This window comes from Bacillus cereus group sp. N8, assembly GCF_016483685.1.
Taxonomy (GTDB): domain Bacteria; phylum Bacillota; class Bacilli; order Bacillales; family Bacillaceae_G; genus Bacillus_A; species Bacillus_A proteolyticus.
Genome location: NZ_JAEHBK010000009.1, coordinates 1 through 57,671, shown reverse-complemented (window position 1 = coordinate 57,671; position 57,671 = coordinate 1). Strand labels below are relative to the sequence as shown.

Genomic DNA, 57,671 nt, shown 5'->3' with positions numbered 1-57,671 from the left:
AAACCAGAACGTTCTACAGAAGATATACAGAAAATGGGGATTAAAGAAGTAATTGCTGAATACTCGACTCCAATGGCTGGCCGTAATGGAAATCAGTCTTATAACGTAAATAAATCAGCTAATACTTTAAGTGGAGTTATTGTAGCACCTGATGAAACGTTTAGTTTTAATGACCGTGTTGGCGTAACTGATGCTGCACATGGTTATAAATCCGCAGCAGTATATTCACAAGGTAAAGTTATACAAAGTGCAGGCGGAGGCGTTTGCCAAGTCAGTAGTACTTTATATAGCGCAGCTTTAAGGGCAGATTTAGGAATTGTTTCTCGAAGTAATCATTCTATGCCCGTAAATTATTTACCACTTGGGCAAGATGCAGCCGTCGCAGATTATGGTCCAGATTTAAAATTTAAAAACAATACAGGTAAGCATATTTACATTCAAGCATTTTCAAATGGAGGTAGTATTACTACACGTATTTTCGGTACAAATACTGGCAAAAATGTTGAAGTTTCTTCTCAAGTAGTTAGTAATACTGGTGATAAAATAACCGCGGTTACATATAAAAAGGTAACACAAAATGGTGAAGTAATATCAAATGGACAAATTTCAAAAAGCGTATATAAAAGTGCCCCAAAACAATAAGATACTATTAAACGGACAAATTTTAAAAAGAAAAAGGCGTGAGTAGATCACGCCTTTTTCTTTTGCAATAATAGTAAAAAATTTTCAAGATGGTCTTTCGTTTCTTCTAAAGACCACATACGATTTCCTTGCTTCGCAGCTAATACGCACGCTTCTTCCCATGCGTTCTTTTTCTTCATATATACTAATTCATCACGTAATTTCAAAACAATTTCTTCTTCTTCTTGCTCTATAAACTCTTTCATCACACTCACTATTTCATCCTCATGAATACTTAACGTACAGTACGATTTAAGAAAGTATTGTAATGTCGTATACATATGTACTCCCCCTTCTTATTTGTCAGATGGATAAGAAGTAATGATCTTATATCCTAATTCTCCTGATTTATCTCTCGCTAAAACAGTAACAGTTTTTACTAACTTGTCTTTTACATTCATATTTTTCTTTATTACCGTTTTTCCAACTGGGAATGAATGAGTTGTATTTAACACAAGACGAGCTTCTTTAGAATTTTTTAACCAATCCTGAATTTCCTTATCATGTTGCTTCAAACTATCTTTTACAGCTTTCGTCGCTGTTTCTTTATCATAGTATGTACTTGCCGCTGATACTTTATCTGTCTTCAAACGATTCTTCAAATCCTCTTCTGATTTACCTACATGCCTTTCAATCGTATGACCATTTTTCGGTGGTCCTTCCATTTCATCTAAAATATTATCACTAATTTTTTCTACTGATGTAGAATGATCCTCTTTTGGTTTTTCTGTTTTTTGTTCTTTTCCTGCACATCCACTTAAAATCAGCATTAGTGCCAATAAACCACTCAAGAAAAGACTACTTAGTCGTTTCATCATATCACCTCTTCCATGATTATTATCGTAACTCCACTAAAAGTCAATTTCACAAAGAAAAAACGTATATAGTTTTAAAGTTTCTCATTCATTTTTCTATATTTCCAACATACTTTCATCAAACCACTGTTTTTTGCCTACCTTAAAATATACCCCCATGATTTTACAATTATTTCCCGAACAAAAATACCAATCATAATACTCCAAAAACCCTTTAAATATAATATTTATGGAGTGTTTTTAAAACAAACTAAATATACCCCTATTTTTATATACCCAATACCCATATATGGTATACAGATCTCTTTTTATTAACTGTTTTCTACATTATGTAAATTTACACTTGCCTACACAATAGAAATATGGTGTAATGCAAAAAAAGATAAAGGATTTTACAAGATGGCTGAAACAATTCAAAACTTCTTAACAGATTATTATTCAATCGCAATTCCACTTAGTATCTTAATCAACATCATCATCAGTCTTTTAGGTTTTATCCCTAGTATTTTTTTGACCGCTATTAACATACAGCTCTTTGGTGTAACAAACGGAACCATTATTTCGATCGCAGGTGAGGCATTAGGGGCTATTATCTCGTTTTATATTTATCGTATAGGCCTTCAAAAGTTCACTCACGATAAAGTAAATAAGTACCCAAAGGTAAAGCGTCTTCTTTATGTAAAAGGCAGAGAAGCCTTTCTACTCGTCCTATCTTTCCGTCTTATCCCTTTCATTCCGTCCAGTATCGTGACTTTATTTGCAGCTCTAGGTAAAATGTCATTACTATCCTTCAGTATTGCCAGTACAATAGGTAAAATACCGGCTTTGTTAATCGAAGTATATTCTGCCTATCATGTCATGAATGGAACGAATGAAGCGAAGTGGATTGTAACAATCGCGGGCGCTATTGGATTGTTTTATTTGTGGAAAAAATGGAGAAAAAAATAAAGAAGGAGCCTATGCTCCTTCTTTATTTTTGAAGTATTTTATTAATAACTATCCTTTAAAGCCTTAGTTTACACCAACAGCACTAAATGATTGCTTCACTGCATTTACTTCTGCAGAGCTAGCACCATATAAATCCGCTGCAGCTTGTACTGCACCAGCACGAGCTTGACTAAATGTAGTAGATTGCGTGAAATACTGTGTGTTTGCACGGTAGTAAATCGCACCTAATTTATCTTTACCGATACCAGTTACAGTTACACCAGAATGCGTACCACCATTTGCTAATAAATAAGCTTGTTTGTTAATAATGCCACTGTTTGTATGAACGCCACCGTTATCACTTGAACCAGTGTAACGTTTAGAATAATGGTCTGGGTCACCATATTTCGCTGGATCACTCATAGAACGAAGTGCATCTCCCGCCTTACCAGGTGTATAAATATCTTCACCGATCTCCCAATCTGGGTTACGGTTATCATAGAACTCTACTAAAGTACCAAAGATATCAGAGATTGCTTCATTTAGCGCTCCTGATTCATTTTGATAAATTAAATCTGAACTGTTCTCCGTAACAGCATGCGTTAATTCGTGACCAATTACATCAATGCCGCCAGATAATGAAGTAAATGTTACACCATCACCGTCTCCGTATACCATTTGAGAGCCATTCCAGAACGCGTTATTATACTTACTTCCGTAATGAACTGTTGATTTTAATGGTGCTCCTGCATCATTAATAGAGTTTCTGTTAAATGTAGCTTTATAATAATCATATGTCTTACCTGCATAGTAATGAGCATCAACTGCCGCTGCATCATATGTTGCATTGAAAACATTATCTGCATCTGTCCATAATGTTCCTGGTAACGTCGAACGATTTTTCGCATCATATGTGAAAATCGTTGCTCCGCGCGTATTATCTTGTAAATAGTAAGAAGATCCAGATAACGTTGTATTGATTGATTTCGTATCTCCTAATACCCCTTTACCTGTCCCTACTTTGTTTGTTCCAGTTACAGGTTTTCCAGCTGCTTTCGCTTCTTGTTTAGGAGCATCTTGTTTAACTGGTGACTTATCATCATTCGTTACATGATCAAGTTTATTATATTTATTTAATACTTTACCACTTTCCGCTTCAATGAAATAGTAATAGTTTCCTGGATTTGGCTCTAAGAAGTTTAAATTCACAACATATGCATATGTTGTTTCTTCACCGTTTTGATATACATATAAGTCCGCTTTTGGATCTACCTCATATTTAGGTGTTACTCCTAAATCTTGTTGTGCGATTTCAATTGCTTTTGCGCCTTCAATCTTATTTTTATTTTTCAACTTTTCCTTCTTGTCTAAATCAGGCGCAACTGTTCCAGACAATACCTTTAAAGAACCATCTTTACTTACGTGAGCTACTTGAGTAGATCCCCATACAGGTACTCCCTCGTAAACTTGTTGCATACGTACTACTGTTGAATCAGTCACAGCGTCTTTTTTCACTTGCTTCACTTTGAAAGAATCTTGCGCACTCTTTTCCCCTAACTTATAATCACCTTTTGCCGCGTTTAAGTAATCAAACACAACAGATTCCGCTTTCTTACCAGTCGCTCCAGTTAGATCACCGGAAATAAACTCAGGTGACTGTACCGTCTCATTGTACTTCTTAGTAGAGAGCACATTTTTAGAATCCGCAAATGCAGAGCCTGTCCCTCCGAACGTAGTAACTGCCATTCCTGCCGCTAACACTAACGCTAAACTCTTCTTTTTCATCTAACATTCCCCCTAATAAATTTTTTTGAAAAAGAGTAATTTCATATTAGCATTATGTTTTCACTATTAATATACTAAAAATTCAAATAACTTTTTTCTCAAGTTTTGTAGAATTTTGAGGAACAAATATTGAAAAACCCCTTTCCGATTGGAAAGGGGTTTTTCAATATTTTCTTAACCATAAATATCGGGATTAGAATAATTTATACCTCTTTTTTCCGAAAAATTAAAACCATAAATATCTGGATTAGAATATTGTATACTTCCTTCTTGTAAAGACTTCAATCCATATATATCCGGATTGGAATAATTCACTGATCCTTCTTTCAGGGATTTTACTCCATATATATCTGGATTAGAATAGTTAACTCCTAAAGACAACATCGCCACTAAACCCATCCCTACCACACCATATATACGTCTTTTCAATTCAATTCCTCCTTTTCTTCCAACACTTTAATCGCTTCTTTATAATATTTATTACTTTCTTCATACTTAAATTCATTCTCAAAATACATTGCTAATTCTAAATAAGCATTTTTCAATTCTTTCATACTACCTACACTTTTAAAGAATGGAATAGCTTCATTCTCTAAAAATCTCTTAAACTCTTGAGATTCTCCAAAATATTTATACTTAAATATACAGAACGAATAAATCATTTTATTATATTTTTCATCACTACGTGAGCAATCAATTCCTTTTTCTATCCATTCCTGCGCTTCTTCATAACGTTTAAGATGAATGCATTGTTTAGCCAGTCCATAAATTGTTTCAATATAATTCATATTGACAGCCTTCTGCAATTCGAAACTTTGAAGAAAATAGTTTTTAGATTTATCATGCTCATTTTTATAATGGTATAATTCCCCCATATTATTTAAGGTCATAGCTTTAATCATATCTTTTTCCGCAAAAGAATCTACTTCTCTTAATATACTCTCATAAATCTTTAAAGCTTCTTCATACTGCGCTTTTTCCACATAACTTAAAGCAATAATTGTTTGACAATTGATCACATAACGAAATTTATATTCGTTACGGAACCCTTCCATAGCAATATGAGCAAAATGCATGGCTAAATGCGGTATATTTAGATGGCTATATGCAAGACTCAAATTATAATATATGCCATTTTCAAAATACCCTTGTTCTCTAGCCATTTCTTCCGTCTCAATTAAATACTCCAAGCTTTCCTTATGCTTATATTGCAAACTAAGTAATATAGCCTTACTATACGTATAAAGCATCTTTTGAAAAGGTGAATATTTCTTATAAACCTTTTTCAGTCTATCTAACTCTTCTTCAAGTACAGAAATATCCCTTTTCATAATTAAATATCGCGTATAAAGTAACTTATAATAGTTTATAATTTCAAAATCCAAAACATGCTTCATTTCACCTTGCAACTCTTCGTATATGCGCTCTACTTGTTGCTTGTCCAAATGAATTAGCGCATTCAACCATTCATCCAACTTCACCTTCACATCTTCTTCTACATCTCTCAAATCCGTCACAGCAATCTCTAATCTTGTGCAGAGCAATTGTAGAATCTCTTCTGATGCTTCTATCTTTCCATTTTCGATCTTACTTAAGTATGAGACAGAACAAATGCCCTGACATAATTCTTCTTGTGTCATTTTTTGCTGTAGCCGTTTATAAAAAACTTGCTTGCCTATTTTTTCTAATGTTTGTTGCATTGTCCTCCTCCATTCTCATTACCCCCATTACTCTAATAATACATAAAATCTAGAGAAATATAAATTGATAAATGTAAATTTTCTAAAAAATATGCATTATTTCATTTTTTTCTCTCTTGACTTCACTCCCTATTACTTCTTTGCTACGCAAGGGGAAAAATTGGTATACTATAACCAAATTACGGAGGTGTTTTCGCAATGAATCATTATAAAGACGATAGTTACGCCTTACATACAGATTTATATCAAATCAACATGGCTTATACATATTGGAAAGATGGTATTCATAATCGCCGTTCTGTTTTTGATTTATACTTTCGAAAGCTTCCATTCGAAAACGGCTATGCTGTTTTTGCTGGTCTTGAGAAAATTGTAGAGTACATAGAAAATTTCAGTTTTACCGAAAGTGACATCGCTTATTTAGCAGAGCTGCAATTTGAAGAAGACTTCCTTCATTATTTACAAAACATGAAATTTACTGGAACGATTCGTAGTATGCAAGAAGGTGAAGTTGTTTTTAATAATGAGCCTTTATTACGGGTTGATGCACCACTCGGTGAGGCACAAATAATTGAAACCGCCCTCTTAAATATTGTAAATTACCAAACATTAATTGCTACAAAAGCTGCACGTATGAAGCACGCTGCAAATAATGATGAGCTTTTAGAGTTCGGTACAAGACGCGCTCATGAGTTTGATGCTGCCCTTTGGGGAACACGAGCTGCCTTTATTGGTGGTTTCTCATCTACAAGCAACGTTCGTGCTGGAAAACGCTTCGGGATACCTGTAGCCGGCACACATGCTCACTCTTTCGTTCAAGCGTATCGCGATGAATATGTCGCGTTTAAAAAATACGCTGAAACTCATAAAAAATGTGTCTTTCTCGTTGATACATATGACACATTAAAATCTGGTGTTCCAAATGCGATTCGTGTCGCACAAGAATTTGGAGATCGCATTGATTTCTATGGCATTCGTCTTGATAGTGGCGATATGGCTTATTTGTCTAAAAAGGCAAGAATATTACTAGATGAGGCTGGATTTACAAATACAAAAATTATTGCTTCTAGCGATTTAGATGAATACACAATTATGCACCTTAAATCTCAAGGAGCAAAAATTGACGTATGGGGTGTTGGAACAAAATTAATTACATCCTTTGAGCAACCAGCATTAGGGGCTGTTTACAAACTAGTTGCGATTGAAGATACTGACGGGAAATTAAATGACACGATTAAAATTTCATCTAACCCTGAAAAGATTACAACTCCAGGGCTTAAACGAATTTATCGTATAGTCAACAGGGTTAATAATCATGCTGAAGGCGATTATATTGCGTTAGATTCTGAAGAGCCCGAAAAAGAAGAACGCTTAAAAATGTTCCACCCCGTTCACACATATATAAGTAAATTCGTGACAAACTTTGAAGCACGTGAACTGCATAAAGACATTTTCGTTAACGGTGAAAGAACATATGAACTACCAAGTATATTAGATATTCAAAAATATAACGAACAGAGTCTCGCTCTATTTTGGGAAGAATACATGCGAACTTTAAACCCCGAAGAGTATCCCGTCGATTTAAGCCAAGAGTGCTGGGATCATAAAATGAATTATATTCAAACTGTTCGCGAACAAGTTGAAAAAAACATACAAAAATAAACAGAGAAGTTTCCTCCTTCTCTGTTTTTTCAATACTATATGGATATTTGTAAAAAATATATTAAAATAACAAGAAGAATATTTTTTATTCGTAAAATTCAATATTGCGTTATTCAAAACTAAAATAATATTTGATATTATTTTATTAAGTCAATTTCGACAAAATAACCGATAAAAAAGAGGACGCGGGTTGCGTCCTCTTTTTTATAAATCTTTCACTCGTAGTACACGCATTGCATTTAAAACTGCAAGTAATGTCACACCAACATCTGAGAAGACCGCTTCCCACATTGTTGCAATACCAAAGGCACCAAGTAATAAAACTAGCCCTTTTACACCTAATGCAAATATAATATTTTGCCATACAATACTACGTGTACGTTTTGCAATTTTAACAGCTGTTGCAATTTTTGAAGGTTCATCAGTCATTATAACGATATCTGCAGCTTCAATCGCTGCATCCGATCCTAAGCCACCCATCGCAATACCAACGTCCGCTCTCGCTAATACTGGCGTATCGTTAATACCATCACCGACGAATGCAATCTTTTCTTTACCGTGTTTTGCTGCATCAATTTTTTCGATTTCTTCTACTTTTTGGTGTGGTAATAATTCGGCATGCACTTCATCTAAACCTAATTCTTTACCAACAGCTTCACCAACTGATTTTGCATCACCAGTTAACATGACTGTCTTCTTAATACCTAGTTCTTTTAACTTTTGAATTGCTTGTTTTGAATCTTCTTTTACCTCATCAGAGATAACAATATAACCTGCATATTTACCATCTACAGCAACATGAACTAGTGTACCTACTGTATTTGGTTGCTTAAATGTAATGTTTTCTTTTCTCATTAATTTAGCATTACCTGCGAAAATTTCTTTTCCTTGTACCTTTACAACCGTACCATGACCAGAAATTTCACTATAGTCTTCAATACTATTTTCATCGATTGATTTTCCATATGCATTTCGAATAGATTGTGCGATTGGATGATTTGAATATACTTCGGCAAACGCTGCATACTCTAACAGTTCTTCACTAGTAGTACCTTCACTTGGCTCCATTTTTGTAACTTTAAAGACACCTTTTGTTAATGTACCCGTTTTATCAAAGACGATATATTTCACATCATTCAATGCCTCTAAATAGTTACTTCCTTTTACTAAAATCCCACTTTTAGATGCACCACCAATACCTCCAAAGAATCCAAGAGGAATGGATACGACTAACGCACATGGACAAGAGATAACTAAGAATACTAAAGCTCTATAAATCCACTCGGAGAATGTAGCACCTTCTAAAATAAGCGGTGGAATAAACGCCATAATCGCTGCTGTAATAACTACAACAGGAGTATAATAGCGAGCAAATTTCGTAATAAAGTTTTCTGTCGGCGCTTTTTTACTACTTGCATTTTGTACTAAATCTAAAATTTTTGATACAGTAGATTCACCAAATTCTTTTGTAACTTCAATTGTTAATACACCATTTTGGTTTACAAAACCACTTAATACGTCATTACCAACTTCTACTTCACGCGGTACAGATTCACCTGTAAGTGCTGAAGTATCCATCATTGATGTTCCCTCAACTACTTTCCCATCTAACGGTACTTTCTCACCTGGTTTCACAATAATATAATCACCAATTTGCACATCCTCTGGTGATACTTGTTTCGTTTCATTTCCAACCTTTACATTCGCATAATCAGGACGAATATCCATTAATGAAGTAATTGATTTTCGCGAGCGATTTACTGCAATACTTTGGAATAGTTCCCCTACTTGATAAAATAGCATTACCGCAACAGCTTCTGAATATTGTTGAATTGCAAAAGCTCCTACAGTTGCAATTGCCATTAAAAAGTTTTCATCGAATACTTGGCCGCGAGTTATGTTTCTTACCGCTCTCCAAACGATATCTCCACCTATTAATAAATACGCAAGGACGAATAACGGAATTGTTATCATTTGTGGTAAATCAGCTAAGGCAGCAATTCCTGTCAAAATTCCACCGACTACTAATCGCCCTATCATCTTTTTCACATTTGCTTCACCATGGTCGTGACTATGTCCGTGGTCATGGCCGCTCTTTTCTTCACGAACAACTTTCACATCTGGTTCTAACTTTTGAACGACATTTTTTATATCTTCTACAGTCGATTCTAACTCTCTTTTATTCGCAACTTCTACTCGTAATTTCTTTGATACGAAATCAACAGTTGCTTCTGAAACTGTCGGCATTTCCTTAACTTTATTTTCAATCTTCATTGCACAGTTCGCGCAATCTAAACCTTCTAATATAAAAACTTCTTTTGCCGATTTTGTTTTTTGCTCTTCTTGCACTTTAATATGTGGTTCTAACTTTGTAACAAGCTGTTTCGCTTCTGTCACAACTTCAGTTTCTTTATTTTGTGCTGTTTCTAAAACCATCGTCTTAGTTGCAAAGTTTACAGAACAAGATGTTACTCCCTCTATATTCCCAACACCCTTTTCAATTTTCATTGCACAATTCGCACAATCTAAGCCTTCTAGCATAAGTTTCTTTTTCACTAATGCTTCTGCCATCGTTCTCCCTCCTCGCGTTTTTATTCTTCCTCGTTTACGTGTTCAAACGCTTGCTCGAAGATATGAATTACGTGTTGATCAGCCAATGAATAATAAACTACCTTTCCTTCTTTACGGTTCTTTACAAGCTTTGCTTGCTTTAATACACGAAGCTGATGTGAGATTGAAGATTGCGTCATTCCTAATAAATAAGCTAAATCACAAACACACATTTCAGCTTCAAATAATGCATGTAATATTCTCGTACGTGTACGGTCACCTAATACTTTAAATAATTCTGCTACTTTACTTAAACTTTCATCCGTCGGAATTGTTTGCTTCACTTGATCCACGACTTCCTCATGAATTACCGTTTGAGAACAAGTTTCCTGCGGTGTTTCTACTTTATTTTCAGCCATTATAGCTCACCTCTTTAATTGAACATATGAACAACTGTTCATATATCTTATACTTTTATTATATGAGCGCCTACTCATATGTGTCAATAAAATCCGAAAGATTTTTTTGACAATTTCGTTCACATTTCAACATGCACATATCAATATTCTCCGCATCCATCATACTCTTCATACAAAAAGGATGCACGAAAACTATCGTGCATCCTTCTCTTATTTACCCGACATTAACTGCCCGTAAAAGCCCGATTGATGAAGGCTAATAATCAGTGGCGATGAAGCCACCCACTGATTAAAGTTTCACTTTATTACCTTTCACTGCATCCACAATTAATGAAGCAAATCCTAATTTACCATCTTGATTTCTATGATCAAAACGTTTCGATCGATAAATGAATCCTTTCTTTTCATCCCAATCATTATAATGAAACTCACCATTCTCATCACAATATTCTAAAACCCTCACTTGAAAACCTGCTGATTCAAACATGGACGTGATCGTTTTATAGTTATGAACGATTTTGTGGCTTGCCGCTGGATGATCTAATAGACCTGGTCCGCCTACTTGTACACCTTCCTGATATTCTTCATCTGGAAAAAATGCATCTGGTACTGCACAACGAATATATCCATCCTCCGTTAAAAACTCATAACAAATTTTTGCCGCTTCGATTCCTTCTTCGTACGATAAATGCTCCCATACATGTTCCGCTAAAATTACTGATAAAGAATTAAGCTGAAATTTATTAAGCCACGTTGCTCTTTTTAATAAATTTAATTCTTCTTCATTCGTATGTAACCAACCAGGGTTATTATTGTATCCCTCTGCTCCAACGACAACTTTTATATCTTCTTTTATTCTCATTCTTACACCCCTTTTGCATATTACGACATACAAAATTCTATAAAACCATATCCATTCCCTTTATATTTACATAATAAAAAGCCTTGCGCGTTCCCTAGACGCACAAGGCTTACTATCTTATATCCCTTTTATTTAGCTTTTTTTAATTAGCTTTTTCTAAACTATCTTGCGAACTTCCATCGTCTTTTAAATGACTATGTTTTTTCGAATAAACAAAGTATACAACCACTCCGATTGCTAACCAAATACCGAAGTAAATCCATGTTGTTAATGGTAAATTTAGCATTAAGAATAGACAGCATGCAACTGAAATAATCGGTAAGATTGGTACAAGTGGTACCATAAATCCACGTTGTAATTTCGGATGCGTTTTACGAAGAATGATGACAGTTACACCAACCATCGCAAATGTTAATAACGCTCCAATATTCGCTAAATTCGACAATTCTTTTAAATCGATAAATCCAGCAATTAAAGCACTACCAATCCCTGTTAACCAAACTGAAAATGTTGGTGCTTCTGTTTTCTTGTTAATTTTCGCAAAAGATTTTGGCAACAAACCGTCACGGCTCATAGCGAAGAATACACGTGTCGTAGCGTAGATGTATGCGAAAATTACAGCCATAATACCAATTACAGCTCCAATAGCAATTACACCAGCCACTTTATCTTGTCCTACAACTTCTAGTACATAAGCCATTGCTTCCGGTACATCTAATTCCTTGTAAGAAACCATACCTGTCATAACAAGACAAACTACAACGTAAATGATTGTACAAATGACTAATGAAGCAATAATACCAATCGGTAGATCACGTTGCGGATTTTTTACTTCTTCAGCAGAAGTTGCTAATGCATCAAATCCTAAGAAAGCGAAGAATACTGCTGCTCCTCCAGCGAAGACTCCACTTATGCCGTACGGTGCAAATGGTATCCAGTTTTCTGGTTTCACGTAGAATACACCAACTGCAATGAATAAAACAACAATACCAATTTTAATTAATACCATTATATTATTCACACGCTTACTTTCTTTTGTACCTCGTGATAATAACCAAGTTATCACCAACGTAACGATAATTGCGGGTAAGTTCACCATACCACCTTGCGATGGAATCGTTAACAATGCTTTTGGAATTTCAAGTCCCAATCCGCTCACTAAATTATTGAAATAACCTGTCCATCCGCCAGCTACTGCGGCAGTTGTTACGACATATACGGATAACAATGTCCATCCCATTAAATGGGCAACAAACTCACCAATTGTTGCATATGAATATGTGTATACACTACCTGAAACTGGAAGTGTAGATGCAACCTCTGCATAACATAAAGCTGCAAATCCACAAACAATTGCTGCAATCATGAATGAAAAAATAACTGCTGGACCAGCATCTCTTGCTGCTACTAATCCCGTTAATACTAGAACTCCTGTACCAATTATCGCACCAATCCCTAGCATTGTTAGGTCGAATGCCCCTAGCGTTTTCGTCAAAGTTTTACTTTTACTTTCCCCTAACAATTGCGTAACGGATTTCTTTTTAAATAGGTTGGCCACGATGAATGCCCCCTTTTACCAAGAAGAGCTAAGAGGTATTATCTCTTAGCTCTTATCATGTTGTTTTATATATTGTTCGATTTTGTTTTGTATAATGCTTCTATTAGCAAGATACTGTTTCTGCTTCTAATAATTCTTTAGCACCTTTGTACTCTACACCGTGAGCTTCTGCAACTGCTTCGAATGTTACATAGCCTTCTAATGTATTAATACCTTTTAATAATGCAGTGTTGCCTAGGCATGCTTCTTTGTAGCCTTTGTTAGCAATTTGTACTGCATATGGTACTGTTACGTTTGTTAATGCAAGAGTTGATGTACGTGGAACCGCACCTGGCATGTTTGCAACTGCATAGTGAACAACACCGTGTTTTTCATAAGTTGGGTTATCATGAGTTGTAATACGGTCAGTTGTTTCGAAAATACCACCTTGATCAATCGCGATATCTACAACAACAGAACCTGGTTCCATTGATTTAATCATTTCTTCTGTTACAAGTTTTGGTGCTTTTGCACCTGGGATTAATACTGCACCGATTACAAGATCAGATTCTTTTACAGCTTCTGCAATATTATAAGGATTAGACATTAAAGTTTTTACTTGGTTTCCGAAAATGTCATCTAATTGACGAAGACGTTCTGCGCTTAAGTCGATGATTGTTACATCCGCACCTAGTCCAACTGCAATTTTAGCAGCATTTGTACCAGCTTGTCCACCACCGATAATTGTTACTTTACCACGTTTAACTCCTGGTACACCTGCAAGTAAGATACCTTTACCGCCTTTGTTTTTCTCAAGGAATTGCGCACCGATTTGTGCAGCCATACGACCAGCTACTTCACTCATAGGTGCAAGTAATGGTAATGAACGGTTTTCTAATTGTACTGTTTCATATGCGATAGCAACAACTTTCTTCTCGATTAACGCTTTTGTTAATTCTGGTTCTGGAGCTAAGTGTAAGTATGTGAATAAGATTAAACCTTCACTGAAGTGCTTGTATTCGCTTTCAACTGGTTCCTTAACTTTCATAACCATTTCCATGTTCCAAGCTTCTTCAGCTGTATCAACAATTTTTGCTCCCGCTTCAACATACTGAGCATCTGTGAAACCAGATCCTAAACCTGCACCCTTTTGAATGAATACTTCGTGATTGTTACGAATTAAATGTACAACACCTGCTGGTGTCATTGCCACACGGTTTTCGTTGTTTTTAATTTCTGCTGGTACCCCAATACGCATAATGAAATGCCCCCTTATAATTAACAGAAAAAAGGAATTCTTTTTTCTTTTTGTAATAATTAATAACTTATGTCCTTATTCTAGCATAACTTAAAAGTTATGAAAACGCTAACATACTTTTTTTTTAAAGTTTATATATTTAGAATAGTGTAAATATACGAAACATTGATTCTATTGGATTATCCGTGCCATTCCATTATCTATCACTCTATTTACATTATATCCATTCAAAACGCATAGTAATTATTTATTATTTGACAATAATGTAACAATGCAAAAAAACTAAGTAGTTACGTATACATATACACTTATTACTTTGTACAATACTTTAGAAATATATTCTTTTCATAAAAAAACAGCTACTAGCATTTAGCCAGCAGCTGGATAACTTATAAATAACTTTGAAAATAAATCTTCTGTCGTTTCAGTAATTTTATCAAACATATCACTTTCACGATCTTCTTGCTCTTTTAACATCTTAATTGTTTCGCGTGCGTCTTCAGGGTAATCGGTAATGATACCATCCACGTTTAACTTATAATATGCCTTTAAACTTTCCATATCATTTACTGTCCATACGTAAAGTGGTTTATTTAGCTTTCTCGCTTCTTTCACTAGGCGTTTATTTAACATATATTCTTCTGCTACATAGAAATCCGCCTGTACATTCTTTAAATTAGCCCTGCTTGCAAACAATACATACCCTACTTTTATATCCGGATTTGCACGCTTAAACTCTTTAATAAGCGGGTAATGTAACGTTTGAATTACACATTGTTTCTCAAAATCGTTCTCTTTAATTGTTTTTAGTACTTTCTTTACGAAATCCTTCTCATTACCGTGAAGTTTCACTTCTATATTAAGTTTTATTTTGCCCTTTGCAAGCTTAATGATCTCATCAAGTGTACTTATTTGTCCCGAGAATCCATCTTGACTAAGAGTAAGCTTTCTTAGCTCATCCATCGTCAAATCCGATACATGCACATTCGCATTCGCAAGACGTTTCAACTTCAAATCATGTATGACCGCTAGTTCGCCATCTTTCGTTTGCAAAACATCTATTTCTGCATAGTCTGCTTTTGCATCAATGGCACCTTGTACTGCTTCTTTCGTATTCTCTACACCTTTTGATATATATCCACGGTGCGCCATAATAATTGGTTCTTTATATGTGTTTGAAATAAAGGTCACAATGAAGGCAACGACCATTCCAGCAGTAATAATCCCCACGATATATACACCAATAAATTTCCAACGGTGTTTTTTAAAGAAACATTTATCTGCTTTTGTTTTTGAATAATCTAATCCTTCTTCTAATAAAACATCTTCAACCGAAACTTTCTGTAAGTATAATCTTGTTAACGCCATAATATAAAACGGCGTCATAATGAAGCTAAATAAATACAATGTACTCGTTAAGAAGACTGAAATCGTTGACTCCGCTAATAGCGCAAATGTCCCTTCTGGGTTCGTAAATTCGTATACGCCCCATAAACAGAGTAAATACACTCCTATAAATAAAAGAAAGACCATTCCTACAGAGATGAAAACTCCTACTAAAAAGAACAACACTTTAAAAAAGCTTTCTTTTACTAAGTTCGCACTTTTACGTGCTGCCGTGCGAAATGGTTTTTCTTCTAATACAATAATAGGTAACACAAAAATCCAACGAAGATTTAAATAAGCAACTACAGCAAAGAAAGCATAATAACCAACCTGACCCATTGTCGTCTTAAATAGTTCACCTGTAATAAAATTAGGAATTTGAATTTCAGGAATCAATGCAGATTTATATCCCATACTTAATAGCGGTAATAGTACAACTGCATACAACACAAATCCTGGTAAGCAATATGTAAAAAGAGAAGGTAAATACGTTACTGTTTTATACAAAATCGGACGTAATCTTACCTTTTGCCTTTTATGAGCGAAATACGAAATGATAATAAGCACTGCAAATTCCGTAAAAATGAGAAACAATGCTAGTATCGATAAAATTACAATCGCCAAAATCCCATATGGTGTTTTCAAAAATGCTACTAATTCATCATTTGTCGCATTTGCATAACCACCAAAGTACAATAACTTATTGAAAATAATACCTAAGAGGGGGATAAATACGATTGCAGCTAACAATTTATAGAAGAGCTGAAATGTTAGCACATTCCAAAAAGCAAATTGTACAGTTTGAAAGGAATGTCTCATTACTCCTGGTATAGATAGTCTTTTACGGTGTTGCATATATTCCTCCACATTCTAAAACTATATTTGAGATGGATTCCACATTTCCAATTTCAATCCATCTTTTTAATAATAATATATTCCGCTTAACATGAACACTCTTATACATATAATGAAAAAAGTGATGGCTACTTCCATCACTTTTTTCACTCACTCTATTTTTTCTCTAGTCCTTGTCCAAATGCTTTTAAGAAACTAAAACCAAATGTTATCGCCCTGTTGATATCTGGATCTTTTAATACTTTAAAGAAATCCATCACTTTTGTTTTTTTTCCATTTTTCAGCTCATCCGTTGCAAATTGTAATCCAGTGACTAAACTAGATGTTATTTGTTTCGTTATTTCTGGGTCCACTGAAGATAATGCCTCTCCTGCCCCCATCATATTGTTTAATGCATTTTTTACTGGCTCACGATTTAATTGTTCAACAGCTATTTTGGAAACATCTTCTTTTGCAGCAAGTAAACTAATTGCTGCATCTAAAATTCCAGCTTTTTGCAACTGTCCTAACAGCTGCATCGTCTCTTCTACTGCTTCTCTATTTTCAGCTAGCTCATTTAACAGTTCATCTGTTACTTGCTGTTTCTTTTCTTCTTCTGTTACAACCTTCTTTTTAATTAAAGTAATCTCTTTTGCCATGATCTCCGCCCCCTAATTCTGGTCCACAAGTGATACGTATTGTTTTCTTTGCCACTTTTGCTCGATTTCAACACCATTTTGCGGATGACGTTTTTTATCTCTCGGGTTTGAAGATGGTAACGGACGATTCCCTTTTTCACGTAATACGCGCAGTTTCACCATCGTTTGTTTATAAGCTGGTGTACACGTATAAATGTCTGTTGCTGTTCCTGTTAAAATATTGATTGCCTCTTCATTTACTGTCGCATGCATCGGCAAATATAACTCATTTCCAGTTACACGATCTGTAACAAGCGCTTGTACTTTGATTTTCCCAAATGGTGATGCTAATTCTACAAGACCACCATCTTTCACATTACGTTCTTTAGCAAGTTCAGGTGAAATTTCAACAAATACTTCAGACACTTTAGATAAAATGCCAGCCGACTTATTCGTCATATTCCCTTCATGGAAATGCTCTAGCATACGGCCATTATTTAATAGTAAATCATACTCATCTGGTGCTACTACTGGCGGTACCCATTCATCTAATGATAAACGAGCTAGCTTATCCGGGAAGTTAAATCCATCTACATATAATAATGGTGTATCGCTACCATCATGGCTACCCCAACATAAACTATTCCAGCCTTCTAAACGGTCATACGTTGCTTGTGAGTATAACGGAGCAAGCGATGCAATTTCATCCATAATTTCACTCGGACTTCCATAATTCCAGTCTCCGCCCAGTGCACGAGCTACTTTTTGTAAAATCCACCAATCTGGCTTAGAATCACCAAGTGGCTTCAATACTTCATACAATCTTTGAATACGGCGTTCTGTATTTGTAAATGTTCCTTCTTTTTCTAAGCTTGGTGCTGCCGGTAAAATAACATCGGCAAAACGAGCTGTTTTCGATAAAAACATATCTTGAACAACGAGGAAGTCTAAATTCGCTAAAATATGTTGTACATGGTTGGCATTTGAATCTACTAAAGCCATTTCTTCTCCCATAACATACATACCACGCAGTTTTCCTTCTTCCGCTGCTAGTAACATTGCGATATTATTTAGTCCCGGTTCTTTCGGAATGGTAGTACCGTATGCTTTTTCAAATTTCGCACGATGCACATCATCTGAAACCGCTTGATAACCTGGAAGCCAGTTCGGTAATGTTGCCATATCACAAGCACCTTGTACGTTATTATGTCCGCGTAACGGATACGCACCTGCACCAGGACGACGATAGTTGCCCGTAACAAGCAGTAAATTTGAAATTGCAGCTGACGTTGTACTTCCTCCTGTATTTTGAGTTACACCCATTCCCCAAAGTACACAAGTACCATCTGCTTCATATACCATACGAGCCATCTCTTTAAGATTATCTTTAGAAATCCCTGTAATTTTCTCAGTATAATCAAGCGTATACTTTTCTAGCATTTTGCTATATTCATCAAAATTCTTTACATTTTCAGCTATGAACTTTTTATCATGCCAATCTTGATCAATAATATATTTCGTAATACCAGCAAGCCATACATAATCCGTCCCTTGACTCGGGTGAACAAATATATCAGCACGCTCTGCCATTTCATGTTTACGAAGGTCTGCTACAATCAATTTTTGCTCGTGTAATTTATGAGCACGCTTTACTCTAGTTGCAAGTACAGGGTGACCTTCTGTTGGATTTGCACCAACAATAATAACAAGACCTGCTTCAGCAATATCTTTTACTGTTCCAGCATCCCCACCCATACCGACAGTTTTAAATAAACCGTCTGTCGCTGGAGATTGGCAATAACGCGAGCAGTTATCTACGTTATTCGTTCCATATATTTGACGGGCTAGTTTTTGCATAAGGTAGTTTTCTTCATTTGTTACTTTAGAAGAAGAAATAAAACCAAATGCATCGCTACCGTATTCTGATTTAATATGTTGCATATTAGATGCAACAACTTCAAGAGCCTCTTCCCATGAAGCCTCAACAAACATATCCCCTTGGCGAATTAACGGCTTTGTAATTCGCTCTTCACTGTTTACAAAATCCCAGCCAAATTTACCTTTTACACATGTAGAGATACCATTAACCGGTGCATCTGAAACAGGTTGTACTTTTAAGATTTGACGATCTTTCGTCCATACTTCAAATGAACAACCTACACCACAAAATGTACAAACGGTTTTTGTTTTATTAACTTTCGTCTTACGCATCGCAGCCTCTACTTCTGAAACCGCTAAAATACTGCTATATCCAGGTTCTACATCTTTTACAAAATCAATCATTGGATCTAACACATCTGGTTTTAATCCTGTCATAAATCCTGCTTCACCCAGCATTGTTTTTTCCATTAACGCATTACACGGACATACTGTTACACACTGCCCACAACTCACACAAGATGAGTCATTTATACTTACACCATTGTCCCAAATAACACGTGGACGGTCTAAACTCCAATCGATTGATAACGTTTCATTAACTTGTAAATTTTGACATACTTCTACACACTGCCCACAAGCAATGCATTGATTTGGATCGTATCGATAGAATGGATGCGATGTATCCACTTCGCATGCACTTACTTTCGGTTCATACGGATATTTCTGTTCTTCAATCCCCATCATATGTACTGTATTATGGACTTTACAGTTACCATTATTGTTATCACATACTGTACAATACAATAAATGATTCTCTAATATTCGATCCATTGCTTCAGTCTGCGCCTCTTTTGCACGCTGAGACTGTCTTTCAATATGCATACCATTCTCTATTTGCGTTGAACAAGCACGCATTAACTTCCCATCTACTTCTACAATACATGTATCACAGGTTTGAATAGGATCTACCTCTGGTACATGACAAATTTGAGGATGTTCTAAATTACTTTCATTAAATAATTGGAGTATCGTCTTTTCACCTGATGCAAAAAGTTCTTTCCCATCAACGGTTACACGGACTGTCTGTTCTGTCATAGTTTCCCCTCCCCTTACAACTCACTGTACAATACGATTATGAATCCGTTTTCAAAAACGTATTTCTGTACATATTTTTGAAACGCTCTGCCCAAATACTTTTCTTATGAAGTCGATTCTAGATGTTATAAGGTATAGCTACGCAAGCTTGAAAATGTCACTATTCTACAAATCTATTATATCGTACATATACAATAATAACCAAAATAATCTGCCATCTTTCTGATAGTAGATGCTTTTATTTTTCCGATGTTTTATGATAAATATGGGGAAAAATACATATAAAGGGGAATTTAATATGGGGCCTACTCAAGAAACGTATACGATTGTACGCTATCAATCCGGTACATTTTCAAAACAAAATGATGATGTTGTGACAGAATTTCCTATTACAATTAAGTTGAATAGCGAAGAATACGTAACCGTTGTATGCACGCCTAATTACATTGAAGATATGGTAATTGGTTTTTTAATTTCTGAAGGAATTCTTTCTTCTTATAAAGATATTGAAGAATTATGGGTCCAAAAGGAAAACGGAATTGCCCATGTAAAATCATCAAAAATTAATCCGCTCTATCAAACTTTATATAATAAAAGATACGTAACTTCTTGTTGCGGAAAAAGTAGACAAGGTTTTGTTTTCGTCAATGATGCCGCAAAAGCAAAAGAGTTACACGATATACATATATCTATTACTCCAGAAGAATGTTTTCACCTAATGACTTCCTTACAACAATCTTCAACTACATTTCGCCAAACAGGTGGTGTGCACAATACCGCGTTATGCGATCGAAAAAATATTCTCATATCAAGAATGGATATCGGAAGACATAATGCACTAGATAAAATATACGGTCATTGTTTACGAAACAATATATCTGTTCAAGGGAAAATCATCGCGTTTAGCGGACGCATCTCATCTGAAATTTTGTTAAAGGTTTCAAAAATCGGTTGCGAAATTGTCCTATCTAAATCAGCTCCAACTAAGCTAGCATTGCAACTCGCTCACGATTTAGGCATTACCGTAGTAGGATTCATTCGAAATGAATCTTGCAATATTTATACACATCCAGAACGAATCGATGGTTATCAATCGAATAATTAAAAAACACCTTCTCAATTGAGGAGGTGTTTTTTAGTTATAAAAATGTAATATATTTAACACTTGAATAGTTAACAAAGTTAATATATAATTTCATTACATAAATAAAAATGAAAACATAGTAGCATATATCTTTTCATTCTTTTACAAATTAAGAAAGAATAATCACAGAATGTATTTAGCTACCCTTATTCTTATAGAGTTAATGGATTAAATTAGGATCAACCAAGGAGGTTACAACTATGGAAATTCGCTTTTTAACAACAGAGGACGCAGAAATTTATTTGAAAGTTTGTATGGAAGGTTTAACGAAAAACCCTGAGGCTTTTAGCTCTTCTTATGAAGATGTTCTTAAACATGAAAACCCTGTCGCTGCCATGGCAAAGCGATTAAGCAATCCGGATAAGTATACTCTAGGTGTCTTCAAAGGTAATGATTTAGTCGGTATTGCTACTCTAGAAACAAAGCCATTTATTAAGCAAGAGCATAAGGCAAAAATCGGCTCCGTTTTTGTTTCTCCAAAAGCACGTGGTCTCGGCGCAGGACGAGCTTTAATTAAAGCGATTATTGAAAATGCCGATAAATTAAATGTAGAACAGCTCATGCTTGATGTTGTTGCCGATAACACTGCTGCAAAAAAACTATATGAGTCTCTCGGCTTCCAAACTTACGGCGTGCAAGAACGGTCCTTAAAACATAATGGCCAATATTGGGACGAAGAGCATATGGTTTTATTCTTAAATAATTAACATTTTAATATAACATTTCAAAAGCATCTTCTTATTAATTAAGATGCTTTTTTCATTACAACAATGTAATCTTCATGTCACCTTTATCGATCGTTCCAATCCTTTCCATTCGTTATACTAAAAATATAAAATGAAGCTTTACTCAGTGGGGAGCTCCATCCCCCACTGAATTTTGAGATGGAAGTCTTACTGCCCGCGAATAGCGGGATAAAGTGAAACTTTACTCAGCAAGGAGGATCCATCTCCCGCTGATTATTAAATGAACGTATAGCATGATGCAATTGATATGTAGAGGAGAATATGACATGAAACAAAACAAACGAGCTATCTTTTTAATATGTACTACAGCAATTGTAACTTCTGGATTAGCAATTTTACCTTGGTTTATTATATAGAATACATAAAAAAAGCTTATTGCTCCTTAAGAGGCAATAAGCTTTTTTTCTATTATAAAATCCCGAAAAATTTATTTACACAACTTATCATAATAAGCATAGATACCGCAACACACATTACAACCGCATTACGATCTTGCTTTTCTTTTTGTAAATGCTCTACTTGTTTATTCATGTGTACAATCTCCTTTTAAAAAAAGTGTGAGATAGGAAATTTTTCTTATCCGATGCGAGGTGAATACGAAAACCCTCTCTATCTCACATACACAATAGAATGGAATTGTCATTTTATAAATAAAATGACATGACGTTATGTCGCAACATAGGGTATTTGTGTCGCTACGTTTTCTATTATAAAAAATAGTTGTGCAAAACTAGTGCATTTTTTATGTCAATTGCCCTGATTGAAAAAATCAGCCATCCATTTAATCACATAAAAAGAGTTTTTTATTATTTTCATGTAAACTATACAAGTAGAATGAATAGTTTGGGGTGCACAAGATTATGGTGAAAATTTTATTGGTAGACGATGAAGAACGTATGTTACGATTATTAGATCTGTTCTTAAGTCCTCGCGGCCATTTTTGTATGAAAGCTACTTCTGGCCTTGAAGCGCTAGAATTAATCGAACAGAAGGACTTCGATATTATTTTATTAGATGTTATGATGCCAAATATGGACGGATGGGATACGTGCTATCAAATCCGTCAAATTTCCAACGTTCCAATTATTATGCTTACAGCTCGCAACCAAAACTACGATATGGTCAAAGGCCTAACAATGGGAGCAGATGACTATATTACAAAACCATTCGATGAACATGTATTAGTCGCGCGAATCGAGGCTATATTACGCCGCACAAAGAAAGATGGCTTTGTTAGCTTCAATGGTATTGAGTGGGATAAAACGAAACATACTGTTACAGCTTATAATGAAAAAATCTCACTAACTCCTATTGAGTTTTCGTTGCTCGGACTATTTTTACAAAATACAAACCGAGCTTACAGCCGAGACGATTTAATCGAGAAGATTTGGGGCTATCAAACAGACATCGAATACAGAACTATCGATTCACATATTCGTAATATACGGGATAAGTTACGCAAAAAAGGATTTCCAGTTGAAGATTACTTAGAAACTGTCTATAAAGTCGGATATAAATGGAAAAGTGAATAATTAATTGGGTCAGTGGACAATAGTTGACCACTGGCCCTTTATATGAAATAAGGTATGGTGAGAAAATGAGCAAACTTTCCCTTAAAGTTGGGACATACTTTTTAATATTAGCTTTATGTATTGAAACAATTGCTTTCGTATCTTTTTATAAAAGCCTTTCAAAAATGCGGGTTGAAGAAGAAACCGTTGCTCTTTTAGAGAAAGGAAATCGCTATCGTGATACGATTGAACGGCGTGCAAAATGGAGCAACTACGGCAAAGACGCTGAGCAGAAAAAACGTGCTGAACATTTCAATCGCCCTGTCCCTTCCGGCTTCTCTATTGAAGATGCCGCTGAAGATTTAATGGAAACAGAAGCACTTACTAATTCTGATATAGCCATTGTTATAACTGACAGTAATGGAAAAATCACTTCGACCTCAGAAACAGTAACAAAAGATATGCAAAAACAACTTCATTGTAAAATCCCCCCGGTTAAAAGGGGGGGATTAATAGTAGAAAAGAATTGGAAAAAATCAAAATTCATCTCAACAGTAACACCAATTGACACAAAAGACTTTCAAGGCAAATTACACATGTTCTTAAAAACATCCTTCTTAGAAGATATGCTCCTTAAACTCATGGATCAATTCATTATCGTGAGTATTTTAACACTTATTTTAACAACTATTTCTGTCTTTGTTTTTTCTCGAGTTATTACAGATCCTCTTATAAAGATGAAAAGAGCAACAGAAAAAATGTCAAAATTAAACAAACCAGTTCAATTAGGGATTAAACGAAATGATGAACTTGGAAGTTTAGCCACAACAATTGAGGAACTGTCTAGTGAACTTACATATATGAAAAAAGAGCGAAACGAATTTCTTGCCAGTGTAGCACACGAGTTACTAACTCCACTAACTTATATGAAAGGTTATGCGAAAGTGGCAAAGAGAGATTCTTTAACGAAGGAAGAACGTGAAGAGTATTTACAAATCATCGAGGATGAAACGGATAGTGTAACTGATCTCGTACAAGATTTATTTATGCTCGTACAATTAGAGCAACATCAATTCGTTATTAAAAAACAAAAAATGCCCCTTAGACCATTTTTAGAACGAATGGTTGAAAAAACAAAAACAACATTAACAAACAAACAAATAGAAATTCATGTATACTGTAAAAATGATTTAGAAGTTTGTATAGATGAAAGGCGTATGGAACAAGTGATGTTAAATTTATTACACAACGCCTATCAACATTCGCCAGAAAATACTTCTATCACAATACGTGTACTAACCAGTGTGAATACTTTTACAATAAGTGTACAAGATGAAGGTGAAGGTATTCCAAAAGAAGATATCCCACACATTTTCGATCGCTTTTACCGTGTCGATAAATCTAGAACAAGGGCTACAGGTGGAAAAGGTATTGGACTAGCTGTTGCAATGGAAATTGTAGAACTTCATAATGGTTCTATCGAAGTTAAAAGCGAATTAGGAGTCGGAACAGAATTTATAATTGAATTACCATTTGAATAATATATGCGTGAAAACACCAGTAGTAGTAAACACTACTGGTGCTATTTTATTTATAAAACCAGCTCATATAAGCTAAGCTTTTGAAATTATTTTTATTTCAATATAAAATATAGGTACAACTGTAAAAGATTTGGAGGGTGATATAATTGGATATCCATGTATTAACAAAAGACGAAGCAGAAATTTACTTAGAACTTCGAGTAGAAGGATTAAAACAAAACCCGGAAGCTTTCAGCTCTTCTTATGAAGATATTATTAATAAAGAGTGTGCTATTGAATATAAAGCCCAAAAATTAGCACAAGATGAGAACTATACACTAGGTGCATTTAAAGATGGGGAATTAATCGGAGTTGCAACACTGGAAACGAAACCATATGTAAAACAAGAACATAAAGCGAAAATTGGTTCAGTATACGTGTCTCCAAAAGCACGCGGACTTGGAGCAGGAAAAGCACTTATTAAGGAATGTCTTGAACTTGCTAAATCTCTAGAAGTAGAGCAAGTTATGCTCGATGTTGTTGTTGGCAACGATGGTGCAAAAAAACTTTATGAGTCATTAGGATTTAAAACATTTGGTGTGCAGGAACGTTCATTAAAATATAACGGACAATATTGGGATGAAGAACATATGGTTCTTTTCCTAGATGAAGAAAAATAATAAAAAACATCCTCCATTTATGAGGATGTTTTTTTACTTCCTTGTAAACCATGCTGTATATAATAATTGGATGGCCTCTTCAATTTCTTCCTCTAATAAAGTCGCAAATCCAAGCAATACTGTATTTTCGGGGGAAGTCCTTTCCTTATAATACATCGAAACAGGATATACTTTAATACTCCTTTCAGCTGCAGCTTCCACTAACTCTTTCTCTTCCATCCCATTATGCACTTTTAATAAAATATGTAGGCCAGAGTCCTCTCCTATTACTTCAACTCCATTAGAAAAATATTTTTCTATTACCGAAACAAGGCGGTCCCTCTTCTTTCGGTACACAACGCGCATTTTATGAATATGTTTTTCCCAATGCCCATCATTTAAAAATTTCTTAATGACCTCTTGATCCATTCTTGAAACGCTTTGTGTATAAAATAAATATTGCTCCTGATACTGCTTAATGAGCGGTTTTGGCAACACCATATAACTCATCCGTAATGATGGCAATAGCGCTTTAGACAGCGTACCCATATAAATTACTTTCCCATCTCTATCTAACCCTTGCAGCGCCGGAATCGGCTTTCCTGAATATCGGAATTCACTATCATAATCATCTTCAATAATATATCTTCCCTCTTCTTTTTTCGCCCATTGTAAAAGCTGCATTCTTCTCGTAATTGGCATAATCATCCCGCAAGGAAACTGATGCGAAGGTGTAACAAATACAACATTTGCATGGCTATCAGTTAACTGTGACATACAAATTCCATCTCCATCTAAAGATAACATTTGGACATTTTGTTCCCCTTGCTCAAAAACAACCATTTTCCGATGGTACCCAGGATTCTCAACTGCATAACGACTTCCCTTTAACAGCTGAAATAACATTTTTACTAATATTTGCGTACCCGCTCCTATTACAATTTGACTAGCTACGCATCGTACACCTCTAGATTCATACAAATAGCTCGCGATTGCTTCTCGTAAACTTACCTCCCCTTGCGGATGTCCAATAAAAAGTAAATCTTTATTTTCAAATTGCCATACCTCGTTCGTAATTTTTCGATATACATGGAACGGAAAAGTATTAGTATCCACACCCGTTTGAGTGAAATCAAATTTATACTTCTTATCTTGAAAAGGCGCTTCTCCTATTACCTCTTCGCTAGCTTCCGCATGAATCATTTGCTCGATTTCACATGCAAAATACCCTTTTCTAGAAATCGACTCAATATATCCTTCCGCAAGAAGTTGCTCATAAGCAGCTTCAACTGTATTTTTACTCACTTGTAAATATGTTGCTAGCTTCCTCTTAGCCGGTAATTTCGTAAAAGCCGGAATCGTTCCATCTTTAATCTCTTTTTTTATATACTCATACAATTGTACATACAATGCCGTCTTACTATTTGCATTTAAATTAGGCGTTAATTCTAACACAATAACTGACCCCTCTCAAAAACACATAACTGATACTTTTTACAGTACCAGAAGTTCTATATAATTCCTTTTATCATGTAACGCATTAATAATCAAATACTAGAGAGGAGATGCATGATAATGAACAATGGTAGACGCATTGGACTTATGATGATTATTACAGGAGCTACCCTATGGGGATTATCTGGTCCCATGATTCAGTGGCTATTTCAACATACTAACGTATCATCACTTGATTTTTTGACAATTCGCCTGTTGCTCGCTGGAATATTCATTTTATCTTTCTTGCTTATTAAAAAACAAAACATATTTCACATTTGGAAACACCCTAAACACTTTATACAACTTATAATTTTCTCTATTCTTGGCATGCTTGGTGCGCAATATGCCTTTATCGAAACAGTTCATATTAGTAATGCGGTCACAGCAACATTATTTCAATTTCTAGGTCCTGTTCTTATTACCATTTATGTCGCATTTGGACAAAGAAAATTCCCTGCTTCTATGCAACTACTCGCAATTATAACTGCCCTAACGGGAACGTACTTTATTATTACAAACGGTTCAATTGAAAATATTGTTTTATCGAAAGAAGCCATTATTTTTGGTCTATTAACAGCAATTGGATTTGCATTCTATACCCTTCATCCAGCTTCTCTTATTAAAGAATGCGGAACAACTGTAGTAATTGGCTGGGGGATGTTAATCGGTGGAATTGCCCTTCTTATTTGTAATCGCTCGTTTGAATGGAATCAGCTTTCACAAACTTTTACACCAAAAACTTTTTCTATGCTTATTCTTATCATCATAAGTGGCACCCTTTCTTTCCTTCTTTATATCGGCAGTCTGAAATATTTAGCAGCAACAGAAACGAGCATTTTATCTAGCATTGAACCACTTGTAGCGGCCATCGTTTCAATCGCTTGGCTAAATGAATCTTTTGGAGCCTATCAATTATTAGGCGGCGTATGTATCATTCTTTCTGTTATTTTCTTAACGATGCCGCAAAAAGAGAATGAGCCAACCTTTACAACTGAACAAGTATAGAAAATGTCAAAAGAGGTCGTACAAAACTTACGACCTCTTTTTATACTTTAAAGGAATTGTCCCGCTTTCTAGCAAATACAATTACACTAACAATAAAAATTAGGAGTGTGGCAACATGAAAAAAATCGGAACTATGCTACTTTTCTCCTTCCTCATTACTGGCTGCGCACAAGTGCAACCAGATTCAAATGTACCTAAAAAAGAAGTACTAGAAACGTCATCCTCTCAAATTAACGCACCTTCCTTTTTTCATCTTAGTGTTTTAAAAGATGTAAATTGGGAAGAAGCACCTTCCTTTACAGAGGGGAAAATGCCCTTAAAAGGCATTGAAGGAAAAATTGCAATGGCTGATAGCTCTATTATCGCAAATGAACAAAATGAAATAATGTGGTTCTTCCTAGATCCTGAAATGCCAACTGGAAAACTGTCTATTATCGCGTTAAAACAAGGAACTACAACTCCAACACCAGTACTCTTTCAAAAAGAAACTTCCAAACAAACTTGGACTACTTCAAATACAGTCGATACAACCATAAAGGAACTCCCTCTCGTAATGTCACTACCTTCCTCTGGATTATGGGTATTAAATATATATGTGAATGAAAAATATTATGATCAGTTTGTAATCAACGCCGAATAAAGTGACAAAACTGAAACACTTCCTTACAACAATGTAATTTCTACGTCACGTACTTCGATAGTTGGATTATCTCTCTTCTCTTATACTTAAAGTAAGAAATGAAGCGAGGAGAGATGAGAGATGAAAAAAATGATAGAAGTGATCGTAGCAGTAACTGAGGTTTTAGTAAATTGTAAACAAGTTGCAATGGAATTAAATAAATAATGAAAGGGGCTTGAATAAATTTACACTTCTTCATTGTTTTGATTTCTTATCTCAAAAAAAGCAGTGCCTTTTTAAGGCGCTGCTTTTGACTATTTATAACTTGGCATTTTCGTAATTTGCGCCACTCCTGAATCAATGGCTGCTTTTGCTACTGCTTCTGCAACACTTGGAACAACTCTTTTATCTAATGGATTTGGAATTACATAACTCGCATGAAGCTCTTCCTCCGTAATGATGTTAGCGATTCCATATGCTGCCGCTAATTTCATCTCTTCTGTAATATCAGTCGCTCGCACATCTAACGCACCGCGGAATATTCCTGGGAACGCCAATACATTATTTACTTGATTCGAGTAATCAGAACGTCCAGTTCCTACTACAGCTGCACCAGCTGCTAATGCATCTTCTGGGAATATTTCTGGAATTGGATTCGCCATTGCAAACACAATCGCTTTCCCATTCATCGTCTGTACAAGTTCTTTCGTTAATACGTTAGGAGCAGATACGCCAATGAAAATATCAGCTTGATGAATCGCTTCTTTTAGCGTTCCGCGTACATGTTCGCGATTCGTCCGCTTTGCAACTTCTACTTGTGCTTCGTTCATCCACGTTTCACCTTCACAAACAATACCTTCTAAACTTACTAATGTAATGTGTTTTGCGCCAGCTTTTAATAATAATTTTCCAATTGCAATTCCTGCCGAACCCGCACCGTTAATAACAATTTTCACATCATCCATTTGTTTACTTACAACTTTTAATGCATTAATAACAGCTGCTAAAACGACAATAGCCGTCCCATGCTGATCATCATGAAATACAGGAATATTCGTTTCTTCTTTTAATCGTTTTTCAATTTCAAAACAGCGTGGTGCTGCAATATCCTCTAAATTAATACCTGCAAATGTAGGCTCTAGATTTTTCACAAGGGTAACGATTTCATCCACATCAGTCGTACCTAAACATAGCGGGAAAGCATCTACATTCGCAAACTTCTTAAATAAAATACTTTTCCCTTCCATAACAGGCATAGCCGCTTTCGGTCCAATGTTCCCTAAACCAAGTACTGCAGTTCCATCTGAGACGACCGCTACCATATTACCACGTGCTGTATAGTCATAAGCTGTTTCCTCATCTGCCGCAATTGCTTTACAAGACTCAGCTACCCCTGGTGTATAAGTCAGACTTAAATCATCCGCTGAATTCACTTCTACTTTACTTGTAATCTCAATTTTCCCTACTAACTCTTTATGCAATAACAATGATCTTTCATTAATTTGATTTTCTAACATACTTATAATCTCCCCTTAATTTGACAAGCTAGCTATACGAATATAGCTAGCTTGTTTTGATCATGAAAACATTTTTAATAAAATTGTCGCTGTTACGACCACTGCCGCTCCGCCTAAACGCGTTGAAATTTGCGCAAAAGGCATTAATTCCATACGATTTGAAGCTGATAGAATTGCAACATCTCCAGTTCCACCTAAACCACTATGACATCCCGTTACAATTGCTGATTCAACAGGATACATTTTCATCACTTTTCCTACAAGAAAACCTGATGCTACCATTGTAAGAACAACTGATGCACACACAACAACATATCCTACCGAAAGAACTGCCGCTACATCTTTTAACGGAATATATAGCAATCCTAAGCCGACCATTAACGGCCATGTTAAATTTTTTGAAATAAATTTATATAAATGGAATGCTCCTTGTTCCATTTTTGCTGGCATTAATTTAAAGTACTTCACAAGTGCTGCTGAGAAAATCATAATGATTGCCCCAGGAATACCGATGAACTTAGAAGCGAATCCTCCAAAGATGAAGAACGTACATGCAATTAATAAACCTGCTCCCATTAATGAGAAGTCAATTGGCTTCTCTGTATTTTGTTCTTTTAGTAATTCTGCTTGATTGTCTGTTTTCACTAATACACCGTTACCACTAAGCTCAGGTTTCTTCTCACCTAAACGCTTCATATATCCTGCACTCACAATTGCAAACATATTCCCGATAATAGCTGCAGGAATAAGTTGTGATACAAATGTTGCTGATGGCTCATTTAAAATATCACCGTAAGCTAACGATAATGGTAAAATCCCTTCCCCAATACCACCACTCACAATTGGTACAATGATAAAGAAGAATGTCTGCTTCATTTCAAATCCAAATAGTGAACCTACTAATAGGCCTACTGCTATAGAAGCTAGCGTCCCTACCACTAAAGGAATAAACATGCGAACGAAACCTTGTACTAATACTTTACGGTTCATTCCTAAAATACTTCCAACTACTAAACAAGAAATATATAAATATAAAAAGTTCGATTTTTTCATTAACATAGTTGCAGCTTCCATTGAAGCTGGATTCATCCAGTTAAAAAATACAAGTAACGATGGAACAAATAACGAAAGAATTGCTGGACCACCGATGTTTTTTAGAATTGGAATTCTCATCCCAATGTCACCTAAGAAAATCCCCATGATCATAATAACTGCAAATCCACCAATCATATCTGCTGGCAATTTATTATATACAGATGCCCCATAAATAATAGCAGCCAATACTACATATAACGGTAAAGGTATTACACCGATTTTTACATTCATAATTTTAGAAGCAAACGATTCTCTTTGTACCTCATTCTCCTCAGGAAATGATACCGCTTCCACATTCTTTTGAATTCCCATATGGCACCCCCTTGTTTTCTTAATAACAATATTAAAACGCTTTCAATAGTAAAAATAGTTTTTGTAAGTTTTGTAATTGGTTTTGTAATTAAAAAAAGTATAAGCGACTTATAATAAGTCGCTTATACGTAAAACTCTATTTTATTTTGATCAACACATCTTAATTTACTTACAGGTCTTCCCACATGCTGGTACACCATTTCGTTTTCTAACACTCCAATTTCAGTCAAAAACATTACATACTTTCGAATAGAAACTCTTGAAATTCCTACTAATTGTGCCATTTCATCTGTTGTAAACGCTCGTCCATTCAGCGACTCGATCTTCTGCCAAATTAATTGCAACGTTTGCTTCGTTAATCCCTTTGGAAGTTCTTTATTAACAAAAGATTCTCTTTTTTCTTTTTGCAAAATTAATGAATCTAATTCCGATTGACTAATTTTTTGTTGTTCTTTCATAAAAGTGAGTTTTTCTCGATATATAGTTAATGCCTCTTTAAATCGTTCAAATGTAAATGGTTTAATTAAATAATCCACAACCCCATATTGTAATGCTTTTTTAATACTCCCCATATCATGTACAGCTGAAATCATCATAATATCGATTTCTTTTTCTTGATTCCGAATATACATTAAAAGCTCGAATCCAGTCTCTTCAGACATAAAAATATCAAGTAATACTAAATCTACTCGTGATTTTTCTAATGCTTCTATCGCCGATTTAACTGAGTTAACTGCATGAACAAGTTCAAACCCTCCTACTTGCTCTAAATAATGTGTATTTAACATCGCTACCATCGGGTCATCTTCTACAATTAAAACTTTAATCATATTTGCCTCTCATCCCTACCTTTAGGTATTTCAATCGTTATTGTCGTCCCCATTCCTAACAATGAATGAACATAAATTTCCCCATTTATTCGCTGTATGCTTTCCTTTACAAGATGCAAACCATACCCCCGATTATCACCCTTTGTAGAATAACCTTTTATAAATAATGCATCAATTTCATCTTCTTTTATGCCTTTCCCCGTATCTTGTACTGTAATGATTAATGTATCCCCATATTGTATTCCAATTTCAACCTGCTTTTTCTCACAATTTGTCACTGCGTCTAATGCATTATTAATTAAATTTCCGACAATAGTGATTAGTTCATGAATGATACGTTCATCATACATTTCTGGTAAGTAAGAATCTTCTTTTATAATTAACTTTATATTTTTCTCTCTAGCGTAACTAAGTTTACCTAGTAAAAATCCAGCAAATACTGGGCTTTGAATTTTTTTCATAATCCCCCCAATTTCATATTGATGCTCTGATACCATACTACTTACATATTTCTGCAATTCTTCATACTGTTTCATATGCGTTAACCCTAATACGACATGCATTTTATTCATAAATTCATGAGATTGTGCCCGTAAAGCTTCCGCATATAGCCTAATACCAGTTAGTTCTTCTGCCAATTTTCTAATTTCTGTTTTATCACGAAATGTTGCAATTGCACCAACTATTTCTCCTTTTACATATAAAGGAACACGATTAGTAACAATCGTAATCCCATAAATTTTTTGTTCTTCGTTTAATTGTACCTCTCCTGTTTGCAACACTTCTTTTATACGTGAATTCGGCATATACAATTCAACATCTTTACCAATAAAATCTTCTTCCAGTCCACTTTTTTTAAATAGCCGTTTCGCTTCATTATTAATTAACGTTACTCTCGCCTCTTTATCTACAGCGATAATACCTTCCTTTACAGATTGTAACATCGTATTTCTTTCCTCAAGAATTTTCGCTATCCTGTGTGGCTCAAGACCGAATAAGCTTTTCTTTATATGCCTAGCTAGCAATATTGCTCCTATAATTCCGACTAGTACTCCAACTCCAACTCCAATATAAATAATATGTCTACTTTCCTTAACCCTTTCTTTTACATTATCTGCTGAAATACCGACAGCCACCGCTCCAATTTGTTCACCTGTTTCAGAAAATATTGGTACAAATACTCGCATTGAAATACCTAAAGTTCCTTCTGCTAGCGATACATGTTCCTTCCCTTTCAATGCAGGTCCTTCATCTCCCCCAATAAAATGATGACCTATTTTTTGAGGATTTGGATGCGATTTTCTTATTCCATCCATATCCATAACTACAATAAATTGAACACCTGTATTTTTTAATATCCTATTTGTATACGTTTGGATTGCTGAAGTATCTGCTTTCCCAATCAAACCATTGATTACAACTGAATCATTCGCCACAATGTGTGCAATTGTTTTCGCTTTCTCTGCTTGGCTTTCCTCCGTTGTCCGTTCTACATTATGACTAATTAATATATCTGTCACAAGTAAAGAAAAAATTACAACTGTACACACTAATAATGTAATCGTTTTCCATAAATTCCATAGTTTTTTTCTTTTTTTCATCCCGTTAATAACTCCCCTAATTGCTGAATAGAAAAATAAGTAAGGTGATATTATTTTCACCTTACTTATTTGCTGTTATTATACTTTAATTTCTTATAGTTCTTCTGTAGCCTTTTCAATTTCACCAACAGCATTCGTTACTTCATTTTCATCGCCTGCTAAACCTTTCATTGTTTCTGCTGCTCAATTAATTTTAGAAACAAAATATAATAATAACACGTATTTTTTTTATTGATTATGCATTTTTACATATGTAATTATTCTTCAAAGTTTAAATTACAAAATAAGAGAACTTCCATACATAGAAGTTCTCTTTCTTCTTATCAATTTTGCTTCTTTAAAACACTTCTCACAAAACCTTCTTTATAATCTGTATACCCTTATTCCCTTACTTTACTTTGAACTTTTCACATAACTAATTGCTTGGCTCCCCATCTGTACCCATGCCTGTTCAAAGTCTTCTCTCGGTACCTTTACATCTAGGCTATCCTCGAGAGGATCTCGAATATATACAAATTCCTTATCATATCCAATAAGTACTACACAATGCTCATTATACGTAATAGAAACATCTCCACTATTTGTCTCCCATGTAGTAAATTCATCCTCATCTAATGGCGCAAATGTTGCATTCGTAATCATGACTACTGGTTGCCCTGATTTTACACTCTTATAAAGCTCTTCTATACTCTTCCCCGTTAAGTCCACAGCTTTATTAGGTAAATATTTTTTCGCTAACTGAAAAAGTGGTCCGTGATATACACCGTATCCAGATTCTGAAAAGGTATAAATATTCCCTACAAATCCTTCATTCGGATTCCCACGTACACCATCGTTCATAAAATCAACTTTCTTTATTTCATTTGCTAATTTCATTTTATCTACTGAAACGCCTGCGTGTTGTAACATCATCGCTAAGCTCGTCACTTCACAACCTCTATCTAGCTCTGGTAATTGCTGAATTAAAGGCACATTTGATAAAATGACTTTTTCATCGTTATTACTAAACTCTGCTCGTTTTTGACTTTGTATACTTGAAAATAGTAACCCCTTTACTTTCTCCACATACTTTGTAATTCCATTTGTATATGCACCCCATATCCCTATACAAAGTACGGCCATACATATATACCACTTCCATTTTCCTATCACCCTCACGCCCTTTTTAATTCGTTAAATACGAATAAAACGCATCAGCATCTGTTTGAACCATAGGAACAAACTTAAGCTCTTTTCCCTTTTCAGGTTGTTCAAGATTTATCTTCTCCGCCAAATCTTGAATATTCAAATTCGCTCTATCCATACCAAGCTCATCCGCCATTTGAATTACTTTTTGTTCATTGATTTCTCTTAATACTTGATATATATCTTTCCCATATAAATCAATATGATATTTTTTTGCTTCTTCTTGTACTTTTTGTTCGTACACTTCTTGTACTAACTCTTCTATTTCTTTCTCTTTATGAGAGATACCTAACTTTTCTGCTTCTTCTCTTACTTTTGTTCCGTAAATTTCTTCCTCAATGTCTTCTATTTCTTTTCCATTTGTCGAAATCCCTAATTTATCTGCTTCTTCATTAATTTTAATCGTATTAATTTGAGTAATTAAATTTACAATCGATGTATTCTCTATAGATATGCCTAATTTTGATGCTTCTTGCTTCACTTTTGTTTCATAGATTTCTTCTGAAAGAGTCCCAACATCTTTTCCTTCAATCGAAATTCCTAACTGTTCTGCTTCTCTTCCTACTTCCGTTTCATGAATTTCTTTTTCTAACGTGATTTGCTCTTTGCCTTCCGTTTCAATACCTAGTTTCTCTGCTTTTTCTTCTGTATGCACTGCATGTATCTTACCATTGTTTAATTGTTCTTTACTGCGCTGCGCGTAATCTGTCTTTCCTTTTTGTGCTTCAGAAGGAGAGGCACCCCCTAATATACTTAAACTCATTACTCCAATAGTGAATACCGTCATCATTTTCTTTTTCATATTTACTTCCTCCCTCTTTCACTGTCTTTTCCATCATTCCCATAATTTTTTTAATACTATACATACATCTCATCGCTGCTTGAGATAACATTATGATTGATAAAATCTACTCAAATACACTTCTATAATCGTTTCTTCCTGTAACGAACTTTCTATATGCAATACATACTATAAACAATTCCTTAACTTTCCCTTAAAAAAAGACGACCTTGTAAAAACAAGGTCGTCTTCTCACTTATATTCTTTGGTTTTTAGGAAAAATCACTTCAAAGCAAGTGCCATCTCCCCATTTGCTCTCTACTGATATTTTTCCGTAATGCTTTTCTACAATCCAATTGGCGATTGAAAGGCCTAATCCGGCACCTTCTGATGCACTTCTCGCTTTATCACCTTGATAAAAACGATTAAATAATTTTGGAATATCCTCTTCTTTCACCCCTATTCCATCATCTTTCACCTGTATACGAATTGAACCGCCCGTTTGCATGCAATTAATTTGAATATGCCCACCTTCATTCGTATACTTCATCGCATTATCTAACAATATGACCATCATTTGATGGATTCTCTCTCTATCACCCATAAACGATATGTCACGTTCTACTGTTAATATCATCTCTTTTTCTTGATAAGAGGCAATTTCTTTATATGGATCTACTATTTCCTCTAACAATTTATCTAGTTCAAATGTTTTCTTATCCATCTCAATTTGATTAGAATCCGAACGCGCTAACAATAATAAATTGCTAACTAGTTTCGATAATCGCCTACATTCCTTTGAAATTGTAGAGATATCCATCGCCTTTTCTTCTATCGTAGCGGATGGTGACTGGAATAACACATCCGTTTTTGATTGAATAACTGCAAGTGGTGTCCTTAATTCATGTGATGCATCAGACACGAACTGTTGCTGCTTTTCCCATGAATTTTGGATGGGTACGAGTGCCCTGCCAGCTAAGAAAAAGCCGATTCCTATTGCACATAGACTTCCTATGCTACAACCAATAACAAGAATTAAAAATAATGTACGCAGTACTTCTGTTTCAGTCGTAGTTTCACGTAATATTTGAAATGTGACATTCTCTCCCGAACGTATAGTTTCTTTGACTGCCACGGTTCTATAACTTTTTCTTTTTATTTCTATATCATAGAAATCTCCAATTTTTTTGGGGGATAGCTTTATTTTGTTTTCTTCCAGAAAACTACGATCTCGAACTCTCGGATCAATCTCTCGCAATTGCTTACTTTCGTCCCATATTAAGTAAAAAGCTTTTGAATCCCCTATACGTAATTCTTTACCCACCTCAAATCGTGGAGGTCCTAGTGGCTTTTCTCTCGTTATCTTTATAATAAAGTCCTTTATCGATTCATCTACTCCCTTATAAATTTTATTGGATGTATATGAATACACTAAACTTCCTAACACTCCAATTAATATAATAAACACTAACGAATTTAATATAGTCAGACGAATGCGTATTTTTTGAAACATACTTCCTTTTTTCATTGTTCTTTTAATATATATCCAATACCTCGAACGGTTTGAATATCTTTCTGATAACCGAATGGTTCTAATTTTTTACGTAAATGATGCACATACACTTCTACAATTGCTACTGTCGTATCTGAATCAAAGCCCCAAACACGATCGAAAATTTGTTCACGCATTAAAATCTTACCGCTATTTTGAATGAGATACTCTAGTAGCTCATATTGTTTCAATGTCAGCTTAATACCTTGTCCATCCGCTTGAACGTCTTTATCTTTTCCGAACAGTTCAATCCCCTTATAGCGAATAGTTTGCTGTGTCGTTAAACTACCACTTCTGCGTAGCAAAGCACGAATTCTCGCTTTTAATTCAGGAGCCTGAAATGGCTTAACAATATAGTCGTCTCCACCAAAATCCAATCCTTTCACCCGGTCTTCCAAAGAATCCCTCGCTGTCAAAAACAGGACTGGCGTTTCAATCTTTTCATCACGTATTTTTTGAATCACTTCAAATCCGTCCATTTCTGGCATCATCACATCAAGTAGGATTGCATCATAAATGTTTTGCAGTGCTAAAAATAATCCATCTTCTCCATTCAACGCTGTATCTACTTCAAACTCATCACGTAAGATTTGGACAATAGACTCTAATAAAGAAGCATTATCTTCTACTACAAGTAAGCGCATATTCTCACCTTCCACAATCTATTTCAACTCTTTTTATTATTACATTTCTTCTCTTCATAACGAAAGAATGTAATCATATTATGTAATTTTATTTTCAACTATTTCCTTCTAAGGTTTTGCTTGATATAGAATTTTGAACCTTTATTATAAAAGCTCTTTCTTAAATTTTGCTTAATAAAAAATTGAAAGAAATAAGATTTCACTTATCGCTTTCAATTTTTTACTACATACATCTTTTTACTCGGCAACTCCAAACAATTTAACTGGCCACCATACACAGCACCGCCATCAATCCCTATAATACGGTTATCCCCAAAATACACATTACAATTATCATTTCCATGGAGCGTCTTTGTTTCCGTATGGCCAAATACAACAACCTTTTCGCCACTATACCCACTATGAAACTCATTACGGATCCACATTAACGTATATGGTTCAGATTCAGAAACTCGTTTCATTGGCTCAACACCAGCATGTACAAAGATATACTCTTCTGTTTCAATGTAATGATCTAATTCTTGAATAAACGTTACATGTTCCTCTAATATATGAGATTGTAAAATCGGTTTTTGGAAGTTTTCCTCATTAACGGCAATGTCTTCTTCTACAAATCCATAGCTATATAACGTTTTATCTCCACCATTCCTTTTTACCCAATGGTTCCATGAACGTTCCTCATCTGTCGTTAACGCCTTAATCATCATATCCTCATGATTTCCCTTTAAAACGAAGGCTCCCTCTTCTTTTAACTCTTTTACCTTTTCAATGACAGCACTTGCATTCGGGCCACGATCTACATAATCCCCCAACAAAATTAGTTGATCCTGTCTTGCATCGTAGTGAGCTTCTTCCAATAATTGTTCGAACTTTTCTATTTCTCCATGAATATCACTAATAACAAGAATTCTTTTCATATTATCCCCTTCTTTCTAAAACATTCTCTTTCTAATTATAATTCAAAAAGACAGAAATTTCCGAATCACATTTATTACAAACTAAAACTATTATCCTTACAACAATGTAAGTCTCTTGTCATCCAATTCGATAGTTGCAGTTACTGCATTTCCTTATACTAAAAGTAAGAAATGAAACAAAAAACAAGGAGAGATGAGATATGAAAAAAGTGATAGAAGTTGTAGTAGCGGTGGCAGAGGTTTTCGTAAATGGGAAACAGGTTGCAATGGAGTTAAACAAATAATGAAAAAGACAAAATTCATTCTAGACCCTTTACTCATATAAAAGAGATAAGACTTCATCATTTCTTTGATCCCTTATCTCCCTATAAAGAAAGCCGCATCCTGAAAAAGGATGCGGCTTTCTCTTATTTTTGACTCGTACGAGCTGAAATACTAATTGCTCTATCTGTTGCTTTTGCAGCTTCATCTAAAGCTTCTTTACTATTCTTTCCGTCATACATTGCTTCTAATGCTTTTACAACTGCATCTCTTGATTCTGGGAATACACTAATTAATGCCCCTTGAGTTGCTGGAGATTGCTTCGTCGCTTGCAATTGTTCTACTGTTACTTTTAGCTGTGGATATTTTTCGTATTGCTCTTTTACTAACGGCTCATTATATGCATCTGGATTAATTGAGAAATACCCTGTTGCTGTATGCCATTTTGCTTGTACATCTGGCTTCGTTAAATATTTCATAAAGTCCCAAGCACCTTGTTGCGTTTCTTCTGAAACCATATTCGTCATCCATAATGATGCACCACCAATAACAACACCATTTCGCTTTGAATCTTCTGGATACGGAATATACGAAACGCCTACATTAAACTTAGATGCATCAATTAAATCACGAACACCAGCTGAAGAATCTAAATACATAGCAACTTGTCCAGACTGGAACGCGGCACGAATATCATCCCAACTTGCTCCATACTTTCCTAGTGCACCAGCTTTATTTAATTCATCTAACATCCCAAATACTTTTTGGCCTTCTTTTCCGTTAAATACCGCTTTCTGTGCAGCATCTTTACGACCATTTTCATTATCTACATATAAAGCACCTTGTGTCGCTAACAACTCTTCAAAAAACCAACCATAGTTCAGCATTGAAAATCCATACTGCTTTACATTTCCGCCTTCTTTAATCGTTAACTTTTTCGCCGCTTCTTTTAACTCAGCATATGTTTGCGGAGCTTTCTCTGGATCTAATCCAGCCTTCGCGAAAGCATCCTTATTATAAATTAATACTGGTGTAGATGAATTAAATGGCATAGAATACATTTTCCCATCAACTGAATAATAATTTGTAATTGCTTTTTCCAACTTTGAAGTATCGTACTTATCTTTTTTTATCCAGCTATCAATTGGTGTGATTTTTTTGCTATCAATCATATATTTCGTTGTAATTTCACTCGATTGAACAAGCGCTGGTGCTTCTTTCGTTGCAGACATCGTTCTAAATTTCGTTAAAGACTCTTCATATGTCCCTTGGAACTCTGCCTTTATCTCGTATTTATTCTGCGACTTATTATAGTCTGCAACAAGCCCATCTAGTACACCTTGTGTTTTTCCACCCATTGCATGCCAGAAACGAATTACAGTTTTATCACCATTCTTTTCAACTGGAGCTACTTTCGCCTGTGCTTCAGGCTTACCCTCTGTTTTACTATTTGAACAAGCTACCCCGGTTAATGCCATTGTGGCTGCCATTAAAAGAGCAGCACTTTTTTTCAATAAACTCATCTCAATTCCACCTTTTCCTATGTACTCTTATTTAATTGCACCTTTTGTTAATCCTTGTTGTAATTGCTTTTGCCCTAAAAATAGTAAAATCAACGTTGGAATGACGATAACCGTAACACCGGCCATTACACTGCCCCAATCAGTTGCAACTTCTTGAGACTGAAGCTGCTTTACACCAATTTGGACTGTTCTTACTTTTTCATCAGTGGTCACTAAGAGTGGCCATAAGTACATATTCCATGTTGTTAAAAAACTATATACTCCAAGCGTAATAAAACTCGTTTTACAATACGGAATTACAACGCTAAATAAAAACCTTACATTTCCAATCCCTTCAATAAAAGCAGCTTCTTTCAATTCATTCGGAAGCGTCATAAAATGTTGACGTAGTAAGAAAATACCGAAAGCTGTTGCAAAAAATGGTACTGTCATCCCAGCAAAGCTATTAATCCACCCGAAGTTTTGAATCGTTAAAAAGTTCGGTACCATCGTTGCTTCCCACGGAATAAGCATCGTTGAAATAAACAAGAAGAAAATTACGTTTCTTCCTTTAAACTGGAGAAAAACAAAAGCATAAGCCGCTAAGCTTGACACAATAAGTTGTCCAATCATAACAACTGTCGATACAATTAAACTGTTATATAAGTATGTAAAAAGCGGTACTTTTTGAAAAATATTAATGAAATTATCAAAAGTAAATTGAGTTGGAAATAATCTTCTCATTTGAATATCATCTGGTGTCATAAAGCTTATTAAAAACGCATACAGGACAGGAAAAAACACCATTACTGCACTAATAATGAGCAGCATGTATAATAGGAAATTTTGTTTCCACTGTTTAACGATCATTTATAATGCACCTTTCTCTCAGCAAACTTGAATTGAAGTAATGTAGCAATGAAAATGAAAACAAATAATACCATCGCTTGTGCACTTGCTGTTCCAAATTGATGATTTACAAATGCTTCTTTATAAATCGAGTACACAATTAAATTCGTTGCATCATTTGGTCCACCGTGCGTTAAAATATCAATTTGTCCAAAGCTTTGGAACGCACTAATTAACGTTACTGTCACGATAAAAAATAAAGTTGGTGATAGCATCGGTAATGTAACGCGGCGAAGCTTATATAAATAGCTAGCACCATCTATAGATGCACTCTCATATAAAGACGTATCAATATTTTGTAAACCGCCTAATATAACTAAAAATGCAAATCCTGTATTCACCCAAACCGTTGTAACCGATACAGAAAACAGTGCCCATTCTGGACTCGTTAACCATGCGATTGCAGGAAGATTCATAGCGGCTAATATATTATTAAATAGCCCTACGCTTGGATGGAATAAAAATAACCAAATCACTGCACTAGCAGCTACCGATATTCCCATAGTTGAAGAAAACAGAACACGGAATAACCCAATACCTCTTACTTTTCCATTTGCAAGTAATGCAAGAAATAAGGCGAATATAATACTAGTAGGCACTGTATATAAAACAAATAATAACGTTGACTTTATACTTTTGTAGAAAGCAGGATCAGAAAATAAATATTGATAATTTTCTAAGCCCACGAAAAGATTAGCTTCTCCATGTATATCTGTTAAATAAAAGCTATAGTAAATCGTCCTAAACAATGGATAGAAAAGAAAAATCGAAAATAGTAAAATAGATGGCGCCAAAAACAATAATCCTATTCTTAAATCTTTCGTTCTGCCCCATAAACTCTTCTTTTTTGACACTGTTGTTTGAACTGGTAACTTACCTACTTCAATCATTATTTCGCCACCACTTTCAACTCTTCTTCAGCCATCACTTTTAATCGTTCATTTGTATTTTGGTGAAAGAAGCATAGTTTATCTTGTGAGAATAATAATTTTACTTTGTCACCCTTGTTCAGAAGTAACTGCCCGATAACTTTCGCACTCCAAGTTACACCATTTACCGCAAAGTTTAATATAGATTCATTTCCTAATACTTCTATAGATTGTAGCGTAACTTCTTGTCCTTCCTCAGACAATGCAATATGCTCAGGACGCATACCCACTCGAATTGTTCCTTTTGGTAATTGCTTTAACTGTCCAATAGATAATGGAATTTGCAATTGCCCTATATGTAATACGCCTTTTTCTTTATCCACTTCTCCATCATTTATATTCATAGAAGGAGAACCTATAAAACTTGCAACAAATTCGTTTGCTGGTTCGTTATATATATCAAGCGGTGTTCCAACTTGCTGTATACTTCCTTTATTTAAGACCATGATACGATCTCCCATAGTCATCGCTTCTATTTGATCGTGAGTAACGTAAATCATCGTAATTCCTAGTCGTTGCTGAATTTCTCTAATTTCAATTCTCATTTGCGCACGTAATTTCGCATCTAAATTTGAAAGTGGTTCATCCATTAAACAAATCGGTGCTTGACTCACGATTGCCCTGGCAAGCGCAACACGCTGTCTTTGTCCGCCTGATAATTGGCCCGGTTTCATTTTCACATACTCTTTCAGTCCTACCATTTTAATAGCTTCCATTAATCGCTTTTGTCGCTCTTCTTTTTGTACTTTCCTTACCTTAAGTCCAAATAAAATATTTTCTTCTACAGTTAGGTGTGGATATAATGCATAATTTTGAAATACCATTGATAGATTACGGTCTTTCGGCTCCAAATCATTTGCAACACGTTCATTAATCATTAAATCTCCCGAAGAAATTTCTTCTAAGCCAGCAATCATTCGTAGTAATGTACTTTTTCCACATCCCGAAGGTCCAACTAAAACAAAAAATTCTCCCTTCTTAATATGAACCGATACGTCTTTAACCGCTGTCTCTTCCGCATTTTTATATACCTTTGAAATATCTTTCAATTCGATCACAAGGTTGCACTCCTTTTTTCTTCTTGTATCCATACTTCATAGTGACTCGTTGAAATCGCACTTGCTCCTGCACGAATGGCAATTTCCGCATCTTCCCGCGTTTGAATCAATCCACCTGCAATAATAGGAAATTCTATTTCCCCTGCTAGCTGTTTAATGATAGAAGGCATAATTCCAGGCATAATCTCTACCGCATTTGGTTTAGTCGTTTTACAATTTTCAATTGATTTTGTAAGAGATAAAGTATCGACAATAAAAATACGTTGAATCGTTTTTAATCCAATTTTATTGGCATTTCGAATTGTCGATCCCTTTGTTGAAATAATACCTTGTGCTCCGATAACATCTTGAATATACAAAAGAGCTTCCTCTGCATTCGTATTTAAACCTTGTATAAAATCACAATGAAGAAATACATCATGTCCATGTTTCTGTAATTCATATACACGCTCTGGTAACTCCAGCATTGAACCCGTCATAAGAAAAACTGTTTTCGGTAATTTTTTGTATGCTTTATACCCTTTCCAATCCTTTATCATCGCAATATAAGGTTCTTTAAACATTCATTCCACCTAGCTTTTCTATTTTTATCCAAACTAAAAACACCTACTTACATAGAACACCTTTCTCCTTATTTGAACTCTAGGGAATAGAGCACACCTAAGAAAGTGGCACGTTATATGTAAGCGGGTGTTCTCAAATGTTCTCTACCCTAGTTATTTTGTTATCTTTACTATATTACGCATTTATTAAGTCAGTTTTGATAAATTGTTAATTAGGTGTTAATCGAACGTAAATATTCACCACATCATCTTTTACATTAATCTATATATATAAATATTTTTTCAACAAAATGCAACGATGTTTAAAATTCAATCCATATGTAAGTTCATGCCATAATTAATGAGTTTTAGTTTTCTTGCCACTGCTTGCGAAGCAAAGTTATCCCAAGAAGTGCTATAAAGCGGAATGCGCTTTTCTTCTTGTATTGATATTGCCCAGGCTGTAACGACATCAACACCATATCCATTCCCTTGAAACTCCGCTAAAGTTTCCACACTTGCCTCAGCAGCTACGGGCGTACTTCTGGCACTGCAACATATAGAAACTACCTTTTTATTTTTTACAATTGCAAAATAAGGTTGCCTCCATTCCATCTGTTCTATTAGATTAGGAAAATTGTCTCGCAAAAGCTCTTTATTCTTCTCTGTTATTTGTATTGTTCTAGTTGGCTTATTTAAATTATTTGGAAACATGTAAGCAGGACCCACCCAAATATTCTCCACCGCTCTCTCTTCATTTAATACTTTAATGATTTTTGCTATCTCTATATGTTTTGAATGTTCTCGAATTAATTTCTCGATCTTACTTACCGTTTCATCATGCAGTTTATAATGATATCTCGTTATATTCCCTTCACGAGTTCTGCTCAGAAAAAAACGTGGTGCTTTCAGATTTCCATTTTCATTTACACACTTTATTCTTCCTACCTGATTATGAACAAATAAAACCTCTGCTTGAATTGCTATTAACTCAAGTTCTGAAAATTTCATTTGTAGCCTCCTCGATATAGCATCCATCCATTTTTTCAAAACAAAAATCCCATTTAAATACACATTACTGAATCCATCATACTAAAATGACTTCTTCATTCTGTCTATCTAAATGGGATTATTTCATACTTGTTATTCCGCCAGTTGTGGTTGCGGCTGTACTACTTCATTCGCCCCAGCTATCCTCAACATATTCGCAATATCTTTAAAACCTCTTTTTTCAGCATATTGCAGCGGCGTAATATTTTCCTTATTGGCCATATTTACATCTGCCCCGTGGTCAATAAGCATTTGAATTACTTTCTTATGACTTTCACTACCATTTCCTAATACAATTGCTTCTAATAAAGCTGTTCCACCACGTTCATTCTTATAATTCACATCAATATCTGTATGCTCTAACAATTCTTTAACAACCTCTACATGGCCACGCTCAGATGCAGAAATAAGTGCTGTTCCACCTGACTTAGTCGTTTCTTTCGTATTAACTCCTGCATTAATTAATACTTTTACAATATCCGTATATCCTTCTCTACTTGCATAAAGAAGTGGATTGCTTTGTTTCTCATCTTTAATTTCAATATTAGCACCTGCACCAATTAATGCTTTAACTGTCTCTACATGATTTTGATACGTCGCTGCAAGGACAGGCGTTTCTCCGTTGTCACCTTCTACATTGATATTCGCTCCATCTTGGATCAGCTTCATAGCTGTTTCTGTGTCTCCAAGCGTCGCAGAAAGTAGCAACTGTTTGTCCATTAAATTTATACTTTTTTCTTCTTTAAATTCTTCCTGTTCCTTATGCTTTTCTTTTTTCTTTTCGTTTTTCACATGAACCGGTTTTGATTCTGGCTCTTCTTGCTTATCGCAAGCCACTACCGTCATTAAAAGTCCTAATAACATACATAATAAAATTTTTTGTTTTCTCACAACTACAGCTCCTATGAAAGATAATGTTTTCTTAACCATTCCTCCATCACATACAATAATTCTTCTTGAGTACATTTATCCATAAGCCCTTTAGATTCCTTCTTTAATCGGATTATCCTAAACTTATATCGATGTTTCTCAACCTATATTAGCGAAGCAATTAGTTTAGCACGTTTTTACCGCATTTGTATACATTTCTAAAAAGTACATAAATGATTGCTTTAGGTTACTATATTCCATTGTAACCGTTCTTTTAAATATTTTACACCTTTTATCCTCTTATTAATGATGCCCACCGTGATTCCCTGTTTTCGGTTTCCCCATCATCTCTTTATTCATTTCCCATTTATGCTCTGTTAGCTCTTTATACGAAAGAACTTTCCCCTTATAGTTAGATACAAAACTCTCTGCATCTTTTTTATTTTTAAAAGAAATTACATTATAAGCCATTGGTGTCGTTATTGTTTTATCATATACGTAAGTGGCATCTTCTAACGAAATCCAATCTTTCGAATCATAATCTCGAACAAATTTTTCTTTCGTCTTTTCACCTGAATTAATCTCCATCCATTTATACATACAACCAATATCATCAAACTTTAAAGCTTTTCCATTTTCTAAAATGATTTCTGTTGCAAATTGATTATCCGTTACCCCAATTTGGCAAATATCACACTTATCATGTTTCTCATCAATTGCCACAGCTGTTGTTTCCTTTTTCCCACATCCCACTATCGTAAATAAGAAACATAAACATATAGCAAGCACAACATACTTTATTCTCATCACTATTCCTCCCTAAAAACCGTATACTCCACAAGGAGAATATCAAAAACTTGTGTGGGATTTGTGAAAAAACAATGTGCTTTTTGTAATATAGGAAACAAAAAAGATGTGTAGCTATTTCTACACATCTCTCATCATTCACAGCCTGTAATTGATAAATCATCTTCTAACTTAACTAATAATGTATCTGTATTAATTTTCTGCCCAACTTCTACATTTACTAATCTTATATTTCCACTGATACCGACCGCGACTTTTTCAAGCTCACCGTTATTTTTTCGAATCATCATTAATTTTTCCCACTCATATACGTAAGAAGATTCATTAACAAAAATCTCTTCTATTTTCCCCTCATAAGAACTATAAACTTCTTCTATTCTCGTTTCCATTCAAAATCTACTCCCTACTTCGCACTTCACTATTTTCACCTTATTCTATCATTCTTGTTAGAAGTAAATCATATTTTTAAAAATTCAAAATTACCTTCGTGAACAATATGACCAAAATAAAAATTATGCTTCTAATGGTGTTATTTTTCAAATTATTTACCATTTGAATAGATGCTTTTATGATAAACAAAAAACCTTATTCTGAATTTTTGATTTATTTTGAAAGCGTAATCATTTTTTTGAGGGGGAGATCAAATGTTAGCTCTACTTGGATTTGCAATGGTATTTGTCTTTATGTTTTTAATTATGACGAAACGTATGTCAGCATTAGTAGCATTAATATTAATTCCAATTACTTTCGCATTAATTGGCGGCTTTTATGCAGACATGGGTCCTATGATGTTAGAGGGTATTCAAAAATTAGCACCTACCGGTATTATGCTTATGTTTGCCATTTTATATTTTGGAATTATGATTGATAGCGGTTTATTCGATCCTGTCATTAGTAAAATATTAAAATTTGTAAAAGGGGATCCTTTAAAAATTGTTGTTGGTACAGCTATTCTTACTATTATCGTTTCATTAGATGGGGACGGAACAACAACGTATATGATTACTGTTTCCGCAATGTACCCATTATATAAACGTCTCGGAATGAATCCACTTATATTAGCTGGGGTTGTTATGTTAGGGGCAGGTGTGACAAATCTTACACCTTGGGGTGGACCAACTGCTCGAGTTATGAGTGCACTTGGACTAGATGCATCAGAGCTCTTTACACCACTTATACCAGGAATGATTGCTGGTGCAATTTGGGTAGTTTTCGTTGCCTACTATCTTGGAAAAAAAGAAAGAAAACGTTTAGGCATTATGGATGTACAATATTTAAAACAAATGCAAACAATGGATGAGCAAGCTGCCACAGTAGAAGCTGCCGTGCATAAACGCCCTAAACTGCTATGGATTAACTTTTTATTAACCGTCGCTCTTCTCGTCTGTCTCATACTAGAAGTTATGCCGTTACCTGTTTTATTTACAGTCGCTTTTGCTATTGCTGTTATGATTAACTATCCGAACTTAGAACAACAGAAAGAACGTATTGCTTCTCATGCTGGAAACGTCTTAGCGGTTGTTTCTCTCGTATTTGCTGCTGGAATCTTCACAGGTATTCTATCTGGAACAAAAATGGTAGATGCGATGGCTCAAAGTGTAGTAACTCTTATACCAGATGCTCTTGGACCACAGTTGCCAATTATTACAGCTCTTCTTAGTATGCCGTTCACATTTTTCATGTCAAATGATGCATTTTACTTCGGGGTATTACCTATTTTAACGAAAGCTGCTGCCACTTACGGAATTAGTGCAGCTGAAATGGGACGTGCTTCCCTGCTCGGTCAACCCGTTCACTTATTAAGTCCACTCGTTGCTTCCACTTATTTATTAGTCGGAATGGCAAAAGTTGATTTTGGTGAACACCAACGTTTTACGTTACTTTGGGCTGTTGGAACTACAATGGTTATGTTGATTACCGGAATTGTAATTGGGATTATTCCAATATAAGACGTGAAAAACAGTAGAGAAGATGTAATCCTCTACTGTTTTTGTTATGAAGAAGCGAGAAAATACCTTCTCTCCGGTCTCCCTACACTTCCATATATAAGCTCTGCATGTACTTTCTTTCCAGATATTAAATACTCTAAATAGCGCCTCGCTGTTGATCGACTTACCCCGACCATTGCGCTTAACACTTCTGCGGTAATTCCTTCTTCATTAACTGTTAACATATGCTTTTTTATTTTCGCTAAAGTTAAAGGATCTATTCCTTTTGGAGCGTATTCGATTGGATTTCCCTTCACGCCCCTTTGAGACCATAAATGTTCAATTTGTTCTGTAGATAATTGATTATTTTTCTTTAACTGCACAATCTTTTTTTTGTAACTTTCCAAACTTGCTTTAAATCGGTCAAACATAAGTGGCTTTACGATATAATCTGTTACTCCGCCTCGTAAAGCATGTCGTACTACATCTGTTTCCGACGCAGCTGTAATCATAATAATGTCTGTATCATGTAAATAATGCCTAATATATGTGACAAGTTCCGTTCCTTGCATATCAGGTAAGTACACATCTAATAAAACAAGCTGTGGCTTCACAAGTTCTAGCCATTCTTTCGCTTGTTCTCCGGTCGTTGCTGTTCCAATCACTTTAAACCCTTCAATTTTTTCAGTAAAACGACGATGAATGTCCGCAATCCGAATATCATCTTCTACAATCAATACTTCAATCTCCTCACCCATTACAACTCGCCTCTCTCTTTCGGTAATGCAATAATAAATAATGCACCACCTAAATCCCCTTTTTCGATTGCAATACTTCCATTTAAATCTTCTACTAACTCTTTTACCTTTGCTAATCCATATCCTCGCTTTTCTCCTTCTTTCGTTGAAAAACCTTTATAGAATATGCTAGTAATTATTTCATCATGAACCCCTTGCCCTGAATCTTCTACTTCAATTAATATTTCTTCGCCGATATCTGTTACAAACATTCTAACTTTCTTATCATACTCTTGACTTATTTCAATTGCTTCAAATGCATTCGTAATTAAATTTCCTAAAATCGAAACGACATAATTGCTCTCAATATGTGGACTTAACTTTTCTAAACTACTTTCTCGATCTAGTACAAAATCAATCTTCAACTCTCGTGCTCTATTATAGAATCCAATTAAAATTCCACCTAGCCATGGATTTTGAATTCGCTTCATAATAAATTGAACAAAATCTTGGTATACCGCCGTTTCCTTATGAATAAGTTCTAAGGCATCTTCATATGACTCTAATTGAATAAGACCTGAAAGCGTATACAATAAATTGTTGTATTCATGTGTTTGTGCCCGTAAAGCCTCTGTATATTGCTTCGTCTGAGATAATTCTGCTGTTAACTGATCCATTTCAGATTTCAAACGTAAGCTCGATACGACGCCAGTTACTTTATTATTTACTTTAATAGGTAGACGGTTAGCAATAACAGCCTGCCCTTTTATATTTAATTGACGATCAAACTGTTCTTCACCAGTTTGAAGTACATCCAGTATGGATGAGTTAGGAATTATATTTAAAATAAATGATCCAATGATATTTTTTTGTTTGTCTAGCGAAAGAATATCGTAGGCTGCTTGATTGACTAAACTAATCATGCCCTTTTTATCAATTACGATAATCCCTTCTCGTACAGATTGAATCACTGTACTATGCTCTTCATACAAAGATGAAATTTCTTCTGGTTCCATCCCAAACATCATTCTTTTTATGCTTCCAGCTAAATATATAGAACCAACTATCCCCATTAACAAACCGATTATTGTAATCCAAAATACACGCTTCCCATATACTTCTATCGCTCCATGAATATCATCCATTGAAAACCCAACAGATACTACGCCTATAATTTTATTATCCTGATTACGGATTGGAACTTTTCCGCGTAACGAAGGTCCTAATGATCCCGTTGCTTTCGAAACGTAAGATTTCCCTTCTAATAGCACTCCTTTGTTATCTCCACCAACCATTGCTTCGCCTATTTTATCTTTCTTAGGATGTGCATAACGAATCCCTTCTTTATTTCCAACCACAATAAAATCAGCATCTGTATCAATTCGAATTTTTTCTACAATCGGCTGAATAATAGAAGATGGATTTTCTTTTTGGAAAGCTTCCCCGATTTCTGGTATGGCTGCAACTGTTTTCGCAACATGCAAAGCCCTTTTGCCAATTTGCTCTTCTACTGTTTCAGATAATATGTAATAAAATAAATAACTCGTTAACAGAAGTACAACAAGAATAAGTGTACTAATAGTTAATGTAATTCTCGGTTGTAGTTTTAATTTTTTAAATTTCAAAACCATTCCCCTAACATGACTAAAGATAGAATTTAAAGAAAATACAGTTTTTTATTATCACGTTTAATCATAACACGGTTACTATATATTTCTTTATCTTTATCTACATAAAAAAAGAAACGAAGTAAAATTACTACCTCGTTTCTTAATAATTGTTATTACACTTTAAATTTATCAATCATTTCTTGTAATTCTACTGCCATTTACTAGAGGTTCTTTCCGTCTTACTATTCTTTATCTTTTTTCACTTCTTTTTTCTCACCTTCTACTACTGATACTACAGGTTTATCATTTGATAGTTGTTGCACGGCACCTTTTCCAGCGAATCCTTCTAGTAATTCTTTTAAATCAATGCCAGAAGAAGCTTTTAACGTTTCTTGCATTGTTGCCATTAAATCAGTCGCATAGCCTGCAACCTTTCCGGCACCGCTATTCTTACCACCGCCGCCTGTATCAACAACTGTAATTTTATCAATATTGCTAAGTGGGCTTGCAATTTCTTTCGCGTAACTTGGAAGCATTTTAAGAACCATATCCATAATTGCCGCTTGACCATATAATTCAAACGCCTCTGCAATTTTTTGTTTCGCTTCTGCTTCTGCTAAACCTTTTAACCTAATAACATCTGCTTCCGCTGTACCTTGCGCTTTTTGTACTTCCGCTTTCGCTTGACCTTGCGCTTTTTCAATTTCTGCTTTTGCTAAACCTTCTACACGTACTTCTTCTGCACGTGCTCTTGCTTCAGCTTCAATCTTATATTGATCCGCATCTGCCTTTTTAATTTGTTTTACTTTTTCAGCTTCAGCTGATTGCTCAACAGCATAGCGATCTGCATCTGCTTTTTTCTTTACTTCTGCGTCATACTGCTTTTCACGACGCGCAATCTCTTTTTCTTCTAACTCAATTTGCTTTTCACGCTCAATGATTTTAACGCGCATTTGCTCTTCTGTAACACCTTGTTGCGCTTTCGCTTGTTGTAATTCGTAAGAAAGATCCGCATCTGCGCGAGCTTGTTCTTGCTCTCGCTTATAAGATTGTACTTTTAATTCTTTATGTTTTTCAGCTTCAGCGATTTGTGCATCACGCTGGTACTCTGCTTCTTTCGCTTCTTTCTCTGCACGAGCTTTTTCAATACGTGCTTCTTTTTCACGCTCTGCATTCGCAACTGTTGCATCACGTTTAACCATCGCAATTTGTGGCTGACCAAGTGCATCTAAGTAACCGTTCTTATCCATTATTTCCTTAATTGTAAAGGAAACGATGCGAAGCCCCATCTTTTTCAAATCAGTTGAAGCTACTTCATGTACCTTTTGAGCAAATTGCTCTCTATTACTATAAGCATCTTCTACTGTCATAGAAGATAAAATAGCACGGAGATGCCCTTCTAAAACTTCTTTCGCTTCTATTTTCAATTCTTCTGTTTCTTTTCCTAAATATTGTTCAGCTGCTGTAGATACTTCTTCAATTGTCGATCCTACTTTAATAATAGAAACACCATTTACTGTAATCGGTACACCTTGCTTCGTATACGTATCACGTGTACCAACTTCTAATTTGTAGTTTAATAGGCTTAAAGGCTCTGCTCTTTGCATAATTGGAACTACGAATGTACCGCCCCCGCGGATAATCTTAATCTTCTTTCCATCATCAGTGGTAACGACATTCTTTCCACCGCCAAGCCAGTTCCCTGTTACAATTAACGCTTCATCTGGACCAACTGTACGATACTTCGTAATGAATACTAAAATGAGTAGAAGTAAAATTGCGAGTAAAACTCCACCGATAATTAATGGAATCGTCATGTAAATTCCCCCTTATAATTTTGGTTTCTTTAAAGAATAAGCGATGTTTTGTACAAGTAAAACACCATCTTGAACTCCCTCGATAATGACCTCAGTTCCTTGTGAAATATCTTTTTTTCCAATTGTTCTAGCTGGTATTGCATTACTTCCAAATTGGGAGGAGATTAATACTTCACCAAACCCTTCCCTAGGGATTGTAGTAATGACTTCTCCCTTGCATCCGATAAATTCATCCATACGCTGTACGGTATTTTGTTCTGCTTCTGCAATTGGTTTTAAAATTAGTATTTTCATTATGAAAACACCGATAAAAGATATAGCAAATGAGGCCCCGAAAATAACGAGACTGTTATAGGAGTATAAATATTCTCCTATATAACTAAGTCCACATAACATGGCGAAAAAACTAAGTAGCAACGTTACAACGGATACAGACCCGCCTCCAAAACTAAATATTGATTCAAATATATCTCCAAAGAAAATATAAATAACAGTAAGTATAGTTGCAATTATAAATCCATATAAATAAATTGTTTCAAGTGGATAACCGAACAAAATCATTTTTATCCCCCTTTCTTAAACAATCCCTTTTTTGTTATGTGTATGCCCCACCTCTTTCAAAGATTATTAATCTTAATTTTCAGTTATTTACCCTTTAAAGAAAAACCTGTAAGACAGGTCTCTAAAAAAGAACAGGAGAAACCTATTGTGACAGGCTCCTCCTAGTAAATAACCGATATATTGTATATCTATATAATATACTATTTTCCACAAAAAGTAAAGTTAAACATACATTGGAAGAGTATTTATTTTACTGATAATATGTATGTTCCATCACCATTATCATATTTATATACATACAAGTAATACTTACCTGATCTTGCATTAAATTTTGCTTCTATATGATTTCCATTAGCTTGACCGTAAGCTGCGTAATTTTGCATATCTGATTCATGGTGAAGTACCCATGTCATCCCGATTCCATACTCATTTAAAACAGAAATATCGATATCTTTCGCTGATGCGACATTAAATGTATAAACATCGGTATGATCCCCACCGATAAGGCTACCTTTTATAGTAGTGTTTAGCCCAATACGATTTGCTTCTTCTGGACGATTATTTGGTTCTGATTCTGTTACACTTCCATCTTTAATTGTAACAGTTGTTTCGCTTCTACTCTCTTTTCCTTTATCATCTTTTACTCTTAACGCTACTTTATAAGTTCCTTCTCTTTCATATGCATGTACTGGATTAACTTCTTTACTTGTTCTGCCGTCTCCAAAATCCCATAAATAAGAAATGATTTTTCCATCTTCGTCGTTTGATCCATCACTTTTGAATTGAATTACTTCTTTTACAACCCCATTATAAGGCCCGTTTACATTAACCGTCGGAGCTTTATTTTCTCCTTCATCTTTTGCGATACCATGGAAGACTACATCATATTCAAATTCATTTGAACTATTCACACGATAATTAACGAAGTATGCTGTAACCGTTTTGTAGCCACTCCATTCTTTTTGCGTCAATTGTTCTAAGGCCTCATTTACTCTTTTACTCATTGCTTTCCAGTCTTCTGACTCACCTTTTGTTACACTACCTGTAAACGTGCCTTCTAATGTAAATGTATTAAAGAATTGAGATGTATGCTTTGTCATTTTTGTATCTTTCATAGACAACGTTTCACTAATTTCTTTCTTCACTTCTGTTAATGCTTTTGGTGCATGTTCAGCTAAATAATCATCTGCTACTTCCGGCACATTGTACTTATCTTGATTATCAATTAACTGCTGCATATACTCTTGATACTCTTTATTTAACTTAGAATCTTTACTTAAGGTCTCACGATACGTATCATAATTTCCCACATCATTCGCACGAATTAAATCTTGAATTTTATCAAACGTTTCAAATTGATGAGTATATAAGTAAGACTGCAATGCGAACGAGTAGTTATAGAAATCCCAAGAACCATATTTAGCAAATAGTGTACGCTCTGCTGTATAACGGCTTGCAGGATCAGATGATAATCCGCTAATTATACTCTTTCTTGGTACAACGTTATTCGTACGAGTAGATCCTGCGAAAAACTCTGCATTTCCTTCTTGGAACCAAGTTAGCCTTTCATTTTGATACATATCTCCTCTTCCAAATAAACCAGGAACTTCATATCTCCCTTGCAGATAATGAGTAAATTCATGACGGAATAACTCTTCTAAACTATAAATACTTTGCTCTGGTGTACGCTCATATGTAAAGAATGTACCTGTCTCTTCAATATAAATTCCACCGTTGTTTGTTTCATATCCATACAATTGTCTATTTAACTGATATTCATCTGGACTATTATAAATTACGATCGTTAATACATCATCCGCATTTCCTGGCTCTAACGCTTTGTCATTTCCAATTACACGGTGATACTGTGCCTTTACTTCCTTCGCAGCCCAATATAGTCTCTTAATTTTTTCTTCTGATACTTTATCTCCTGTTTTGAACACAATTGAGCCATTGTCGAATGTATACGTTTTTGGTAAGTATTGCTCTTTTCCTTCTTTACGTATTTTCTCTAAATCTACTGTATTCCCGCTATAATCTTTACCATTATAATTTGTTGTAATTTGTTCTACCGCAACAAAATATGGCTCACTTAAACGCGGGTACATATGCATTGCTTGTGTAACAACCTCTAATCCTTTATTTGGATTGCTATGAAACTTCCCTAAACGGCTAGCAAAATAAATGCCATTATTAACGAGCCATTTATTTTCTGGCGTTACTTCATTTAGAAGAGCAATACGATTTATTTCATTAATAAACCCATCTACTTTTCCATACCACATCGTTTCATTCGCTTCTTTACGAGCCTCAGTTAAGTACGACTGTATATCATAGTCAATACCTTGCATCATATCGTATATTGCTTGTCCCTTCATTCGATCATTTACATAAGTAGTATAATTATCATTGTATTGCTTTAAAATATTCGATGCGTATTGAACCGTTTCAACATCGCTTGAAGAATTACTAATTAATTTACCGTATGCAGATACGACTGTATCTTGTTCAACTGTACCAAGCTTAAAGTTTGGATTTTTTGCGATTGCTTTTAAAGCAGGTAAACATTTATCCTGGAAGTTTCTTTCATTTAAGTCGCTTAATTCACTATTATAAAATGCAAGATAAAAAGCGGAACGCAACACTTCAGTAAACGTTTGAATTCCTTTTGAATCATCTTTCGTAAATGTACTACCTCTATGAGCTAATTCATCTATAATGACTTGCATTTTTCTTTTATCTTTATAAAAAGCCTTTGCATCTTCATTAAACTGGAATAGGTCTGTAATTTGGTGCCACTTAATACTACCTACTGTTTCAACTAATTCTTGATCATTCATTTTGTTTAAATCAGCCATTGAATAGCTTTCTTTAAGTTGCTTTACTGCAGTTTCCATCGTAATAGATGCTGGTCGCTGTGAAAAATCTCCTACTTTTAAACGTTCTTGAAATGATAAAGTTTCATCAACTTTTGAAATATGTCCAACTTCATCTACCGGTTTTTCAATTCCAACCGGTTTCGTTTTCAACACGTTATACGGTATTTTTTCTTCCGCTGCTGCATGAGTTTGAAGTGCCCCTAACGATAAAGCCATTGTACTAATGCTAAGCATCACTTTATTGATCTTTGATTTCTTGTTCATATCCTTGCCCCCTATTTTAATATTCCATCCAAGAATTTAACATAAAATCTAGATACAACAATATAAAATGCAATATTTCATATTATTTCTTCCTATAATTTGTACATATCGTCAACAAATCAACCTTTATCTCCCGACAATAATCTGCTTTCTTCCATTTCTAATACACTTAGAAATCCCCAGTAATACCCTTCTCTCGTAAAAAAAGACACCATCATATGCATGTTTCTAATGAAACTGCCATGATAATGTCTTCTCAAAAAAGTAAAAATTAATTATATATAATAATAAGATTAAACGTTATTTACTTCTTAAATAATCTCTTTCTAAATACGAACATACTTAGTGCGGAAAGAACAAGTGTTATTCCAGAAAGTAAAGTCGATGTGCTAGCCTCACCGCCTGTTGATGGTAAAGATTTCTTGCCTTCCTCTGGCTTATTAGTATGTTGTTTATTTAAAGTGTCTGCTTTTCTTCCCTCGTTTGCAACAACTTGATTATTCCCTTTTGGCTCTTGATCCAATCCTGTTGCTGATTTTTTTACGCCTTCAACTTCTTTTACCGGTTCTTTCACTTCTTCTTTTGTTTCTTCAACTTCTTTTACCGGTTCTTTTACTTCTTCTTTTGTTTCTTCAACTTCTTTTACTAGTTCTTTCACTTCTTCTTTTGCTTCTTCAACTTCTTTTACCGGTTCTTTCACTTCTTCTTTTGCTTCTTCAACTTCTTTTATCGGTTCTTTCACTTCTTCCTGTCTCTTATACACATCTCCGAGCCCACGAGAC

General features: G+C 35.0%; 50 protein-coding genes (1 of these 50 running past the window's edge). 11 read left to right on the top strand and 39 right to left on the bottom strand.

Going from position 1 to position 57,671, the window contains the following annotated elements; translation table 11 throughout:
- Window positions 1–642, top strand: the 3' portion of a protein-coding gene (locus JDS80_RS15255; protein WP_199639087.1) for a VanW family protein. 621 nt of this gene lie to the left of the window's left edge; 642 of the gene's 1,263 nt are visible here — the last part of the coding sequence; its start codon lies off the left edge, out of view; its stop codon occupies window positions 640–642.
- A gap of 47 nt (window positions 643–689) precedes the next feature.
- Here the strand turns inward: JDS80_RS15255 and JDS80_RS15250 are convergent, their stop codons facing one another.
- Window positions 690–962 carry a hypothetical protein gene (locus JDS80_RS15250; protein ID WP_199639085.1) on the bottom strand — a complete coding sequence of 91 codons (273 nt, stop codon included), beginning with the start codon at window positions 960–962 and terminating at the stop codon, window positions 690–692.
- Between the two features lie 15 nt (window positions 963–977).
- Complete coding sequence (locus JDS80_RS15245; protein ID WP_071743808.1) at window positions 978–1,496, bottom strand: RNase A-like domain-containing lipoprotein; 519 nt, start codon at window positions 1,494–1,496, stop codon at window positions 978–980.
- A gap of 399 nt (window positions 1,497–1,895) precedes the next feature.
- Here JDS80_RS15245 and JDS80_RS15240 point away from each other — a divergent pair, with 399 nt between their 5' ends.
- Entirely contained in the window at window positions 1,896–2,444 is a 549-nt protein-coding gene (locus JDS80_RS15240) for a TVP38/TMEM64 family protein (RefSeq protein WP_199639083.1), read from the top strand.
- A 63-nt stretch (window positions 2,445–2,507) separates the two neighbouring features.
- Here JDS80_RS15240 and JDS80_RS15235 read toward each other — a convergent pair whose 3' ends face one another.
- The 3 genes from JDS80_RS15235 to JDS80_RS15225 form a co-directional block, all read right to left on the bottom strand.
- A complete protein-coding gene (locus JDS80_RS15235; protein ID WP_199639081.1) occupies window positions 2,508–4,208 on the bottom strand; it encodes a M4 family metallopeptidase in 1,701 nt (566 codons plus the stop codon).
- Window positions 4,209–4,382: 174 nt separating this feature from the next.
- Window positions 4,383–4,637: a hypothetical protein gene (locus tag JDS80_RS15230; RefSeq protein WP_071772159.1), complete on the bottom strand. Its 255-nt coding sequence runs from the start codon at window positions 4,635–4,637 to the stop codon at window positions 4,383–4,385.
- On the bottom strand, window positions 4,634–5,908 hold the full coding sequence (locus JDS80_RS15225) for a tetratricopeptide repeat protein (protein ID WP_071772158.1): 1,275 nt from the start codon (window positions 5,906–5,908) through the stop codon (window positions 4,634–4,636). The genes JDS80_RS15230 and JDS80_RS15225 overlap by 4 nt, the downstream gene beginning before the upstream one ends.
- Window positions 5,909–6,106: 198 nt before the next feature.
- Between JDS80_RS15225 and JDS80_RS15220 the strand changes: the two genes are divergently transcribed.
- Window positions 6,107–7,570, top strand: a complete 1,464-nt coding sequence (locus tag JDS80_RS15220; protein WP_199639079.1) for a nicotinate phosphoribosyltransferase — start codon at window positions 6,107–6,109, stop codon at window positions 7,568–7,570.
- Window positions 7,571–7,774: 204 nt separating this feature from the next.
- Here JDS80_RS15220 and JDS80_RS15215 read toward each other — a convergent pair whose 3' ends face one another.
- The 8 genes from JDS80_RS15215 to fdhF all read right to left on the bottom strand — a co-directional run bounded on the left by JDS80_RS15215 (window position 7,775) and on the right by fdhF (window position 20,030).
- Window positions 7,775–10,141 carry a heavy metal translocating P-type ATPase gene (locus JDS80_RS15215; RefSeq protein ID WP_199639077.1) on the bottom strand — a complete coding sequence of 789 codons (2,367 nt, stop codon included), beginning with the start codon at window positions 10,139–10,141 and terminating at the stop codon, window positions 7,775–7,777.
- A 20-nt stretch (window positions 10,142–10,161) separates the two neighbouring features.
- On the bottom strand, window positions 10,162–10,539 hold the full coding sequence (locus tag JDS80_RS15210) for an ArsR/SmtB family transcription factor (protein WP_000829679.1): 378 nt from the start codon (window positions 10,537–10,539) through the stop codon (window positions 10,162–10,164).
- A 289-nt stretch (window positions 10,540–10,828) separates the two neighbouring features.
- Window positions 10,829–11,401 carry a class I SAM-dependent methyltransferase gene (locus tag JDS80_RS15205; RefSeq protein ID WP_199639075.1) on the bottom strand — a complete coding sequence of 191 codons (573 nt, stop codon included), beginning with the start codon at window positions 11,399–11,401 and terminating at the stop codon, window positions 10,829–10,831.
- A gap of 142 nt (window positions 11,402–11,543) precedes the next feature.
- Window positions 11,544–12,959 carry an amino acid permease gene (locus tag JDS80_RS15200; protein WP_199639073.1) on the bottom strand — a complete coding sequence of 472 codons (1,416 nt, stop codon included), beginning with the start codon at window positions 12,957–12,959 and terminating at the stop codon, window positions 11,544–11,546.
- 103 nt (window positions 12,960–13,062) lie between these two features.
- A complete protein-coding gene (gene ald, locus JDS80_RS15195) occupies window positions 13,063–14,196 on the bottom strand; it encodes an alanine dehydrogenase (RefSeq protein ID WP_071743816.1) in 1,134 nt (377 codons plus the stop codon).
- 369 nt (window positions 14,197–14,565) lie between these two features.
- A complete protein-coding gene (locus JDS80_RS15190; RefSeq protein WP_199639071.1) occupies window positions 14,566–16,437 on the bottom strand; it encodes a glycerophosphoryl diester phosphodiesterase membrane domain-containing protein in 1,872 nt (623 codons plus the stop codon).
- Window positions 16,438–16,592: 155 nt separating this feature from the next.
- Window positions 16,593–17,075 (bottom strand): helical membrane plugin domain-containing protein, encoded by a 483-nt coding sequence (locus JDS80_RS15185; protein WP_002091031.1) that lies wholly within the window; start codon window positions 17,073–17,075, stop codon window positions 16,593–16,595.
- Between the two features lie 12 nt (window positions 17,076–17,087).
- Window positions 17,088–20,030 (bottom strand): formate dehydrogenase subunit alpha, encoded by a 2,943-nt coding sequence (fdhF, locus tag JDS80_RS15180; protein WP_071743818.1) that lies wholly within the window; start codon window positions 20,028–20,030, stop codon window positions 17,088–17,090.
- Between the two features lie 298 nt (window positions 20,031–20,328).
- Between fdhF and fdhD the strand changes: the two genes are divergently transcribed.
- Window positions 20,329–21,135: a formate dehydrogenase accessory sulfurtransferase FdhD gene (fdhD, locus tag JDS80_RS15175; RefSeq protein WP_071772155.1), complete on the top strand. Its 807-nt coding sequence runs from the start codon at window positions 20,329–20,331 to the stop codon at window positions 21,133–21,135.
- A gap of 239 nt (window positions 21,136–21,374) precedes the next feature.
- On the top strand, window positions 21,375–21,881 hold the full coding sequence (locus JDS80_RS15170; RefSeq protein WP_199639069.1) for a GNAT family N-acetyltransferase: 507 nt from the start codon (window positions 21,375–21,377) through the stop codon (window positions 21,879–21,881).
- A 447-nt stretch (window positions 21,882–22,328) separates the two neighbouring features.
- Here the strand turns inward: JDS80_RS15170 and JDS80_RS31940 are convergent, their stop codons facing one another.
- On the bottom strand, window positions 22,329–22,451 hold the full coding sequence (locus JDS80_RS31940; RefSeq protein ID WP_071743821.1) for a hypothetical protein: 123 nt from the start codon (window positions 22,449–22,451) through the stop codon (window positions 22,329–22,331).
- Window positions 22,452–22,780: 329 nt separating this feature from the next.
- Between JDS80_RS31940 and JDS80_RS15165 the strand changes: the two genes are divergently transcribed.
- The 3 genes from JDS80_RS15165 to JDS80_RS15155 all read left to right on the top strand — a co-directional run bounded on the left by JDS80_RS15165 (window position 22,781) and on the right by JDS80_RS15155 (window position 25,631).
- Window positions 22,781–23,452, top strand: a complete 672-nt coding sequence (locus tag JDS80_RS15165) for a response regulator transcription factor (RefSeq protein ID WP_097832278.1) — start codon at window positions 22,781–22,783, stop codon at window positions 23,450–23,452.
- A 65-nt stretch (window positions 23,453–23,517) separates the two neighbouring features.
- Window positions 23,518–24,972, top strand: coding sequence for a sensor histidine kinase (locus tag JDS80_RS15160; RefSeq protein WP_199639067.1), 1,455 nt, complete (start codon window positions 23,518–23,520; stop codon window positions 24,970–24,972).
- A 146-nt stretch (window positions 24,973–25,118) separates the two neighbouring features.
- Window positions 25,119–25,631: a GNAT family N-acetyltransferase gene (locus tag JDS80_RS15155; RefSeq protein WP_000351210.1), complete on the top strand. Its 513-nt coding sequence runs from the start codon at window positions 25,119–25,121 to the stop codon at window positions 25,629–25,631.
- Between the two features lie 33 nt (window positions 25,632–25,664).
- On the opposite strand, the gene pdxR is transcribed toward JDS80_RS15155, so the two are convergent.
- Complete coding sequence (gene pdxR / locus JDS80_RS15150; protein WP_199639065.1) at window positions 25,665–27,065, bottom strand: MocR-like pyridoxine biosynthesis transcription factor PdxR; 1,401 nt, start codon at window positions 27,063–27,065, stop codon at window positions 25,665–25,667.
- A gap of 120 nt (window positions 27,066–27,185) precedes the next feature.
- On the opposite strand from pdxR, the gene JDS80_RS15145 reads away from it, so the two are divergent.
- Window positions 27,186–28,112: a DMT family transporter gene (locus JDS80_RS15145; RefSeq protein WP_199639063.1), complete on the top strand. Its 927-nt coding sequence runs from the start codon at window positions 27,186–27,188 to the stop codon at window positions 28,110–28,112.
- Between the two features lie 115 nt (window positions 28,113–28,227).
- The gene (locus tag JDS80_RS15140; RefSeq protein ID WP_071772152.1) at window positions 28,228–28,752 is read left to right on the top strand and encodes a DUF4871 domain-containing protein; all 525 of its coding nucleotides are present in this window, start codon (window positions 28,228–28,230) and stop codon (window positions 28,750–28,752) included.
- 293 nt (window positions 28,753–29,045) lie between these two features.
- Here JDS80_RS15140 and JDS80_RS15135 read toward each other — a convergent pair whose 3' ends face one another.
- From JDS80_RS15135 to JDS80_RS15050, 18 genes are all read right to left on the bottom strand, one after another.
- Window positions 29,046–30,248, bottom strand: coding sequence for an NAD(P)-dependent malic enzyme (locus JDS80_RS15135; RefSeq protein ID WP_199639061.1), 1,203 nt, complete (start codon window positions 30,246–30,248; stop codon window positions 29,046–29,048).
- A 60-nt stretch (window positions 30,249–30,308) separates the two neighbouring features.
- A complete protein-coding gene (locus JDS80_RS15130) occupies window positions 30,309–31,655 on the bottom strand; it encodes a 2-hydroxycarboxylate transporter family protein (protein ID WP_199639059.1) in 1,347 nt (448 codons plus the stop codon).
- Between the two features lie 122 nt (window positions 31,656–31,777).
- Entirely contained in the window at window positions 31,778–32,485 is a 708-nt protein-coding gene (locus tag JDS80_RS15125; RefSeq protein WP_199639057.1) for a response regulator, read from the bottom strand.
- Window positions 32,482–34,086, bottom strand: coding sequence for a sensor histidine kinase (locus JDS80_RS15120; RefSeq protein WP_199639055.1), 1,605 nt, complete (start codon window positions 34,084–34,086; stop codon window positions 32,482–32,484). Before JDS80_RS15120 ends, JDS80_RS15125 begins: the two co-directional genes overlap by 4 nt.
- Window positions 34,087–34,479: 393 nt before the next feature.
- Window positions 34,480–35,208: a C39 family peptidase gene (locus JDS80_RS15115; protein ID WP_199639053.1), complete on the bottom strand. Its 729-nt coding sequence runs from the start codon at window positions 35,206–35,208 to the stop codon at window positions 34,480–34,482.
- 43 nt (window positions 35,209–35,251) lie between these two features.
- The gene (locus JDS80_RS15110) at window positions 35,252–36,073 is read right to left on the bottom strand and encodes a transporter (protein ID WP_199639051.1); all 822 of its coding nucleotides are present in this window, start codon (window positions 36,071–36,073) and stop codon (window positions 35,252–35,254) included.
- 235 nt (window positions 36,074–36,308) lie between these two features.
- On the bottom strand, window positions 36,309–37,580 hold the full coding sequence (locus tag JDS80_RS15105) for a sensor histidine kinase (RefSeq protein ID WP_199639049.1): 1,272 nt from the start codon (window positions 37,578–37,580) through the stop codon (window positions 36,309–36,311).
- Complete coding sequence (locus JDS80_RS15100) at window positions 37,577–38,248, bottom strand: response regulator transcription factor (protein ID WP_199639047.1); 672 nt, start codon at window positions 38,246–38,248, stop codon at window positions 37,577–37,579. The genes JDS80_RS15105 and JDS80_RS15100 overlap by 4 nt, the downstream gene beginning before the upstream one ends.
- A 212-nt stretch (window positions 38,249–38,460) precedes the next feature.
- Window positions 38,461–39,165, bottom strand: coding sequence for a metallophosphoesterase family protein (locus tag JDS80_RS15095; protein WP_199639045.1), 705 nt, complete (start codon window positions 39,163–39,165; stop codon window positions 38,461–38,463).
- A 407-nt stretch (window positions 39,166–39,572) separates the two neighbouring features.
- Entirely contained in the window at window positions 39,573–40,949 is a 1,377-nt protein-coding gene (locus JDS80_RS15090; protein ID WP_199639043.1) for an ABC transporter substrate-binding protein, read from the bottom strand.
- A gap of 27 nt (window positions 40,950–40,976) precedes the next feature.
- Window positions 40,977–41,798: a carbohydrate ABC transporter permease gene (locus JDS80_RS15085; protein WP_199639041.1), complete on the bottom strand. Its 822-nt coding sequence runs from the start codon at window positions 41,796–41,798 to the stop codon at window positions 40,977–40,979.
- Window positions 41,795–42,727 carry a carbohydrate ABC transporter permease gene (locus tag JDS80_RS15080; RefSeq protein WP_199639039.1) on the bottom strand — a complete coding sequence of 311 codons (933 nt, stop codon included), beginning with the start codon at window positions 42,725–42,727 and terminating at the stop codon, window positions 41,795–41,797. The genes JDS80_RS15085 and JDS80_RS15080 overlap by 4 nt, the downstream gene beginning before the upstream one ends.
- On the bottom strand, window positions 42,727–43,824 hold the full coding sequence (locus JDS80_RS15075; protein WP_199639037.1) for a sn-glycerol-3-phosphate ABC transporter ATP-binding protein UgpC: 1,098 nt from the start codon (window positions 43,822–43,824) through the stop codon (window positions 42,727–42,729). The genes JDS80_RS15080 and JDS80_RS15075 overlap by 1 nt, the downstream gene beginning before the upstream one ends.
- Window positions 43,821–44,387: a glycerol-3-phosphate responsive antiterminator gene (locus tag JDS80_RS15070; protein ID WP_199639035.1), complete on the bottom strand. Its 567-nt coding sequence runs from the start codon at window positions 44,385–44,387 to the stop codon at window positions 43,821–43,823. The genes JDS80_RS15075 and JDS80_RS15070 overlap by 4 nt, the downstream gene beginning before the upstream one ends.
- 309 nt (window positions 44,388–44,696) lie before the next feature.
- Complete coding sequence (locus JDS80_RS15065) at window positions 44,697–45,377, bottom strand: GNAT family N-acetyltransferase (protein ID WP_199639033.1); 681 nt, start codon at window positions 45,375–45,377, stop codon at window positions 44,697–44,699.
- Between the two features lie 132 nt (window positions 45,378–45,509).
- The gene (locus tag JDS80_RS15060; RefSeq protein ID WP_199639031.1) at window positions 45,510–46,382 is read right to left on the bottom strand and encodes an ankyrin repeat domain-containing protein; all 873 of its coding nucleotides are present in this window, start codon (window positions 46,380–46,382) and stop codon (window positions 45,510–45,512) included.
- 207 nt (window positions 46,383–46,589) lie between these two features.
- Window positions 46,590–47,093, bottom strand: coding sequence for a nitrous oxide reductase accessory protein NosL (locus tag JDS80_RS15055; protein ID WP_071772139.1), 504 nt, complete (start codon window positions 47,091–47,093; stop codon window positions 46,590–46,592).
- A 134-nt stretch (window positions 47,094–47,227) separates the two neighbouring features.
- Window positions 47,228–47,482 carry a hypothetical protein gene (locus JDS80_RS15050; protein WP_199639029.1) on the bottom strand — a complete coding sequence of 85 codons (255 nt, stop codon included), beginning with the start codon at window positions 47,480–47,482 and terminating at the stop codon, window positions 47,228–47,230.
- Window positions 47,483–47,737: 255 nt separating this feature from the next.
- Between JDS80_RS15050 and JDS80_RS15045 the strand changes: the two genes are divergently transcribed.
- Window positions 47,738–49,042: a CitMHS family transporter gene (locus JDS80_RS15045; protein ID WP_199639028.1), complete on the top strand. Its 1,305-nt coding sequence runs from the start codon at window positions 47,738–47,740 to the stop codon at window positions 49,040–49,042.
- Between the two features lie 44 nt (window positions 49,043–49,086).
- Here JDS80_RS15045 and JDS80_RS15040 read toward each other — a convergent pair whose 3' ends face one another.
- The 6 genes from JDS80_RS15040 to JDS80_RS15015 form a co-directional block, all read right to left on the bottom strand.
- Window positions 49,087–49,779, bottom strand: a complete 693-nt coding sequence (locus JDS80_RS15040) for a response regulator (protein WP_199639026.1) — start codon at window positions 49,777–49,779, stop codon at window positions 49,087–49,089.
- The gene (locus JDS80_RS15035; RefSeq protein ID WP_199639024.1) at window positions 49,779–51,383 is read right to left on the bottom strand and encodes an ATP-binding protein; all 1,605 of its coding nucleotides are present in this window, start codon (window positions 51,381–51,383) and stop codon (window positions 49,779–49,781) included. Before JDS80_RS15035 ends, JDS80_RS15040 begins: the two co-directional genes overlap by 1 nt.
- 227 nt (window positions 51,384–51,610) lie before the next feature.
- The gene (locus tag JDS80_RS15030; RefSeq protein ID WP_071743846.1) at window positions 51,611–53,185 is read right to left on the bottom strand and encodes a flotillin family protein; all 1,575 of its coding nucleotides are present in this window, start codon (window positions 53,183–53,185) and stop codon (window positions 51,611–51,613) included.
- A 12-nt stretch (window positions 53,186–53,197) separates the two neighbouring features.
- Entirely contained in the window at window positions 53,198–53,746 is a 549-nt protein-coding gene (locus JDS80_RS15025) for an NfeD family protein (protein WP_199639022.1), read from the bottom strand.
- A 245-nt stretch (window positions 53,747–53,991) separates the two neighbouring features.
- Window positions 53,992–56,889, bottom strand: coding sequence for a collagenase ColA (gene colA, locus JDS80_RS15020; protein WP_199639020.1), 2,898 nt, complete (start codon window positions 56,887–56,889; stop codon window positions 53,992–53,994).
- Window positions 56,890–57,193: 304 nt separating this feature from the next.
- A partial coding sequence (locus JDS80_RS15015; RefSeq protein WP_199639018.1) for an LPXTG cell wall anchor domain-containing protein occupies window positions 57,194–57,671 on the bottom strand: 478 nt, incomplete at its 5' end.

Excerpts from the sequence above, each read along its gene's own strand:
- JDS80_RS15210 (WP_000829679.1), bottom strand. The coding sequence starts at position 10,539 with ATGGCTGAAAATAAAGTAGAAACACCGCAGGAAACTTGTTCTCAAACG.
- JDS80_RS15030 (WP_071743846.1), bottom strand. The coding sequence starts at position 53,185 with ATGACGATTCCATTAATTATCGGTGGAGTTTTACTCGCAATTTTACTT.
- JDS80_RS31940 (WP_071743821.1), bottom strand. The coding sequence starts at position 22,451 with ATGAATAAACAAGTAGAGCATTTACAAAAAGAAAAGCAAGATCGTAAT.
- JDS80_RS15115 (WP_199639053.1), bottom strand. The coding sequence starts at position 35,208 with ATGGCCGTACTTTGTATAGGGATATGGGGTGCATATACAAATGGAATT.
- JDS80_RS15070 (WP_199639035.1), bottom strand. The coding sequence starts at position 44,387 with ATGTTTAAAGAACCTTATATTGCGATGATAAAGGATTGGAAAGGGTAT.
- JDS80_RS15120 (WP_199639055.1), bottom strand. The coding sequence starts at position 34,086 with ATGAAAAAAAGAAAAAAACTATGGAATTTATGGAAAACGATTACATTA.
- JDS80_RS15105 (WP_199639049.1), bottom strand. The coding sequence starts at position 37,580 with ATGAAAAAAGGAAGTATGTTTCAAAAAATACGCATTCGTCTGACTATA.
- JDS80_RS15190 (WP_199639071.1), bottom strand. The coding sequence starts at position 16,437 with ATGCAACACCGTAAAAGACTATCTATACCAGGAGTAATGAGACATTCC.
- JDS80_RS15220 (WP_199639079.1), top strand. The coding sequence starts at position 6,107 with ATGAATCATTATAAAGACGATAGTTACGCCTTACATACAGATTTATAT.
- colA (WP_199639020.1), bottom strand. The coding sequence starts at position 56,889 with ATGAACAAGAAATCAAAGATCAATAAAGTGATGCTTAGCATTAGTACA.
- JDS80_RS15050 (WP_199639029.1), bottom strand. The coding sequence starts at position 47,482 with ATGGAAACGAGAATAGAAGAAGTTTATAGTTCTTATGAGGGGAAAATA.
- JDS80_RS15110 (WP_199639051.1), bottom strand. The coding sequence starts at position 36,073 with ATGAAAAAGAAAATGATGACGGTATTCACTATTGGAGTAATGAGTTTA.
- JDS80_RS15245 (WP_071743808.1), bottom strand. The coding sequence starts at position 1,496 with ATGAAACGACTAAGTAGTCTTTTCTTGAGTGGTTTATTGGCACTAATG.
- JDS80_RS15215 (WP_199639077.1), bottom strand. The coding sequence starts at position 10,141 with ATGGCAGAAGCATTAGTGAAAAAGAAACTTATGCTAGAAGGCTTAGAT.
- JDS80_RS15240 (WP_199639083.1), top strand. The coding sequence starts at position 1,896 with ATGGCTGAAACAATTCAAAACTTCTTAACAGATTATTATTCAATCGCA.
- JDS80_RS15025 (WP_199639022.1), bottom strand. The coding sequence starts at position 53,746 with ATGATTTTGTTCGGTTATCCACTTGAAACAATTTATTTATATGGATTT.
- JDS80_RS15090 (WP_199639043.1), bottom strand. The coding sequence starts at position 40,949 with ATGAGTTTATTGAAAAAAAGTGCTGCTCTTTTAATGGCAGCCACAATG.
- JDS80_RS15250 (WP_199639085.1), bottom strand. The coding sequence starts at position 962 with ATGTATACGACATTACAATACTTTCTTAAATCGTACTGTACGTTAAGT.
- JDS80_RS15080 (WP_199639039.1), bottom strand. The coding sequence starts at position 42,727 with ATGATTGAAGTAGGTAAGTTACCAGTTCAAACAACAGTGTCAAAAAAG.
- fdhF (WP_071743818.1), bottom strand. The coding sequence starts at position 20,030 with ATGACAGAACAGACAGTCCGTGTAACCGTTGATGGGAAAGAACTTTTT.
- JDS80_RS15100 (WP_199639047.1), bottom strand. The coding sequence starts at position 38,248 with ATGCGCTTACTTGTAGTAGAAGATAATGCTTCTTTATTAGAGTCTATT.
- JDS80_RS15140 (WP_071772152.1), top strand. The coding sequence starts at position 28,228 with ATGAAAAAAATCGGAACTATGCTACTTTTCTCCTTCCTCATTACTGGC.
- JDS80_RS15130 (WP_199639059.1), bottom strand. The coding sequence starts at position 31,655 with ATGGGAATTCAAAAGAATGTGGAAGCGGTATCATTTCCTGAGGAGAAT.
- JDS80_RS15060 (WP_199639031.1), bottom strand. The coding sequence starts at position 46,382 with ATGTACTCAAGAAGAATTATTGTATGTGATGGAGGAATGGTTAAGAAA.
- JDS80_RS15135 (WP_199639061.1), bottom strand. The coding sequence starts at position 30,248 with ATGTTAGAAAATCAAATTAATGAAAGATCATTGTTATTGCATAAAGAG.
- JDS80_RS15065 (WP_199639033.1), bottom strand. The coding sequence starts at position 45,377 with ATGAAATTTTCAGAACTTGAGTTAATAGCAATTCAAGCAGAGGTTTTA.
- JDS80_RS15045 (WP_199639028.1), top strand. The coding sequence starts at position 47,738 with ATGTTAGCTCTACTTGGATTTGCAATGGTATTTGTCTTTATGTTTTTA.
- fdhD (WP_071772155.1), top strand. The coding sequence starts at position 20,329 with ATGGGGCCTACTCAAGAAACGTATACGATTGTACGCTATCAATCCGGT.
- ald (WP_071743816.1), bottom strand. The coding sequence starts at position 14,196 with ATGCGTATTGGGGTACCAGCAGAAATTAAAAACAACGAAAACCGTGTG.
- JDS80_RS15040 (WP_199639026.1), bottom strand. The coding sequence starts at position 49,779 with ATGGGTGAGGAGATTGAAGTATTGATTGTAGAAGATGATATTCGGATT.
- JDS80_RS15170 (WP_199639069.1), top strand. The coding sequence starts at position 21,375 with ATGGAAATTCGCTTTTTAACAACAGAGGACGCAGAAATTTATTTGAAA.
- JDS80_RS15235 (WP_199639081.1), bottom strand. The coding sequence starts at position 4,208 with ATGAAAAAGAAGAGTTTAGCGTTAGTGTTAGCGGCAGGAATGGCAGTT.
- JDS80_RS15145 (WP_199639063.1), top strand. The coding sequence starts at position 27,186 with ATGAACAATGGTAGACGCATTGGACTTATGATGATTATTACAGGAGCT.
- JDS80_RS15185 (WP_002091031.1), bottom strand. The coding sequence starts at position 17,075 with ATGGCAAAAGAGATTACTTTAATTAAAAAGAAGGTTGTAACAGAAGAA.
- JDS80_RS15085 (WP_199639041.1), bottom strand. The coding sequence starts at position 41,798 with ATGATCGTTAAACAGTGGAAACAAAATTTCCTATTATACATGCTGCTC.
- JDS80_RS15165 (WP_097832278.1), top strand. The coding sequence starts at position 22,781 with ATGGTGAAAATTTTATTGGTAGACGATGAAGAACGTATGTTACGATTA.
- JDS80_RS15095 (WP_199639045.1), bottom strand. The coding sequence starts at position 39,165 with ATGAAAAGAATTCTTGTTATTAGTGATATTCATGGAGAAATAGAAAAG.
- JDS80_RS15205 (WP_199639075.1), bottom strand. The coding sequence starts at position 11,401 with ATGAGAATAAAAGAAGATATAAAAGTTGTCGTTGGAGCAGAGGGATAC.
- JDS80_RS15125 (WP_199639057.1), bottom strand. The coding sequence starts at position 32,485 with ATGATTAAAGTTTTAATTGTAGAAGATGACCCGATGGTAGCGATGTTA.
- JDS80_RS15225 (WP_071772158.1), bottom strand. The coding sequence starts at position 5,908 with ATGCAACAAACATTAGAAAAAATAGGCAAGCAAGTTTTTTATAAACGG.
- JDS80_RS15055 (WP_071772139.1), bottom strand. The coding sequence starts at position 47,093 with ATGAGAATAAAGTATGTTGTGCTTGCTATATGTTTATGTTTCTTATTT.
- JDS80_RS15160 (WP_199639067.1), top strand. The coding sequence starts at position 23,518 with ATGAGCAAACTTTCCCTTAAAGTTGGGACATACTTTTTAATATTAGCT.